The organism is Dyadobacter sp. CY312 (assembly GCF_021390535.1).
Classification (GTDB): domain Bacteria; phylum Bacteroidota; class Bacteroidia; order Cytophagales; family Spirosomataceae; genus Dyadobacter.
Map to the genome: position 1 here is coordinate 57,672 of NZ_JAJUXG010000014.1, position 57,671 is coordinate 115,342.

Annotated in this window: 57 protein-coding genes and 2 pseudogenes (1 of these 59 only partly in view); 26 read left to right on the forward strand and 33 right to left on the reverse strand. The window is 44.3% G+C overall.

Annotated elements, in window-relative coordinates; all coding sequences use genetic code 11:
* Nucleotides 1-53 precede the first annotated feature (53 nt).
* From ureB to LZG71_RS19930, 10 genes and pseudogenes are all read right to left on the reverse strand, one after another.
* Nucleotides 54-356: pseudogene (gene ureB / locus LZG71_RS19885) on the reverse strand (urease subunit beta); the annotation flags it as partial.
* Between the two features lie 12 nt (nt 357-368).
* Entirely contained in the window at nt 369-671 is a 303-nt protein-coding gene (ureA, locus tag LZG71_RS19890; protein WP_233823308.1) for an urease subunit gamma, read from the reverse strand.
* Between the two features lie 124 nt (nt 672-795).
* Nucleotides 796-1,455, reverse strand: coding sequence for a response regulator transcription factor (locus tag LZG71_RS19895; protein WP_233823309.1), 660 nt, complete (start codon nt 1,453-1,455; stop codon nt 796-798).
* A 45-nt stretch (nt 1,456-1,500) separates the two neighbouring features.
* Nucleotides 1,501-3,438: a PAS domain S-box protein gene (locus LZG71_RS19900; RefSeq protein ID WP_233823310.1), complete on the reverse strand. Its 1,938-nt coding sequence runs from the start codon at nt 3,436-3,438 to the stop codon at nt 1,501-1,503.
* Between the two features lie 55 nt (nt 3,439-3,493).
* Complete coding sequence (gene urtE, locus LZG71_RS19905) at nt 3,494-4,204, reverse strand: urea ABC transporter ATP-binding subunit UrtE (protein ID WP_233823311.1); 711 nt, start codon at nt 4,202-4,204, stop codon at nt 3,494-3,496.
* A 3-nt stretch (nt 4,205-4,207) separates the two neighbouring features.
* Nucleotides 4,208-4,963 carry an urea ABC transporter ATP-binding protein UrtD gene (gene urtD, locus LZG71_RS19910; RefSeq protein WP_233823312.1) on the reverse strand — a complete coding sequence of 252 codons (756 nt, stop codon included), beginning with the start codon at nt 4,961-4,963 and terminating at the stop codon, nt 4,208-4,210.
* A 50-nt stretch (nt 4,964-5,013) separates the two neighbouring features.
* On the reverse strand, nt 5,014-6,120 hold the full coding sequence (gene urtC / locus LZG71_RS19915) for an urea ABC transporter permease subunit UrtC (RefSeq protein ID WP_233823313.1): 1,107 nt from the start codon (nt 6,118-6,120) through the stop codon (nt 5,014-5,016).
* Between the two features lie 45 nt (nt 6,121-6,165).
* Entirely contained in the window at nt 6,166-7,821 is a 1,656-nt protein-coding gene (gene urtB, locus LZG71_RS19920) for an urea ABC transporter permease subunit UrtB (RefSeq protein WP_233823314.1), read from the reverse strand.
* Between the two features lie 192 nt (nt 7,822-8,013).
* Nucleotides 8,014-9,318 (reverse strand): urea ABC transporter substrate-binding protein, encoded by a 1,305-nt coding sequence (urtA, locus tag LZG71_RS19925; RefSeq protein WP_233823315.1) that lies wholly within the window; start codon nt 9,316-9,318, stop codon nt 8,014-8,016.
* A gap of 150 nt (nt 9,319-9,468) precedes the next feature.
* Nucleotides 9,469-10,752: a hypothetical protein gene (locus LZG71_RS19930; protein WP_233823316.1), complete on the reverse strand. Its 1,284-nt coding sequence runs from the start codon at nt 10,750-10,752 to the stop codon at nt 9,469-9,471.
* Between the two features lie 434 nt (nt 10,753-11,186).
* On the opposite strand from LZG71_RS19930, the gene LZG71_RS19935 reads away from it, so the two are divergent.
* Both LZG71_RS19935 and LZG71_RS19940 read left to right on the forward strand, forming a co-directional pair.
* Nucleotides 11,187-11,537 (forward strand): hypothetical protein, encoded by a 351-nt coding sequence (locus LZG71_RS19935; protein WP_233823317.1) that lies wholly within the window; start codon nt 11,187-11,189, stop codon nt 11,535-11,537.
* A gap of 191 nt (nt 11,538-11,728) precedes the next feature.
* Nucleotides 11,729-13,882, forward strand: a complete 2,154-nt coding sequence (locus LZG71_RS19940; RefSeq protein WP_233823318.1) for a hypothetical protein — start codon at nt 11,729-11,731, stop codon at nt 13,880-13,882.
* A gap of 166 nt (nt 13,883-14,048) precedes the next feature.
* Here LZG71_RS19940 and LZG71_RS19945 read toward each other — a convergent pair whose 3' ends face one another.
* Nucleotides 14,049-14,348: a hypothetical protein gene (locus LZG71_RS19945; protein WP_233823319.1), complete on the reverse strand. Its 300-nt coding sequence runs from the start codon at nt 14,346-14,348 to the stop codon at nt 14,049-14,051.
* Between the two features lie 6 nt (nt 14,349-14,354).
* Nucleotides 14,355-14,744: a YchJ family protein gene (locus tag LZG71_RS19950; RefSeq protein ID WP_233823320.1), complete on the reverse strand. Its 390-nt coding sequence runs from the start codon at nt 14,742-14,744 to the stop codon at nt 14,355-14,357.
* A gap of 227 nt (nt 14,745-14,971) precedes the next feature.
* Between LZG71_RS19950 and LZG71_RS19955 the strand changes: the two genes are divergently transcribed.
* A complete protein-coding gene (locus tag LZG71_RS19955; RefSeq protein WP_233823321.1) occupies nt 14,972-15,730 on the forward strand; it encodes a TerC family protein in 759 nt (252 codons plus the stop codon).
* Nucleotides 15,731-15,843: 113 nt separating this feature from the next.
* Here LZG71_RS19955 and LZG71_RS19960 read toward each other — a convergent pair whose 3' ends face one another.
* Nucleotides 15,844-16,263, reverse strand: a complete 420-nt coding sequence (locus LZG71_RS19960) for a hypothetical protein (protein ID WP_233823322.1) — start codon at nt 16,261-16,263, stop codon at nt 15,844-15,846.
* A 186-nt stretch (nt 16,264-16,449) separates the two neighbouring features.
* Here LZG71_RS19960 and LZG71_RS19965 point away from each other — a divergent pair, with 186 nt between their 5' ends.
* The 7 genes from LZG71_RS19965 to LZG71_RS19995 are packed head-to-tail and all read left to right on the forward strand — an operon-like array spanning nt 16,450 to nt 23,291.
* Nucleotides 16,450-17,172, forward strand: a complete 723-nt coding sequence (locus LZG71_RS19965) for an outer membrane beta-barrel protein (protein ID WP_233823323.1) — start codon at nt 16,450-16,452, stop codon at nt 17,170-17,172.
* Between the two features lie 20 nt (nt 17,173-17,192).
* A complete protein-coding gene (locus LZG71_RS19970) occupies nt 17,193-17,465 on the forward strand; it encodes a zinc ribbon domain-containing protein (protein WP_233823325.1) in 273 nt (90 codons plus the stop codon).
* 31 nt (nt 17,466-17,496) lie between these two features.
* The gene (locus LZG71_RS19975) at nt 17,497-18,351 is read left to right on the forward strand and encodes a hypothetical protein (protein WP_233823327.1); all 855 of its coding nucleotides are present in this window, start codon (nt 17,497-17,499) and stop codon (nt 18,349-18,351) included.
* Nucleotides 18,352-18,386: 35 nt separating this feature from the next.
* Nucleotides 18,387-19,145 carry a MotA/TolQ/ExbB proton channel family protein gene (locus LZG71_RS19980; protein WP_233823329.1) on the forward strand — a complete coding sequence of 253 codons (759 nt, stop codon included), beginning with the start codon at nt 18,387-18,389 and terminating at the stop codon, nt 19,143-19,145.
* A 39-nt stretch (nt 19,146-19,184) separates the two neighbouring features.
* Entirely contained in the window at nt 19,185-20,624 is a 1,440-nt protein-coding gene (locus tag LZG71_RS19985) for a S41 family peptidase (protein ID WP_233823331.1), read from the forward strand.
* A gap of 6 nt (nt 20,625-20,630) precedes the next feature.
* Nucleotides 20,631-22,664, forward strand: a complete 2,034-nt coding sequence (locus LZG71_RS19990) for an ATP-binding protein (protein ID WP_233823333.1) — start codon at nt 20,631-20,633, stop codon at nt 22,662-22,664.
* A 3-nt stretch (nt 22,665-22,667) separates the two neighbouring features.
* The gene (locus LZG71_RS19995) at nt 22,668-23,291 is read left to right on the forward strand and encodes a response regulator transcription factor (protein WP_233823335.1); all 624 of its coding nucleotides are present in this window, start codon (nt 22,668-22,670) and stop codon (nt 23,289-23,291) included.
* Between the two features lie 31 nt (nt 23,292-23,322).
* Here LZG71_RS19995 and LZG71_RS20000 read toward each other — a convergent pair whose 3' ends face one another.
* The 5 genes from LZG71_RS20000 to LZG71_RS20020 all read right to left on the reverse strand — a co-directional run bounded on the left by LZG71_RS20000 (nt 23,323) and on the right by LZG71_RS20020 (nt 28,174).
* Nucleotides 23,323-23,925, reverse strand: a complete 603-nt coding sequence (locus LZG71_RS20000; protein WP_233823337.1) for a 2'-5' RNA ligase family protein — start codon at nt 23,923-23,925, stop codon at nt 23,323-23,325.
* 95 nt (nt 23,926-24,020) lie between these two features.
* Nucleotides 24,021-25,307, reverse strand: a complete 1,287-nt coding sequence (locus LZG71_RS20005) for a glycoside hydrolase family 28 protein (protein ID WP_233823339.1) — start codon at nt 25,305-25,307, stop codon at nt 24,021-24,023.
* Between the two features lie 293 nt (nt 25,308-25,600).
* Nucleotides 25,601-26,215, reverse strand: coding sequence for a pyridoxamine 5'-phosphate oxidase family protein (locus LZG71_RS20010; protein ID WP_233823341.1), 615 nt, complete (start codon nt 26,213-26,215; stop codon nt 25,601-25,603).
* 31 nt (nt 26,216-26,246) lie between these two features.
* Nucleotides 26,247-27,230 (reverse strand): type I glyceraldehyde-3-phosphate dehydrogenase, encoded by a 984-nt coding sequence (locus LZG71_RS20015; protein ID WP_233823343.1) that lies wholly within the window; start codon nt 27,228-27,230, stop codon nt 26,247-26,249.
* Between the two features lie 104 nt (nt 27,231-27,334).
* On the reverse strand, nt 27,335-28,174 hold the full coding sequence (locus tag LZG71_RS20020; protein WP_233823345.1) for an AraC family transcriptional regulator: 840 nt from the start codon (nt 28,172-28,174) through the stop codon (nt 27,335-27,337).
* A 262-nt stretch (nt 28,175-28,436) separates the two neighbouring features.
* Between LZG71_RS20020 and LZG71_RS20025 the strand changes: the two genes are divergently transcribed.
* From LZG71_RS20025 to LZG71_RS20050, 6 genes are all read left to right on the forward strand, one after another.
* Nucleotides 28,437-28,613: a hypothetical protein gene (locus LZG71_RS20025; protein WP_233823347.1), complete on the forward strand. Its 177-nt coding sequence runs from the start codon at nt 28,437-28,439 to the stop codon at nt 28,611-28,613.
* 37 nt (nt 28,614-28,650) lie between these two features.
* Entirely contained in the window at nt 28,651-29,001 is a 351-nt protein-coding gene (locus LZG71_RS20030) for a hypothetical protein (protein ID WP_233823349.1), read from the forward strand.
* A gap of 543 nt (nt 29,002-29,544) precedes the next feature.
* Nucleotides 29,545-30,894: an NtaA/DmoA family FMN-dependent monooxygenase gene (locus LZG71_RS20035; protein ID WP_233823351.1), complete on the forward strand. Its 1,350-nt coding sequence runs from the start codon at nt 29,545-29,547 to the stop codon at nt 30,892-30,894.
* 30 nt (nt 30,895-30,924) lie between these two features.
* Nucleotides 30,925-31,605 (forward strand): NADPH-dependent F420 reductase, encoded by a 681-nt coding sequence (locus LZG71_RS20040; protein WP_233823353.1) that lies wholly within the window; start codon nt 30,925-30,927, stop codon nt 31,603-31,605.
* Between the two features lie 185 nt (nt 31,606-31,790).
* Nucleotides 31,791-32,609: an SDR family NAD(P)-dependent oxidoreductase gene (locus LZG71_RS20045; protein WP_233823355.1), complete on the forward strand. Its 819-nt coding sequence runs from the start codon at nt 31,791-31,793 to the stop codon at nt 32,607-32,609.
* Nucleotides 32,610-32,666: 57 nt separating this feature from the next.
* Nucleotides 32,667-33,563 (forward strand): AraC family transcriptional regulator, encoded by an 897-nt coding sequence (locus LZG71_RS20050; protein WP_233823357.1) that lies wholly within the window; start codon nt 32,667-32,669, stop codon nt 33,561-33,563.
* A 53-nt stretch (nt 33,564-33,616) separates the two neighbouring features.
* Here the strand turns inward: LZG71_RS20050 and LZG71_RS20055 are convergent, their stop codons facing one another.
* From LZG71_RS20055 to LZG71_RS20065, 3 genes are all read right to left on the reverse strand, one after another.
* Complete coding sequence (locus LZG71_RS20055; RefSeq protein WP_233823359.1) at nt 33,617-36,244, reverse strand: ABC transporter permease; 2,628 nt, start codon at nt 36,242-36,244, stop codon at nt 33,617-33,619.
* Complete coding sequence (locus tag LZG71_RS20060; protein WP_233823361.1) at nt 36,241-36,567, reverse strand: PadR family transcriptional regulator; 327 nt, start codon at nt 36,565-36,567, stop codon at nt 36,241-36,243. The genes LZG71_RS20055 and LZG71_RS20060 overlap by 4 nt, the downstream gene beginning before the upstream one ends.
* Before the next feature lie 473 nt (nt 36,568-37,040).
* Nucleotides 37,041-38,258 carry a HAMP domain-containing sensor histidine kinase gene (locus tag LZG71_RS20065; protein ID WP_233823363.1) on the reverse strand — a complete coding sequence of 406 codons (1,218 nt, stop codon included), beginning with the start codon at nt 38,256-38,258 and terminating at the stop codon, nt 37,041-37,043.
* 247 nt (nt 38,259-38,505) lie between these two features.
* Between LZG71_RS20065 and LZG71_RS20070 the strand changes: the two genes are divergently transcribed.
* The gene (locus tag LZG71_RS20070; protein ID WP_233823365.1) at nt 38,506-39,813 is read left to right on the forward strand and encodes a HAMP domain-containing sensor histidine kinase; all 1,308 of its coding nucleotides are present in this window, start codon (nt 38,506-38,508) and stop codon (nt 39,811-39,813) included.
* A 20-nt stretch (nt 39,814-39,833) separates the two neighbouring features.
* On the opposite strand, the gene LZG71_RS20075 is transcribed toward LZG71_RS20070, so the two are convergent.
* Nucleotides 39,834-40,523, reverse strand: a complete 690-nt coding sequence (locus LZG71_RS20075; protein ID WP_233823367.1) for a response regulator transcription factor — start codon at nt 40,521-40,523, stop codon at nt 39,834-39,836.
* Between the two features lie 141 nt (nt 40,524-40,664).
* Complete coding sequence (locus LZG71_RS20080) at nt 40,665-42,143, reverse strand: T9SS type A sorting domain-containing protein (RefSeq protein WP_233823370.1); 1,479 nt, start codon at nt 42,141-42,143, stop codon at nt 40,665-40,667.
* A gap of 758 nt (nt 42,144-42,901) precedes the next feature.
* Here LZG71_RS20080 and LZG71_RS20085 point away from each other — a divergent pair.
* Nucleotides 42,902-43,528: a response regulator transcription factor gene (locus tag LZG71_RS20085; RefSeq protein WP_233823372.1), complete on the forward strand. Its 627-nt coding sequence runs from the start codon at nt 42,902-42,904 to the stop codon at nt 43,526-43,528.
* Nucleotides 43,529-43,678: 150 nt separating this feature from the next.
* Here the strand turns inward: LZG71_RS20085 and LZG71_RS20090 are convergent, their stop codons facing one another.
* Both LZG71_RS20090 and LZG71_RS20095 read right to left on the reverse strand, forming a co-directional pair.
* On the reverse strand, nt 43,679-43,963 hold the full coding sequence (locus LZG71_RS20090) for a hypothetical protein (protein ID WP_233823374.1): 285 nt from the start codon (nt 43,961-43,963) through the stop codon (nt 43,679-43,681).
* Nucleotides 43,964-44,012: 49 nt separating this feature from the next.
* Nucleotides 44,013-44,483, reverse strand: a complete 471-nt coding sequence (locus LZG71_RS20095; protein ID WP_233823376.1) for a TlpA disulfide reductase family protein — start codon at nt 44,481-44,483, stop codon at nt 44,013-44,015.
* A 427-nt stretch (nt 44,484-44,910) separates the two neighbouring features.
* On the opposite strand from LZG71_RS20095, the gene LZG71_RS20100 reads away from it, so the two are divergent.
* Together LZG71_RS20100 and LZG71_RS20105 are read left to right on the forward strand one after the other, a co-directional pair.
* Nucleotides 44,911-45,318: a VOC family protein gene (locus LZG71_RS20100; RefSeq protein WP_233823378.1), complete on the forward strand. Its 408-nt coding sequence runs from the start codon at nt 44,911-44,913 to the stop codon at nt 45,316-45,318.
* Nucleotides 45,319-45,426: 108 nt separating this feature from the next.
* The gene (locus tag LZG71_RS20105; protein WP_233823380.1) at nt 45,427-45,888 is read left to right on the forward strand and encodes a VOC family protein; all 462 of its coding nucleotides are present in this window, start codon (nt 45,427-45,429) and stop codon (nt 45,886-45,888) included.
* 224 nt (nt 45,889-46,112) lie between these two features.
* Here the strand turns inward: LZG71_RS20105 and LZG71_RS20110 are convergent, their stop codons facing one another.
* From LZG71_RS20110 to LZG71_RS20120, 3 genes are all read right to left on the reverse strand, one after another.
* Nucleotides 46,113-47,240 carry a PepSY domain-containing protein gene (locus LZG71_RS20110; protein ID WP_233823382.1) on the reverse strand — a complete coding sequence of 376 codons (1,128 nt, stop codon included), beginning with the start codon at nt 47,238-47,240 and terminating at the stop codon, nt 46,113-46,115.
* Between the two features lie 22 nt (nt 47,241-47,262).
* The gene (locus tag LZG71_RS20115) at nt 47,263-49,626 is read right to left on the reverse strand and encodes a TonB-dependent receptor (RefSeq protein WP_233823384.1); all 2,364 of its coding nucleotides are present in this window, start codon (nt 49,624-49,626) and stop codon (nt 47,263-47,265) included.
* Nucleotides 49,627-49,763: 137 nt separating this feature from the next.
* Complete coding sequence (locus tag LZG71_RS20120) at nt 49,764-50,141, reverse strand: hypothetical protein (protein ID WP_233823385.1); 378 nt, start codon at nt 50,139-50,141, stop codon at nt 49,764-49,766.
* 65 nt (nt 50,142-50,206) lie between these two features.
* Between LZG71_RS20120 and LZG71_RS20125 the strand changes: the two genes are divergently transcribed.
* A complete protein-coding gene (locus LZG71_RS20125; RefSeq protein WP_233823386.1) occupies nt 50,207-51,010 on the forward strand; it encodes a DUF4198 domain-containing protein in 804 nt (267 codons plus the stop codon).
* Between the two features lie 153 nt (nt 51,011-51,163).
* Here the strand turns inward: LZG71_RS20125 and LZG71_RS20130 are convergent, their stop codons facing one another.
* Nucleotides 51,164-51,697, reverse strand: a complete 534-nt coding sequence (locus tag LZG71_RS20130; protein WP_233823388.1) for a dihydrofolate reductase family protein — start codon at nt 51,695-51,697, stop codon at nt 51,164-51,166.
* 336 nt (nt 51,698-52,033) lie between these two features.
* Here LZG71_RS20130 and LZG71_RS20135 point away from each other — a divergent pair, with 336 nt between their 5' ends.
* On the forward strand, nt 52,034-52,546 hold the full coding sequence (locus LZG71_RS20135; protein ID WP_233823390.1) for a molybdopterin-dependent oxidoreductase: 513 nt from the start codon (nt 52,034-52,036) through the stop codon (nt 52,544-52,546).
* Nucleotides 52,547-52,690: 144 nt separating this feature from the next.
* Here LZG71_RS20135 and LZG71_RS20140 read toward each other — a convergent pair whose 3' ends face one another.
* The gene (locus LZG71_RS20140) at nt 52,691-53,548 is read right to left on the reverse strand and encodes an AraC family transcriptional regulator (RefSeq protein ID WP_233823392.1); all 858 of its coding nucleotides are present in this window, start codon (nt 53,546-53,548) and stop codon (nt 52,691-52,693) included.
* Nucleotides 53,549-53,820: 272 nt separating this feature from the next.
* Between LZG71_RS20140 and LZG71_RS20145 the strand changes: the two genes are divergently transcribed.
* The 3 genes from LZG71_RS20145 to LZG71_RS20155 all read left to right on the forward strand — a co-directional run bounded on the left by LZG71_RS20145 (nt 53,821) and on the right by LZG71_RS20155 (nt 55,675).
* A complete protein-coding gene (locus LZG71_RS20145) occupies nt 53,821-54,042 on the forward strand; it encodes a hypothetical protein (RefSeq protein ID WP_233823394.1) in 222 nt (73 codons plus the stop codon).
* A 24-nt stretch (nt 54,043-54,066) separates the two neighbouring features.
* Complete coding sequence (locus LZG71_RS20150; protein WP_233823395.1) at nt 54,067-54,981, forward strand: NAD(P)/FAD-dependent oxidoreductase; 915 nt, start codon at nt 54,067-54,069, stop codon at nt 54,979-54,981.
* 100 nt (nt 54,982-55,081) lie between these two features.
* Nucleotides 55,082-55,675 (forward strand): short chain dehydrogenase, encoded by a 594-nt coding sequence (locus LZG71_RS20155; protein ID WP_233823397.1) that lies wholly within the window; start codon nt 55,082-55,084, stop codon nt 55,673-55,675.
* Nucleotides 55,676-55,837: 162 nt separating this feature from the next.
* Here the strand turns inward: LZG71_RS20155 and LZG71_RS30705 are convergent.
* A pseudogene (locus tag LZG71_RS30705) lies at nt 55,838-55,942 on the reverse strand (YetF domain-containing protein); the annotation flags it as partial.
* 293 nt (nt 55,943-56,235) lie between these two features.
* Here LZG71_RS30705 and LZG71_RS30570 point away from each other — a divergent pair.
* Nucleotides 56,236-56,307 carry a hypothetical protein gene (locus LZG71_RS30570; RefSeq protein WP_304488667.1) on the forward strand — a complete coding sequence of 24 codons (72 nt, stop codon included), beginning with the start codon at nt 56,236-56,238 and terminating at the stop codon, nt 56,305-56,307.
* 256 nt (nt 56,308-56,563) lie between these two features.
* Here the strand turns inward: LZG71_RS30570 and LZG71_RS20160 are convergent, their stop codons facing one another.
* On the reverse strand, nt 56,564-57,058 hold the full coding sequence (locus LZG71_RS20160; protein ID WP_233823399.1) for a hypothetical protein: 495 nt from the start codon (nt 57,056-57,058) through the stop codon (nt 56,564-56,566).
* A gap of 139 nt (nt 57,059-57,197) precedes the next feature.
* A protein-coding gene (locus tag LZG71_RS20165) for a helix-turn-helix domain-containing protein (protein WP_409013644.1) crosses the window boundary here: on the reverse strand, nt 57,198-57,671 show its 3' portion. 378 nt of this gene lie beyond the right edge of the window; only the last 474 of its 852 coding nucleotides appear in the window; its start codon lies off the right edge, out of view; its stop codon occupies nt 57,198-57,200.

The following is a 57,671-nucleotide window of genomic DNA, read 5'->3' on the forward strand; positions in this document are numbered from 1 at the left end:
TTTTTAAAGCTTTGGGCGCTTGCCTTTTCAAGTGCGGCTTCTTTACCGCCAGACAGCTCACCATCTATCAAATTATTAAATCCGAAGATCTTCCCGCCGCCGCTGATTTCCACAAGCATGACATCCTTTTCCTCCCCCGGTTCAAACCTGACGGCCGTTCCCGAAGCAATATTCAATCGCATTCCGTACGCTTTTCCTCGGTTGAAAGCAAGTTGCTTGTTTGTCTCAAAAAAGTGAAAATGGGAACCAACCTGGACCGGCCGGTCACCTGTGTTGACAACCGTGATGTAATCGGTCCGCTTACCGACATTGGCGACGATATCGTCCTTTGCAAGTATATATTCTCCTGGTACCATGATTAAGGCTTTTTAGCGGATTGGATTGTGAACAGTGACCAGTTTGGTCCCATCAGGAAAAGTAGCTTCGATCTGAATATCATGAATCATTTCCGGAACCCCTTCCATCACGTCCTCGCGAAGTAAGATCGTGGCTCCATACTGCATCAGTTCAGCCACGGACTTGCCATCTCGCGCTGCCTCTTGTAAACGGCTGCTTATCAATGCTATGCTTTCCGGATAGTTCAGTTTCAGCCCTCTGGCTTTTCGCTTTTCAGCCAGCTCACCGGCTAAAAATAACAAAAGCTTTTCCTGCTCGCGTGGAGATAGATGCATCAGTGACTTTGATCTGGTTAATAATGGACAATCTATTTGAAGCAAACTTTGACAGCAAAACCTAAGTATTCACTACGTACGTAAATATAAAGATCAATCCGGTGTCAAACAATTTTTTTGTGTTTCATGATAACATAAATGAGCTGCGGGCATTTTCAACGGCCTCCTCAATTGTGCCAACCTGAAACTTCCGTAGAATATTTAACCGATGGGCTTCAATCGTCCGGATGCTGATTCCGAGCGATTCGGCAATTTCTTTATTTGTAACGCCCTGATGAATCATTCTGATGATCTGTTGTTCACGCTTCGACAGTGAGATTTCCGACGAGGTCGACTGTGTTTCGGTAGACGCATTTCTTTGCTCGTGGTATTTCCGTACAAGCGTGTCAGTGACCTCGCCAATAAAATAGAAATGACCGTTGTGCACGGTACGAATGGCATGCAGAAAAATTTTGTTACTCGTATCTTTCAAAATATAGCCACTAGCGCCCATATCCAGGGCGGTCAGGACATAATCCGGATTATCAAATAAGCTGAAGAACAATAACTTTGCCTTATTGTTGTCCTTTAACACTGACTTTCCGGTATCCAACCCGCCAATTCCCGGCATACGAATATCCATGATGATGACGTCCACGTGGGTTTTGGCAAGAAATGAAATGGCATCCTCCCCCATGGAGGCTTCACCGATCACTTCCATATCTGATTCGTTGTTGATCAACTGTTTCAGTCCATTACGGAAAATTTCGTGGTCATCTACCAGAAAGACAGCTATTTTTTTCATAAAGAATGTTTGCTAAACCTAGTTTGATGGAATGTTTGGTTAATGTTATTTGACATTATTCTTACGCAAAGGCAACTCCAGTTGAACTGTTGTTCCATTTCCGGGCTCAGAACTAATGTTAATGACACTGTTAAGCAAGTCTGCCCGTTCTTTCATACCCCTCAGCCCATGTGCTTTCGGAAATTTCTCCCGGGAGTAAATGTATTGGCTATCAAAATAAAACCCCTTGCCATTATCCTGTATGATCATATTTAAAAATTCAATGTCATTGTCTACGTGTATTTCTATGGTTTTGGCCTGAGAATGCTTGATCGCATTATTCAACGCTTCCTGCAAAATGCGAAAGACACCGATTTCAACCTCACGAGGAAGCGAATCCACCTGAATATTTTCCTCCAGATGAAAGGTAATGGAACTGGCAGTTTCGCGACAGGTTTTTACAAGTTCACGAATAGCCGACCGAAGACCAAAATCCTCCAAAACGCTTGGAAGCAAATCTGCACATATCCGTTTTGTTTCAAAAATGATGCTGCTCAGCAACTCATTTACTTTTAGTATTTCGGGGTCTTTGTGCTCCATCCGATCATCGACCTGTTCCAACTTCATTCGAAGGCTGGTGAGCATCTGCCCGATCCCATCGTGAATTTCGGCAGCGACACGCTCCCGTTCTTTTTCCTGGCCCGTGATGATTGAAAGCGACCGGATATGTTGTTCCGTTTCTTTTCTGTGCATTTTTTCGTCGGTCAGAAGCCACAATTCGTTCTCTGTGTTCTTCCGTTTCGTGATGTCGTTAGACACCACCAGATATTGGTATAAATCACCATAGTTATCAATAATTGGCATCATCGTGACGTCCAGCCAAAACCCCGAACCGTCGGAAGCCGTATCGAAAACTTCACCCTGCCACACTTCGATCTTCCGCTCCGGATTACGTATATGCTGATAAATGATGCTTTCATCTCCTCCGTGGTTGTTGTAAAACAATGGCCGCCCTTTCAGTTCGGATAGGTTATATTTGGTCACATAACAGTATCTGTCATTTGCGTAAATGATGTTTCCATCGCGATCCGTTTTTACAAGATAGGTTGCCTTTTCAAGCGCATAGTTTGTCTCCCGAAGCTCCTTGTGCGATTTTTCAATAGATTTACTGCTTTCCTGCAATTGCTCCGCAAGCTTTTTAGAACGGTTCTCTGAATCTATTAACCCAGTCATGGTTTGACGGATCCTGACGGATAAGGGAAAAAAGATAAGCGCCGCTTCCAGCAGAAGCGTAAACAAGACTACGCCGAGAAGGATGTATTCTATTTCCTTGAGCGTCCTCACTTTTTGTCGCCAGAAACGATCGTAATCAAACACGATAAGCTCCATGCCTAAAAGATACGATTTTTCATACTCGAGGATCTTTTTCACATAAGGCTTAATGTTCACCGAGTCGGTGGACTGCTTCTTTTCCATTTCCACCATCATACTATTGGCCGCCGTCAGTATTTCATGATAGGGCTCCTTCACCATATCATACATCATTGCAATCTCCTTCCGGTTATTTGGGGGTAAATTAAGAAATGAATTCCCTCCTATCAGCGCTTCATGCGCCTTTTGCCATTGCTTGAGCGTGTTGACAAATTCTTTCTGATTTGAACCCAGATCTCTGCCCGACTCAATAAGAAGCGCCGTCTTGCTTAACGTCTGGCTGTACGTACGAAGCCGCCCTGCATAATTGATGATATGCGAATCGTCGCGTTGGTCGGTCAGATATCTTTGAATAAGTATCTGGCTTAAAATAGAAATAACGGCTACAATCAGAAGCGCGGATGCATACAGCCAGGTAAAGTAAAGAAAGGTCTTTCTCTCCTGCGTCTCGATCTGAACGGGTTCTTTTTTGAACATACCTGAATAATTCTGTAATGTAATGTTCTTTTTAAGAAGCCTTGCGCCTCTCGTACCTTCGGGTAAATATACGTAGGTATGAAAGTAAAATGCCAAAGTGGGGCTATAATATCTGCACCCGGACAAACCGTATTAATTTCCCTGCAAAAAATTATAACGAAATATGATTTTGTAGTTCTTCGAGACTCATTTCCTCGGAGCTGCCTTCCGAAACCACCGCGCCACGGTTCATGAAATAGAAATAATCCGTAACCGGCCGGGCAAAATCAATTTTTTGTTCGACAAGTAAAACCGATATTCCCTGATCCTTGGCCAGCTTTTTAAGTATCTGCCCGATCTCCTGCGAGATGGATGGCTGAATGCCTTCGGTGGGCTCGTCAAGTAAGAGCAGCGAAGGCCTGCCGGTCAGTGCACGGGCAATGGCTAATTGCTGTTGTTGTCCTCCGCTCAAATTTCCACCCAAACGGTTTCTAAAATCCTTCAGTATCGGAAACATGGTATAAATTTCGTCCTCCGGGATTTTGGCCTTTCGGTCGGTTAAAGCTTCAAGGCCCAATTTAAGGTTCTCATAAACCGTTAGTTTGGGGATAATTTCCCTGCCCTGAGGCACATATGCAATACCCATTCTCGACTTCCTGAATGGCGGCATATTCGTAACATCCTCGCCTTTGTACGTAATGGTACCAGACTTGGGCGCAACGATACCCATGATCGTTTTTAATAACGTGGTTTTTCCTACGCCATTTCTCCCCATCACAGTCGTGACCGTGCCCTTTTTGACCACCAGCGAAGTACCCCACAAAATAGTACTTTGACCATATGCGGAAGTAAGAGAATTGATTTTCAAAATTGATTGGCTCATGATTCAGAAGTTTTCAAGTTGTACATTGGCCCGTCCCAAATAACTGTCTATCACACGCTGGTCATTTCGAACCTCATCAAAGGTCCCATCTACCAGCAGCTTTCCTCTCACCAGCACGGTCACCAGTTCCTTTGCAATCTGCTCCACAAATTTCATATCGTGTTCAATAACAATGATGCCATGGTGCTTTGACAATTGCAGGAGCAGCTCTCCGGTCTTTTCCGTTTCTTCGTCTGACATTCCCGCCGCAGGCTCATCTATCAGCATCAACTTGGGGTCCTGTAATACCACAATGGCAATTTCAAGCCATTGCTTCTGACCGTGTGATAGCTCTCCGGCCATCTTTTTCATTTCTCGGATCAACCCAACCTTACCAGCCACCTCCCGAATTCTTGAGTCAATCTCATCGGTTTGTTTGAAAAACAAAGAAGCGAAAATACCCTTCTGCATTTTGTAGGCAAGCAGCATATTGTCATAAACCGTCAGACTTGGAAAAACGGAGGGCTTTTGAAACTTCCTCCCAATACCAAGATTGGCGATCTCTACTTCTGTTTTTCCCAGAACGGGCACTCCGTTGTATAACACTTCGCCTGCATCTGGCCTGGTCTTACCGCACAGGATATCCAGAAAGGTAGACTTCCCGGCTCCGTTCGGTCCGATGATCACCCGCAGTTCCTTATCACGCAGGTTGAAATGGCTCAGATTCAAAGCATGAACACCTCCAAAGGACACTGAAAGCTGTTTAACCGTAAGTAGCATATTTTAAGCAGTTTAAGGTTCATATAATATCGTAACAAATGACATTTGTTTCAGGAGTGTATTACCTCCTTCTCTGCAACCGGCTGAATTCGCCTGCTTTTTCTGCCCAACTTTTCGACAGCCATCTCGATCATGCCGAGAAAACCCTTATCGAAATAAAGTACGGTAATTACAAAAAGGAAGCCCAAAATAAACAGCCAATAGTCAGGGAAAAGACTGGTGCAAATGCTGTATAAGAAGTTGACAATGAGCGCACCCAAAATAGCACCTTTCAGTTTACCCCTTCCGCCAAGTGCCACCCACATCACCATTTCCACCGAGGCCCTCACGTCCATTCTGCCCGGCGTGATAATTCCCGTCTGTGGGGCGTAAAGCATTCCGGCAAAAGCAGCCAGCAAGGCCGCCAGAATAAAAATAGCGAGTTTGTAGTCCAGAATCCGGTAAGCGGTGTAGCTCGTACGGGATTCACTGTCGCGAATGGCCTGAAGTACCTTTCCAAACTTGGAACTTACCAGCTTTTTGCTCAAAACGTAGGCGCCGCAAAGCCCTGCAAGTGACATCAGATATAGTCCCAACTTCACATTTGGCGACGACAAGCTTAATCCAAGCAATGTTTTGAAATCCGTGAGGCCGTTGGTGCCACCGAGCTTCGTTTCATTTCTTAAAAACAAGAGCCACATGGCCAGGGCAAGTGCCTGCGTGATGATCGCCATGTAAACGCCTTTGATACGACTGCGGAAAATAAAGTAGCCAAAAACGAAGGCAAAAATGGCCGGGATCAGAAGTCCCAGAATCATAGCCAGGCCGAAAGACTGGAAAGGTACCCAAAAGATAGGTAGTGAATCTACTTGATTCCACACCATGAAATCGGGCAGTAAAGTCCCATCCTTTCCAGCGCTTGAAGCGCCTTTAAGCACAATATGCATGGCCACACTGTAACCACCGAGGCAGAAAAAAAATGCCTGGCACATCGAAAGAATTCCTGTATATCCCCAGATCAGGTCAACTCCGATCGCCACAATCGCAAAACAGAAGTAACGACCCCACAAAGAAATGGTGTTATTTGACACGAAACCAAGCAGGTTGCCCAATGGCAATACGATCAGAAACAGAGCTATAAAAGCCAGGTAGAGTCTGAAATCTTTTGTCTTTCCCATGGTTTAATTTTGAAAATGGTTTCAATAATGTTTAATGGATCAGGTTTAATCCTCTGCAATTCTCCCTTTGTCGGGAAACAAACCTCTGGGTTTGAATTGTAGAAAAATAACGATCAGAGCCAGAATGAGCACTTTTCCGTACACCGCTTCATAAAATGATTCCAGCACCTTTGTCAGAAATCCAATTCCTAAACCAGACAAAATGGCCCCGGCGATCTTGCCTACACCACCGGTGACGACGACCAGGAACGAGTCGACAATATAGGTCTGCCCCATATCCGGAACCACGTTGCCAATCAATGTCATAGCACAGCCTGCCAACCCGGCCAGGCCCGATCCCAGGAAAAATGTAATGGCATCGACGGTGCGCGTTTCAACCCCCAGGCAAGCGCTCATATTTCTGTTTTGGGTGACAGCACGGATCTGAATTCCCAAACGGCTGCGATAAAGCATCAGATAGGTGAGTGAAACCACGACAATCGTAAGACCAATGATAAACAAGCGGTTATAAGGCAAGATCAGATGCGGCATGACCTGCCAGCCCCCACCTAAAAACGATGGCGCTTTTACAGCGGTAAGATCTCCGAAAATACTTCTTGCCAGCTGCACCATAATCAAACTCACCCCCCATGTTGCTAATAAGCTTTCAAGAGGTCGGGCGTATAAATGCCTGATTACAAATCTTTCCAGGACCAACCCAAAGAGCCCGGCAACAATAAACGAAACCGGCAGCGACACCAGAAAGAACAGATCCGACTTTATGCCTAATATATCGATAAACAGCGACTGCATGCAAAATGTCGTATAAGCGCCGATCATCAGGAATTCTCCGTGAGCCATATTGATGATCCCCGCCAAACCATATACAATCGCAAGACCAAGCGCAATCAGGATCAGTATACTGCCAAGACTTATTCCGCTGAACAAATTCTGGGCTTTCTGAATTCTCGTTTGCAATTCGTCCAAGGCTTCCACTTTTTTCGCTGCGTAGGCTTTAGCGCCTTCTACCTTTCCCGAAACGGAATAGTCTTTTAGAATGACTGTCACATTTTCGCCCCAATTACTGTCGAGGCTATCAATGTAAGCCTTCGCATCTTTCACCAGCGAGACTTCATTCAATTTGAGCTGAAACAATATCTCTTTGCCTGCTGTCAGTGCGTCCTTGTCTTTTTCAAGTTGAAGAGCCTCTGATAAAATCTGTATTTTTAAGCTGTCCAATGACGTTAGTAATTGCCCGTAAGCAATGATACGTTTTTTGGCATCAGGATTTGTAAGGTTCAGGTAGGGCAAAACTGGTGCCAGCGATAACCGGTCCGTCCGGCTCACATCTACTTTTTTTAAGGATTCAACAGTAACTTTTTTGGCTTTGCCATCCGCTTCCAAAACAGGTTCGAGTTTTGGAAAAAGATAGAAAAGTGTAAAACCTTCAACTCCACCGGCAAGCTCTTCCTTTTCGCCTGTTGTAACCGGATTGTTACCTAAAAGATAAATTTTCTTGTCATTAATAGCTGCCAGAAGCGGAAAAGTGGAAGGTTCCCGCAACGCTGCAAGCCTGTGGAGAGCGATACTTCGTGCCGAATCGTTGGACGGATTCAGCACCTGATCTACATAGAAACCAGTACTGTCGGACTGTCCTGACACCTCTTTTCCGATCAAAAGGCACAAACAAATCCCGAGCCACATTTTGGTGATGTGCTTCATATATTGGAAGTTAAAAATTTACAATAAGCCCAATAGAGAACTCTTATTCAATTCTCCACCGGCCGCCGAAACCTGATGTCACGACGGCCAGCGTGATCGATCAATACATGCATTGGATTCCTTATCCTGATTTAAAAAGCACATTTGCAACTACAATGGACGAGCAACAGATGGCTTTTACTCAGACCGGAACTACTTACTCGCCACAGTATACGTTCCTCCACGACTTACGTGATCGCAGTCTTTGTCAGGCGAAGTAAGCTTGGACCAGGGTTCCGGATTGACCAATCCTGTGGATTTCCAAATGATATCGAACTGCCCGTCCGGTTTTATCTCACCGATCATCACCGGCTTGGCCAGGTGATGGTTTTTCGGATCCATTTTTACGAGCCCGTCTGGTGAATTGAATTCGAGACCGTAAAGTGCGGGTCGAACCTTGGCCACATCAAAGGAACCCGCTTTTTCGGCAGCTTTGGCCCAAAGGTAAACCCCTGTGTATGCCCAGCAAATAGGATCGTCAGTCACCCTTTTATCTCCGCCTGGGAGATTATTTTTCTTGCAAAATGCCCTGAAATCGTCAACAAATTTTTTATTTTCTGCCGATTCCATTGACTGAAAGTAATTCCATGCCGCCAAATGGCCTACCAGAAACTCTGTGTCCGTTGCGCGCAATTCGTCCTCGGCCACGGAGAAGGCCATAATCGGGCAGGTTGCTGCCGACAGTCCTTGATTTGCAAACTCTTTATAAAAAGGAACATTTGAGTCCCCATTGATCGTAGATAATACGCAGGCCTTTCCACCAGCGGCAAATTGCTTTACTTTGGAAACGATAGTCTGATAATCCTGGTGATGAAACGGCGTGTATTCTTCAATGATATTCTCAGCAGGGACACCCTTTGAAAGTAAAAAAGCCTTCAGAATCTTATTGGCAGTCCGTGGAAAAACATAGTCAGTACCCAGTAAATAGAATTTCTTATATCCTCCTCCTTCTTCGCTCATCATGTACTCCGCTGCGGGGATAAGCTGCTGATTTGGCGTTGCTCCGGTGTAGATTACACTCGTAGAGCATTCTTCTCCCTCATATTGTACCGGATAAAAAAGCAACCCGTTATTTTCCTCGAACACTGGAAGCACCGATTTCCTCGAAACAGAAGTCCAGCATCCAAACACCGCCGAGACCTGTTTATCAAGTAACAATTCTTTCGATTTTTCAGCAAAGAGATCCCAATCGGAAGCGGGATCAACGATGACAGGTTCAATTTTTTTGCCTAGCACCCCCCCTTTTGCATTAATCTCGTCCACTGCCATGAGAACAACATCCTTCAGCGAAACCTCTGAAATGGCCATTGTGCCACTGAGAGAATGCAGAATTCCTATTTTCACAGTGTTGCCTTCTTCTTCTTTTTTGTCATTTGATCCTGATCCCCCGCAACCGTAAAGCGTAATGATCAGAGTTAGCATTAACATACTCCATGAATGTCTTTGAAAGTTTTTCATTTGTATAAGTTTAATAGTAAAATGAGTGAAAATGATTTGTCAATATAACCTCTCTGCGATCCGGAACATCTAATATTTAATTAAGATAAACAGATACTTTCAGATGTAAATTACGTAAGTAACACCAAAAGGTATAAGCGTGTAGCTTACTTAAAACACGAAAAACTGGACCTGCAGCCAGAATTGACCGTAAGCTTTGGTATTATAGTCACCGGCCGAGCTGGCGACATTGTATTGTCGCGCTACGTAAGACAAGCGCAAATTGGTTGTGTTTCCATTGAAGAAATAATTCAGCCCTCCGCCGTACACCCGGCTGGACTTAGCCTTGTCAAAATCTGAAACCAACTCAGATCCGGCCTGTTCTTTTTTGGAAGAAATGGCCTGGCTTTCATAGCGAACCCAGGGCTGCAATCTTGATTTATTGAAATAGTATCCGAGTTCGAGAAATTGAACATTCTGGCGTGGTATCAAGCCCGCGAATGAATACTTTGAATTGATATTTGTGCCACCAGTCATGTATTGAAATGCGGCATTCAGCGTTACAGAACCTGCGTTACCTGCTTTCTTATCTATAAAAACATCTGTTCCGAGGTTATAATAAGAGCCCTGCGCGTCAAATCCTGCCCCCCATGCGAAGGTATTTCCCGAGCCTAGTTTTGTTCCTGCGTAATAGTAATCTTTTTCCGGATCCAGGAAGTTATAGGCAACGCGGCCAACGACACGCAGAGGAGCCTGCCCATCCAGATTTCTACCGGTGAAGACGCCTAGCCTGTATTCAAACTTGTCCTTCAGAAGAAAGCCCCGGGCATTCACGCCAAGATCCCGGCCAAAATTTCCCTGTAAGGGACTGTTTTCAAAGAGGTTATAAGGATACTGAAAATAGGTAAAGTCATTGGCCATTAAGCCTGCTGCTCCCTGTAGTCCGTTGCGGTTATTGGAAACCAGCTGCATACCGGCTATCAGTTGAAAAGCGTTGGAAAAATCATATTCATACTGAGCATCCAGCATGATCGGTGCAACTTTCACATTCTTTGTTCCATTTCCCAGTTGTATTCCAATGGGCGAAGGAAGGTCTGTTTCCATAAAGAAACTGCCCTTTTTAGACAATTGGCCACCCACCAAAACCCTTGCACGGTAAAGAGAAAACCCTTTATTCCACTGTTTGGGATCCGTAGAAGCTCCTCCTCCAAAACCCGACTGTTCGGAAGATGCAAACATATGAACGATGGCACCTACATGAATTGACGGTTTGAATTCCCCGGCCTCCTTCCCCGTCGACATCGAGTCCACAGGCGCCAGATGACTTGGAAGTTCGCGAAGTAACCGCACTTTTTTAGCTGCACTTTTGTCCTTGTCGTCAGGACTTTCGCCAGCAAAGACAGCACCCTGAAACAAGGGCAGCATTGCACTTACACAAAGGATAAATCTTTTCATGATCTTGTAGATATGTTTAACTACGTAAGTATTTGATACAAGAATAGCAAACAATTACGTATGTATCAACAAAAGTTGAGAAAATCGAACAAGTTCTTATATATGTTATAAATTTCAATTATATAAGCATAATCGTTGCCTTATATTTGAATTCACAAAACAAAAAAATTCCCTTATCCCTTAGAAAGAAATTTTAAACAATTCCTATTAAACTATCTGATCGCCATAAAACCTAGTAAATACCTACGTATTTATTACATTGTCTCCTGCGAAGTTTTCCCGTCAGTCTCAACCGAAACAGACCATCGCCCTTGTGACTTATGCCCCCTCCCTCGCCGGCTACGTGACCCGAATAAATTGACCATTATTCTGGCCTTAGAAGCCCTCTCGTACTTTAGGACTAGCCGATCCTTGAAGAAAGGGGATTAATCAAAATGAACAAACACACAATTAGTCAATCTAAGCCACCTTTTAATGAGAATGGCCAGGTGTTTATGCAGGGACTATTGTGTCGGAAGGAAACCACGGAGCTGAATGAAAGGATCTCATTGTTTGTGAAGGACATCCTACCAACTATGCCAGAACAATATGCCTTTTATGAAAACAGAGGAGATTTCGCCACGCAGAAACAGCTGCTTCAAATGACGGATTATGATCCGTTTTTCGAAAAACTGCTAAATGGTTTCTATTTCGGAGATAACGGACCAGTTGTGAAGCATATGGAGCCCGCTGTTTCGGGAATCGTTGGGCCACTTTGCATTTGCATTATAGCAGTAAAATATTAAGTACTCAACTGTTTTCTCTTTCGTGATTCTCCGCGCGTCGGCCGCCATCGATCACATCAATCCCGATAACAAATCGAGATTAGCGCCTAAAAAGATCAGAAAAAAACTGAAATCAAACGGGTAATTATCCGGTGGATTGCCTTTTGTCGTTCTATGTCAAACCGACCAAAAGTAAAATTTACCATAGCCCAATGATTACCAATAAATTGCAAGCCATTTTTCTGATATTCCTTCTCCAACTGGGAATAGTTTCTCACGGTTTTTCACAAAAAATTAACCGCCAGCAAGTGGTTAGCCGGCATAATGTCAGCATCAAAGCAGTCGATTCTTTGAGTTCTCTCACGGTTGGCAACGGTGGTTTCGCTTTCACCGTCGATGTCACCGGTCTTCAAAGTTTCCCTGAATATTACAAAAAAGGAGTGCCACTTGGTACACAGTCAGAATGGGGATGGCACAGTTACCCCAACCCCGACAATTTGAAGTTTGAGGAAACCTTGCAAGACTACGAACAGAACGGCAGGAAAGTCTCCTACTCCATCCAAGGCAAGGGAAATGAGCGCGGCAAACAGGCAACGGAATATTATCGGGTGAACCAACACAGGCTGCAATTGGGAAACATCGGTCTGGATATTTACAAAAAAGACGGCTCTTTGGCTTCGATATCGGATCTAAAAAATGTGAATCAGTCACTCAATCTGTGGACAGGAATTATCACGAGTGAATTTACCGTAGAGGGTGTGAAGGTAAAGGTGATCACTGCTACGTACCAGGAAAGCGACGCCATTGCCGTACGAATTGAATCACCTCTATTGGTGCAGGGACGCATAAAACTTCGTGTCCGGTTTCCATATCCAAATGGTGCTTTCAAGGATGAAGGCACAAATTTTGAAGACAACGAAAAACACAAGTCGGGTATAATCAGCCAGAATCAGAAGCGGGCTACTTTTGAACATCAACTGGATGACAGCAAATATTACCTCGCCGCGCAATGGACCAACACTGGCAAAGCGGAACAGAAATCTCCGCATTACTTTACCATTACGCCTCAAAAAGGCAAGGCTGATTTTGAGATTAGCTGCGTATTCAGCGAAGCTCCGGTTAAGGAAAACGCTGTTGCTTCATTTGCTCAAACAAAAAACAACAGCGAGCTAACCTGGGAAAAGTTCTGGAAATCGGGAGCGGCGGTAGATTTCGCAGGTAGCACCGACAAGCGGGCCAATGAACTGGAAAGGCGTGTTGTGTTGTCTCAATATCTTACCAAAGTGCAATGCGCTGGTAATTTCCCTCCGCAGGAAACCGGGCTTACCTACAACAGCTGGTATGGCAAGCCACACCTGGAAATGTATTGGTGGCATGCGGCCCATTATGCGCTTTGGGGCAGAACCGAATACCTGGAAAAAAGTCTGGGTTGGTACGGCCAAATTGCCGGAAAAGCAAAAGCGCTTGCCCAACGACAAGGTTATGAGGGTGTGAGATGGCAAAAAATGACGGATCATGATGGTGAAGAGTCTCCCTCTTCGGTGGGTGCATTTCTGATCTGGCAACAGCCACATTACATCTATCTGGCAGAACTTGCCTACAAAAACAACAAAGACAAAGTGACGCTGAACAAGTACAAAGACCTGATTTTCGCCACGGCAGATTTCATGGCATCTTTCCCGACGTATGACGCAGTCACCAAAAAGTATAACCTCGGCAAAGGTATCATCCCGGCCCAGGAATGTTTCGAACCGATGGAAACCTTCAACCCCACCTACGAACTGGCTTATTGGAGCTGGGCTTTGGAAGTAGCCCAACAATGGCGCGTGCGGAGCGGCCTGGCCAGGAACGAAAAATGGGACAATGTGATTAAAAATCTGGCTCCGTTGCCAGTAAAAGACGGCGTATACCTCGCGACGGAAAGTACACCAGACTGCTACGACCCGGGTAACAGAAGGCTGAACGACCATCCTGCGGTTCTAGCTGCGTTCAGCACATTACCGGCCGTGCATGGTCTGGATCAGCCAACGATGTTACGAACATTTGATCTGGTGGAAAAAGTATGGAACTGGGAGCGTACCTGGGGCTGGGATTTCCCTTTGGTTGCGATGACCGCCACAAGGCTGAACCAACCTGAAAAAGCAGTGAACGCACTTTTTAAAGATATCACAACCAATACCTACCTGCCAAACGGACACAATTATCAGGACGGACGCCTGACCATTTACCTGCCTGGCAACGGAGGAATTCTCGCAGCGGTTGCGCTGATGTGTGCAGGAAGCGAAGGTCAGAATATAGAAAATCCCGGTTTCCCAAAGGATGGTACCTGGAAAGTGAAATGGGAAGGTTTGAATAAAATGCCGTAGGGTGGTTTCAATTTCTTGTAAAATTCAACTAGCTCCGGGTGCCAGATCCGGAGCTATTGTTTTAACAAGTAATACAATCTGAAATCAAACTACTGTGAAGACATATGTGGTTGGGTCTGTGCTCTATCTCATTAAGCCACCATAGCTTAAAGTATAATCCGTAAACTTAACCCTGGTCCGGCTGCTTCTCAATGGTAATCGCCCGGATAATTTGCTGGATCTGGTTTTCCTTTTGTATCAAAAGGTCCTCCATTTCAGCTACCTTTTCGGCAAATTCCTTATCCTTTTTCTCCAACTCCTCCAAATGACCTTTCCTGATCTCGTTCATGATGTAAATAGTAAGAATGAACATACCGGCTGTGAGCAACTGGAAAAACTTATCGTAGGACAAAGTGGCGACCATATATGCCAGCACAAAAACGATAAAGCCAATCATAAATCTTCCTATGGCAAATTGTCGGAACATAGAAAATCAGTTAGAAATGTCGTCGTTAAATACACCATCCTTGTAAAACCAGTTTCCAGCCTCATACACAAAAGTTGATTTTTCGTGATGAACTTGCAACCTGCCACTCCTATCGCGGAAATGCGCTTTGAACTCTACTGTAAACGTATCAGCCTTAATAATTTCAAGACTTTTCCAACTATTGCTTTTCGCCCATTCCACAATTTCCGAACGAATCAGCGAATGCCTTTCCGAACTGAGTATGGATGCGATCAGATAATCCACGTCACCCACCACATAAGCACTGTACCGGGAACGCATTAGTTTTTCGGCCGAAGCAGCATTTGCGGCACCTTTTATGACGGGCGAACAGCATTTTGAAAATGGCTGATCAGAGCCGCAAAAACAACTTTTCATAATATCTGGTTACAAAATGGTAGCCGCAAATGTATTAAATGTATGGTTGGAAACGATCACCAGGCTCATGAGCTGCGTTTTCCAATATGTAGTTTTTGGGTAAAGATGCGTTGCTGCACCGGATCTGTTTATTGATTATTAAAAGGTTAAGGCATGTAAGGTTAAAGAATATTTGAAACCTGGCATGATTATAAATACATTGCAAGTTAGCTAACTCATCTGACTGAATGGATTTCGAAATCATCGTTTCTCTTGTAACCCTTATCGCCCTTGAAGCTGTGCTCGGGATTGATAACGTTATTTTTATTTCAATTATCGCCGCCAAACTGCCGCAGGAACAGCAGAAAAAGGCACGCCGCTACGGGTTGATTCTGGCCGGCGCACTTCGGCTCATCTTGTTATTACTCATCTCTTTTATTCTGAAACTGGACAAGGATCTCTTTGTCGTTTTTGGTGAAGGAATTTCAGGAAAAGACCTCGTACTGCTTGCCGGAGGGTTGTTTCTGCTCTACAAAAGCTCAAAAGAGATTTATCACAAAATGGAAGGCGAAGCTGGTGACGAAACCAAGAATATTAAGGCAAACAGTTTCGGACAGGTACTTTTTCAAATACTGGTTATGGATCTGGTTTTCTCGGTCGACTCCATCATTACGGCGATTGGTATGGTCAAAGAAGTATGGATCATGTATGTAGCCGTCATCGTAACCGTGATCATCATGCTGGTTGCAGCCGAAAGCATCAGTAATTTCGTAAATAAACATCCTGCATTCAAAATGCTTGCATTGTCCTTTCTGCTGCTCATCGGTTTCTCGCTGATCAGCGAAGGTTTAGGCGTAGAAATTCCAAAAGGATACATTTATTTCTCTATGGCATTCTCACTTTTGGTCGATGTTTTCCAAATGAAAATGAATAAAAGCGGAACTCCTGTCAAACCCAATGAGCATTACACGGAGGAGGAAAAGAGAAAGGTGATTGACCAGAATTAAATATAATTTGGTCAGTTAAACTAAGGACCTTAAACAAAAAACACCGGATTGACCTGAAAACAGTCTCTCAGGTCCATCCGGTGTTAAATTAACACATTGGCAATTCACTTGTTTTACTGAAACTTCTTTCTCAGCGCTTTCATTAACTTCTTCACCGCTGCCGACTGTGAATTATAACCGTTCGCACCATTCGGACTGGATTTGTAGTACTCCGACTGCCATAATTCTTCATTGTTTTTTGATAAAAATGAAGCACTCAGAGCAACCGATTTCCCTCCCCAGGAAGTCCACGTTACACCTCCCGAAACTTTAGTATCCAGTTTTAGAACAAAATCCGCACTGCCTTTTGAGCTTGCGACTTTCCAATAACCCCAGCTTTGCAGCGCTTCTTTCAGTTCCTGTCCTGCACTGCTTCCTACATCGCTCTTAGGTACTTCCACATATACTGCATTGCCTTTTTTCAAAACCTGATCCTGCGCAAACATTACTATGGAATAAGCAGACATCAGTATAAACAAACAAATAGATTTCATAGCTATTGAGATTTGGTGTAATACAAAGCTCGCCAACATAGCCGCCAAAATCCATCCCTGAAATCAGCCATTTTTTTCAGGGATAAAAATGGCTGATTTCAGGGATGGTATCGCATTGCCACACACACCAACTTTGCAAAACCAATTCGTACTCAATAATCACATACACCGTAAAACTTCAAAAACATGAAAAAGCCACTCATTCTCCTGTCATTTTTATTCTTCTCTTTTCAATTGTCCGCTCAGGATATGTCCATTTTTGTAGGTGGGTCGGGAGGCGGGAACCTGTCTTTGTTCAGCTACACTGCCGTCTACGCCAATACCTGGACTTCCTCCAAACCCAAACCCGGACTTAACGGAGGCGTCGCATTTGGAGTAGAATTTGGGAAAATGGCTGTTGTCTCCGGCGTCAACTTTATTCAGAAAGGAACCAAGTCCGAAACAGATAATTACAAACTGGAAAATGGAAATGTCGGATACTTAAAAGCACGGGTCAACACTTCATTCATTCAGATTCCGCTATTATTCCGCTACCATATTTTGGGTGAAAAATTCGGACTCACAGCCTCCGCCGGACCGTCATTCAACATCGGACTGGCCGGAAATTCCCGTTTGGAGCTGGAAGTAGCAAACGTCGGCTCTCAGAGCCAGTCGGGAACGGTCAACTTCGGAAGCGGGATCAACGATACCTACAAGCGGTTTCAGCCGGGTTTCATGCTTGGTCCGGGCCTGCTTATGCCGGTAGGTGAAAAAGGAAAACTGGCGGTGAACATCCTTTGGGACCTGGGCTTTAACTCTGTAAATGAACGCAGTAACGCGGCAAAAGGCATTGACGGCAAGATCATGAACGTATCCACGATCCTGAACGTGAGCTATACACACCACTTTAATTTTGGGGACAAATACTGAAACCACAAAAAACAATCGCTATGCTAGTTTGCAACAATTGCGGCAGTGCCAACACCGACGATGCTGTGGCGTGTAGTTATTGCCGTATGCGAAGCGGGTTTACACAACAGCCGGAAAATGAAACTCAAAAAGTGATTTCAGAAACGGTCATGTGTGTGAACTGCGGCAACCACGTTGGAGCTGATCTTTCCCGCTGCCCTGAATGTCGCTTTCCGATCAGCCGGAACATTTTAGCCAGGGATTTTTCAAAGCCGGATCACTCCATCTTCACCCGCAATCTGAAAGCGGGCTGAGCTTATTATTCAAGACAAATCCATCACAGTCATGGCTAGAAATCGGGAACCTCAAATTTTTAATATATCGTTTCTGGACGTCATATGCGGGGCATTGGGAGCTGTTATTTTTCTGTTCATTGCTGTGCCAAAAGGCGGCTCATCTCCCGCCAACAGACAGCAGGTAACCATGTCATACGATACGCTTCATCAACATCTTTTTGCAACGATCAGCGACAGTCTGAAACACAAACGCCCGGGAGACACCTTGCTGGTCGTACTGGCCGATTACAAGGAGCTTCCCGGCCTGAGCGATTGTCCAACGTGTCCTGAATGTCCGGAGACAGCCAGCTTGGCTGAGAACCAACCCTATACACAAGCTGCAAAACCAAGCCAGACAGGGAAAAGCGACAGTCTGAAAACAACCCCAGAACCACCAAAACAGGAAGATGTGAAACGAAGCAAATATCTGGGCGATCCGCCTGGTGTTCCCTGCAAAGTTTCATTTGAAGTGAACTGGACCGACATTGGTGACAACGTGGATCTTTTTGTTTGCAAGGGTACGAAATGCGTTTCGGGAGGAGCCAGAGAGATACGCGACATTGGCCAGTGGGACAGCGGAAAGGCCAAGACCAAGTTTTTTGGAAGCGATCTGCGCACAACCCAGGAGGCAGTTCGCCAGTTCGACAAGATCATTCCCGGTGAATACAAACTGTATGCGCGGCTGAAAGAAAGTGTCAAGAACAATGCATCGGTTAACGTCCGGGGTCTGGTTTATTCCCGAAATGAGAACGGTGAAGAAAAAGGAGAACCTTTTTCAGCCACACTGCAACTCAACGCAGAACGCGTATTGCTTGGAACAGTCACCATGCCGGACAACGGGAACTTTCAACTCGTAAAAAATTAACCAATCGGTTTTTCGCAAACTCAATCCATTAACATATGATTACCAGTAAAAGATTATATCACATCGCCATTAGCCTGGTTGCGGCCGTCATGATCTGGTTTGCACTCATACTGCTTGCTTCTATTTCTAGCGGGCCGGGCCTGAAACGGTTCTTTGAAGCATTCGGCGGATCGTTCGGCGGCTACATTCATGCGGTCATCTACACCGCTTTCATCTTCGGTTTGCTCGAAGTACTAGACTATCAGAAATTCATAAAAAAACAGAATGAAGGATTTAAGCTCAATTTACTCCCGGTTCAGGACCAGTTGATACTTTCACCCGAAGAAGTAGCAAAAATTAAACTCAATGTAATTGATCTTGAAAAGCACGGATTCAGTTTTTTACTGACTGACTTTGTAAAAAGGGCCTGCACACAGTACCGCAATAATCAATCCATTGGTGAAACGCTGCAAGTGGTCAATGTACAGATCGACAACAGCAAAGCAGAACTGGAAGGGCGCCTAGAAATTGCCCGCTTTCTGATCAACGCCATTGCCTCACTGGGCTTCATCGGCACCATCCTGCATTTGGCAGCAGCTATCGGACTTTTTCATCTTGCCAAAACAGAAGAAGGCATGCCGCTGATCACCCAAAGTTTGAATGTTTCGTTTGACACCACATTCATAGCACTCTTTCTAGGACTTATACTCAGCTATTTTTATCACCGCTATCTGGAAGATCTGGACACTTTTTATTCCAGAATGAGAACCTACATCATCGACAATCTGATCAGCCGGATCTACAAACCGCAATAATCAACACACTTTTCTTTCAACTTAACCTAGCCAGAAATCATGAAAACACTTCAAAAAACCAATTTGATCGTGACGAGTCTTTTGCTTCTGATTGCTGTTAGCTGCCAAGTAAAAGATATCAATACAATTGACAATCTGAACGTTACCAAAACCAGCGTCAATAGCTGGACTTATGACATGATGAACGACGGGTACTTTTGGTATAAAGACATGCCAGCCAGAAACGCTACGGACACATCCGATAGTCCGGATGCGTACTTCGAAAAACTGATTTACAAACGGCAAACACACGACCGTTTCTCGATGATCACCGACAATATTGACGCACTTCAGCAACAGTTCAACGGTATCATCAAAGCATTTGGCATACACTATCAGATGGCTTTCATCGATGAGGGCAAAGTCAACGTTGCAGCGTTCCTGAGCCATGTGAGCAAAGGCAGCCCGGCAGATGCCGCAGGACTAAAACGGGGCGATATTATCACAAAAGTGAATGGGACTGTTCTTACAAAAGATAATTATGCAACGCTGATAGGCGGCTCAGAAACCATTAGCATCAATCTGGGGAAATTAAACGGAAGCCAGATTGAGACTGATCCCAAAAACATCAGCATCACAAGAGCACAGATCAGCGAAAATCCGGTTGCATTTTCCAGCATTATTTCAAAAGGAAGTAAAAAAGTGGGTTACCTGGTTTACAACCAGTTTGTACCCGGAACAGACTCGGACAAAAACAAGTACGACAATGAGCTGCGCTCTATTTTCGCAGATTTCAAATCCGCTGGTGTGAATGAACTGGTGCTTGATCTGCGCCTGAACGGTGGAGGTTACATGAGTTCAGCGGTTACATTATCTTCGCTTATTGTCAGTAACTATTCAGCTTCGAAGGTCTTTTACAAGGAACAATGGAATGATAAATTTGATAAGTACTGGAAAGAGAAAAACGGCGCAGATGCTCTGACTTACAGGTTTCTTAACGAAAAAAACAACATTGGTAACCAGCTGGGCAGGATATTTGTACTGACGTCGCAGGGCACAGCGTCGGCCAGTGAGCTGATCATTAACGGGCTCAGACCGCACATGAATGTGGTCACAGTGGGCGATCACACGGCTGGTAAAAACCTGTTCGGCTCGCTGATCGGCGATGAAAAAAAACGCTGGAAATATGGTCTTTACATTATGCTTGGGCAAACTGTGAATGCCAATGGACAGTCTGATTATGGTACCAGCGCTGGTATTGCTGCAAGCAGGCCGGCAGACGACAGCAGGGTTCCATTTTTAGCTTTTGGTGATGAAAATGAAACGTTACTCAATGCAGCTTTAAAAGAAATGGGTATCCAGACCGGACAACCTGCAAGGTTGGCATCCCCGGAAAAGATCAGTCCCGTTTTACCAAGATCGGAGCGTGATACACCGGCAGCCTGGGACCAGCAAATGATCCGTGACGGAGCATTTGCTCCCAGTCCGATTGATATATAATTTGTTATGAAAATATTGCAACAGCAACTTTTGCTCAGATACAGCGAGAAAGTGGAATTTCACTTTCTCGCAATGTTTGTTTTCTTACTGACACTGGTACAACCAGGTTTTTCACAAAGCCCGGTTACCGGTGTTACTTACCCTGACAGTCTTCGCGAAGCACTCAAACGCTCGCCAGCGGACACGTCCCGGGTCAAAACCCTATTTTTACTGTCTGATTATTACAGTGATAAGGATACTTCCCTGGCATTGCGATATGTGAATCAGGCGGCGGGTTACAGCAAAAAAGACTCCTACCAGGCAGCATTGGCGCACTTTTACCGGGCAGGTGTGTTTTTTGATACCGACATGCAGAAAAGCGAAACAGGCTATCTGACGGCAGAAAAGCTATTGAGACATTTTCCGGGAAAGGAAGCATTGATATATCGCTCCCGTGCCTGGGCCAATTATGGCGCCTTGCAGCAAAGACAGGACAATGAGAAAATGTACGCGCAAGTATTGATAGAGCATTCCATTCCGCTTGCCATACAAGCTGGCGACAGCGCCCGCATAGCCAGAAATTACCAGAATCTGGGCATCATATTCTCCAACCAGATTGATTATCCCAAAGCTGAAAAGTACTTTAAACTCGCAATATCCATTTTGGAACGAATGGGCGCCCGATCGCTCGAACTGGTTGACTCCTACATATTCGGTGCCAAAAATTACCTCTATTTAAAAGACTATCCACCGGTCAAACCAATGCTGGACAGTGCCCAGGCGATATTGGCCTCGGATCCGGAATCGCCCTATTTTACTGACCTGTATCTGGTTGAAGGTATGTACTACTCGCGCCTCCGACAGTTCAGCAAAGCATTTGAAAGCTTTGACAAAGGGCTGGCTGTTTCAAAAAAACTGAACCGGCCTTATGACACGCAGAGTATCATGCTTCAAAAGTATTTTACCCACAAAGCGATGGAAAATTATCCCAAAGCGCTTGAAGTCATCAAACAGGTGGTGGCGCAGGAGGAAATATACCCCAGACGTAAAAACAGGATGTTATACTATTACGAACTGGCGCAAACCTCAGCCAAGGTTGGAGACATGAAGGGTGCCTACAACTGGCTGCATCAATATGCTGTTCTGGCTGACAGCGCCAGTGAAGAACGGATTAAATCAGATATTGCAGCACTGGAAGCGAGATACCAGTCAACTGAAAAGGAAAAACAGATTTATCAGCTTCAGGCCAAAAATGAAAAGGCCATTTTGACCATAAAAAACAACCGGCTCGTAAACTGGTTACTGGCTGTGGTCTGTCTGTTTCTATTGGCTGTCACGGTATTGGTATTGCTGTTTTACCGCAACAACAAAAGACTCTGGACCCAGCAAAAGCAGCTGCATGATCTCGAACTTCAGAAGATAAAACAGGACCACAGAATATCCATGCTCTCGGCTATGCTCGAAGGCCAGGAACAGGAACGCACGCGATTGGCGCGCGATCTTCATGACGGACTGGGGGGATTGTTAAGCAGTATCAAAATTGAACTTTCTCAGGTGGCCGGCCAGCCTAACCAGCAAATGAAAGTAGGAATTGACCGCACGTTGTCGCATCTTGACGACGCAGTGAACGAGCTCAGAAGAATTGCCCGAAGCCTGATGCCGGAGATACTAATGAAATACGGACTGGCAGAAGCAACGAGAGAGTTTTGTAAAAATTTAAAGGAAACCGGTGTAAATCTGATATGTCAGGTATTTAATTACACCGACTCGCTGCCTCAGGAAAAACAGGTGGTGCTCTACCGCATCATTCAGGAGCTGGTCAACAATGCGGTGAAACATGCCGCGGCAGACCAGATTCTTGTCATAATCCAGCAAAGCGGAGATACACTTTTTGTGACTGTGGAAGACGATGGCAAGGGTTTTGATACCAGTAAACCAAATAGTAAAACAGGGGCAGGTTTGTCCAACGTAAAAGCGAGAGCCGACTTTTTAAATGCGACCTTTGACATTCAGTCATCACCAGGTAACGGCACATCGGTAACTGTGGAATGTAAAATATAAATTATGAAAGTATTCATCATAGACGACCACCCTATTGTGTTGGACGGACTAAAAAATCTGTTGAACACAAGGGAAGAAATGCAGGTAACCGGCATGTACGACTTGGGCGAAACCATGCTTGCCGCGCTGGACGACAATGTTCCGGATGCGATGCTGATGGACATCAATTTACCGGATATCAATGGCATTGCGCTTTGCCAGAAAGTGAAGCAGAAATGTCCTTCTGTGAAGGTTGTGGCACTGAGCGTACACAACGAGAAAACGGTGATCATGGGCATGCTGCAAAGTGGTGCGAGTGCTTATGTGCTGAAAAATGCAATTGGTGAAGACATCATTTCCGCATTACACGCAGCCATGGATGGACAGATATACATGTGCCGCGGAACGCAAAAAGTACTCAGTAGCAATGAAGGCAGTGATTTGAAAGAAGTACCGCGCCTCACCCGCCGTGAAAAGGAAATTCTTCAGCTCATCGGTAAAGGATACACCACCCAACAAATAGCCGGAACACTTTTCATCAGCACGCATACCGTGGAAAGCCATCGTAAAAACCTGATGGAAAAATTTGGCGTTCCCAATACCGCGACGGTGATTAAACTGGCAACGGACTTTGGGTTGATGAATTAGAGGAAATATTTGAAACAACCATTAGATCTGGTCATTTTTTGTGATCGAATAATAACATTTGATCACCAACAATATATCCCTGCCCTAACAGAGGAATTGTGTCAATTATATCATACTGTCCTCGACTCTTATTAAGCTTGCGAATAACAAAAGAATCGCATAGATAGGACTCTTCAAAATCTCTAAATTTCTTTGTTGCTAAACTAAGAGATTTTGGAGACAAATTTCTCGCCACAGACATATGTGGCCTGCCATACTTGGTTTGCCACCCAAACAAATATTTTCGTCTGGTTTTGATCGTTAATTTCATATTAATATACCGGCCAGCTGCAATAATGGCTAGCGAAGAATTGGTCATTGGTTTTATAAAAAATGTCCCGCTCTTAGTAAAAGTGTCGTATCCAAAAAAACTTAGCTCGAATGGTTTTATTCCGGCGAGTATCCTGCGAAGTTCAGCCCTAATTTTTCCATAATTCTCCTCTGTTGCATAAAATAGAAACAAAGTCAAATGCGCTGCCGAATCTTGACTGCTGTACCAATCTTGCAGATGTTCGCGAAGTTCATTTTTTATTACCCTTACCCTATGAATTATATCTAAGTTAGGACTAATGCCCAAAGCATAAAGCTGTAACATGCATGTAGACGGATACAAGTATGAGAAACATGGTGGTCCAAATTAATAAAATTAAAAACCATAACTTGCATTCCAACCGGAAAGACTTATCTCCTCTACTTCACCGCCGTCGGAATCGTCACTTCCTTACCGATCACCACGTTATCAAACACAATCTTTTCAGCATTGGTAAAGCTGATCCCGTTTGCACAGGAATCGATCCTGACGTTGGTAAAATGAATATTGCTAACCTTTTTGGTTGGATAACCCTGTATTACCAGCCCGCCATTACTGGCCGTTTTGAATTTGAGATTTTCTACAAAAACATTGCTGATATCCGTTGCATGACCTTCCCCTTCGCCATGGTAATTGGATGTAATAAAAACACCATCCTCAACATCGCCAAACTCGACGTCATTGACATAAATATCCTTAATGAAGCCACCCCGATCCGCATTCGATTTTAAGTAGATCCCTCGTTTACAGTAACCTCCGTAGGTACAGTTCTCAACGAAAACATTCTGCACACCAGCAGACATTTCACTGCCTATCACCACGCCATGCAAACCTTTAAACCGGCAGTTCCTAATGATAATATTTTCAGAAGACAGTGCCGTTTTTCTGCCCTCATGATCACGTCCTGCTTTAATAGCTACGTTGTCGTCCGCATTATTGAAGTCGATATCTTCAATCAGAATATTTTTGGAGTATTCCGGATCGAAACCGTCGTTGTTTTTATTAAATGCATTAAACTTCACCTTCCTTGCGGTAATGTTCTGCGACTTCAAAAAATGGACAGACCAGAATGGAGAATTGGCAATGGTAACACCCTCAACCAGAATATTTTCGCATTCAAAAAACTGTATTAACTGCGGGCGCAAAAAATGACCTTCGCCAAACAAACGATCCTTAACAGGCACATCTTCATGGTTCATTTTCCGGCTCAGTTGTTGTGCAGGTTTCTGGCTATCGTACCATTTACTAAAACCCTGCTTACCGTTTCCATCGATAATTCCTTCACCAATGATTGCTACATTTTTAACCTGATAGGCATAAATCAACGGACTGTAATTGTGAATAAAAGTACCTTCCCAGCTGGTAGGCACCAATGGCAGATAGTCGGCAGCGTTGGTTCCAAAAACCAGTTTCGCTCCCTTTTGCAATTCAATACTGGTGTTATCAACGAAATGAATCGGACCATTCACAAGATAAATACCGGCAGGAACAACGATCTTGCTCCCATTCTTCTCCTTGCTCAACTTCATCGCCTGATCAAAAGCAGGTTTGTTGTCGGCCAACGAATCTCCCTTCGCTCCAAATTCTGTCAGCAATATGACGTTTTCCGAAATCTTTGGAGCAACAATATTCTTTAAAATCTCATCCCGTTTCTCGGTTCTGGTCATTTGTTTGGATTCTGTGGATTTACAAGAAATGAAACACATAGAAAGAAAGATGGCGGCGACGATAGGTTTCATTATTATATTTATTATCAAATGGTTAACACTGATAAGAGAGCCGACATCAGGAAATTGCATCCATGTTTAGCGAAGTCCAAATCTCTTTTTGTGCCATAAGGATCACCTAAGGTTTGTCTACTTAATGTTGGTTAAGTATTTCTGTCATGAACTTGGGATAAGTAGCTCGACTTTACTTGAACACAATTACGGGTGCCAAATCATTGGCATGCGATCAAACTTTAAGACCCAGCTAACCTACTTTTCAGAGCCTTTACTTCATTCTCTAAATGTTTTATGTATTCGCTCTGCTCCTGCAACAGTGGTTCTATTTCCTGTTCCGTGTACCTTGGCGTAATGTGCTGAGGACAATTCCAGTCATATGCCTTGATATGAAAAATGAGCATCCTTTCCGGACGGAATTTGTAGTCTTCCGGTTTTAGAAGCTCATAAAGATCAGGATTGTCTCTGATCTCTATAACTTCGGCCTGTGCATAAATCTTCAATCTGGCCTGCATCGGATAGGACACCAGAATAAGCGACACCCTCGGATTTTGGGCGATGTTACCAACGGAGATGTATTGGCGGTTTCCCCTAAAATCAACAATTCCAATAGTCTGGTTGTCAATAATTTTAACAAAACCTTTGGGGCCGCCACGATGCTGGATATATGGAAAGTCGTTATCCCCATACGAAGCCATGTAAAAGCTGTCCATCTGACCAACGAAACCTGCTTCCACCGCTGTCAAACCTTCCCTGAAACTCATTTTCTCCACCCGCTCGTAGGTATTGCGACTCCCCATCCTTTCCTGAATGGCCTTGATCCCTTCGGTAAATGCAAGTTTTGAGTAGTTCATGGCAATCGTATTTAGGTTGGCGTTGTTCACTTTAAAGCGACTGAATTTGTCGGATCATTTGGCTGGTGAATCCCCATTCGTTGTCGTACCAGGCCATCACTTTTACGAGGTCACCGTCAACAACACGCGTCATTTCCAAATCGACCGTTGCGGCAAAAGAACTTTTGGCAATATCAGAAGACACGAGCGGCTCGTCAGTGACAGCAACGACTTTCTCATACCGCTCCGCTGCTGCCTCTTCGGTAAGAATCTGATTGATTTCTTCAACCGTCGTCGGGCGCTCGGCGATAAAAGTAATGTCGGAAATCGAACCGATCGTAACCGGCACCCTCACCGCTATACCATCAAACTTGCCTGCATATTGTGGCAATGCCTTGGTCGTCGCAATGGCTGCACCCGTAGCTGCCGGAGCAAGGTTAATCGCGGCTGCACGTCCCATCCGAGGCTCTCTTTTGGAAGGCGCATCCACCAGTGTTTGCGAAGCGGTGTAGGCGTGTGTGGTATTCAAAATTGCTTTTTTGATACCAAGCCTGCGACCAAGAATTTCAATTACGGGACTGATGCTGTTGGTGGTACAACTTGCACAGGAGAAAATCGAAACTTTTCCTTCCTCGGTATTTACGCCGTGTACCACAGTCGGCGTATCCTTTGTCGGTCCTGAAATAACCACAAATTTTGCACCGGAATTAATGTGTTTTTCGGCATCCGCATTGTTGGTAAAAAAGCCTGTACTTTCAATCACCACATCCACACCCAGCGATTTCCATGGCAAATTCTCAATTTCTCTGATGCTGTGGTATTTTACCGGCTTGCCATCCACAATGATCGTATCACCTTCTACCTTCACTTCCTTTTCATATTTCCCGTAGTTGCTATCGTATTTGAGCAGATAGGCAGCGTTTTCAATGCTCATCAGGTCATTGACACCTACGAGTTCCAGGTCATTGTTTTCAAAAATGATTTTTAAAGCGGTACGTCCGATACGTCCAAATCCGTTAATTGCTATTTTTTTCATGATACTGTTTTGAGTAAAAAATCCTGTTGATTTAATGACTCAAATTTGCACCATATCCTAGTGGCTTTGTTAGGCAATAATTCCCGTTCAGTTGGCAATATTTCCTATTGTAGCAACGGCTGCTCCTGTTTCTCGCGGTAATGCCCGGGAGAAACTCCCTCCTTGCTCTTAAAGAAGCGGCTGAAAGTTTGAATATCCTCGTAACCCAGTTCATAAGCAATTTCCTTAATCGACAGATTGCTGTAATTTATCTGTCGCCTGGCATGCGTCATAATCCGGTCGTGGATAATGTTTAATGGTGTTCGGGATGAAACAAGTGCAAAGAGATTGGAAAGTGTTTTTGGTGATTTGTTAAGCTGAGAAGCATAGAATGCCACGTTGTGATGAGAAGCAAAATACTTATCGACCAGATAATTAAATTCCCGCACAATTTCACCCTGGGTTCTGTCGAGTTTGTTTAAGTTGTTGGATTGTCTCAATATCCTTACCGAAAGTATCAGCATGCGTTTCAACATGGCTTGCAACATATCCTGCTGCAAAATATCCGCTTTGCTCATCTCTGACCTGAAAATTTCCCAGGAAAGCTCAAAGTCCCGAATCCTGGTTTGGTCCACCGTAATGACAGGCACACCTGCGGCACCAAAGAACAAAAGCCCCTTACTGCCTACTTCATTGTCATGATTGACAACACAGTAGAACGGCTGATTAAACCTGACCATCCTGGCAGCTTCAATTTCTATATAATCAACCCTGTGAAATTCTGTCAGGAAAATGATCTGGTTTTTGCCAAGCTGAAAATGAACCTTGTCAATGGTGATGTCCATCCGGTCGGCGACATTCCAGATGAATGTCATGTCTGTTTCGCGCACATTGCAAACTACCGGACTATCCTCCGGACCTAACTCATAAAGACCCAGGATTTCGTTCGAATTTTCAAAAATCATAAACACTTTTTTGTATCAAAAATAGACTAGTATATTGACATATCAAGGAGATGACAGAGTTGGAATAAATCCGGACTTCGCAAAAACCTCATTGGTCTTTCATGTGACAAACACATTGTAGGTGTATCTGGACGTATTTTACTCTACCTTTTCATGTTTGGATATTAGCCTTCGATGTAACCACTAAACCTTTTGTAAATAAAAATTATCAGCTTAGGTATATTTTTATGTTCTTGAAAACCTGTTCAAATCAAGCCTGACTATGTCACAACTTATAACCTGCCGAACCTGCAAACAGCAAGTATCATACAATGCCAAATTTTGTCCCAATTGCGGAGAAAGAGAACCCAGCGCATTTGTGTATAAATGGAGCACGATCATTTTTGCCATTCTCTTTTTGATTCTGGTGATTTACGGGATCTACACGTTCGCATTCTAGGTCTGTCAACTTCTTAGATACAGATATTTCCAATTCCGTGAATAATGGCATAACAGCCGAGGAAGCAAATAATGCGGAAATCCTTTTGTCTGATGGTTACAAAATCGAGCCGGTAGCAAAGGGTTCCACTTACCCGACAGGCTGTGAAACAGGTGGCCCGGGCCCGCATGTGATAGAAGCGGGTTACAGCTGCGGTGAAGAATGGACGGAGCCCTGGTTTATGAACGATGCCATCTTTTACGAGCACCTGCACTTCTTCCTGACTGACTTTTTCAAATTTGCCGCTTTTATATTCGGCCAGGTTGAGACCCTTCCGAAACACCAACGCACAAACCAAAATCATAATACCGAGCAACACGCCAAGTTAAGAAATCTGCATTGCCTTTGAAACAATTGCCCCGGGTGTCACCATTACCTCCAGTTAGACCCCATCCGCTTCCCCGTCATCCTTACGACGATCAGTAAGGCCATGTACACAATGGAAGTTTGCGTCAGTACTTCTAGCAGAAACTCCGGCAGTGCCTCCCCAAATAGTATTCGCTTCCAGTCCCAGGGGGATTAAAATCTTCTTTTTTTATAATTTTTAAAGACAAGACGTAATTCGTGAAGTTGCTTCCATCATTTACGCATACCCGGCGGCGACCAAACCTGGCGATAATGCGGCTGATTCTGCACAGAAGAAAATAGTATCTGATCATAATTTAACTTTCCTTTTGGAAACTGCTATCCAAAGTAAAGTAATTTTACACTAGCTTTGTACACAGTCAATTCAATTTTAGAATAAGTACAAAACGGAACACACGGCTTAATAAATACCAGGTTCTGAGCACGTATGCATCATTCATGTCCTGATATTTTCAAAATCACCACAACGATTTGTTCCGATTACCATCCCGGTTTAAATCGGTGGCTTAATAAATAAAACAGAAGTATGACAAACAAGTATTCAACCTCCGGCAAACAGATGCTGCTCGGCCTGCATCTGGGCAACGGATACGGATCACAACCGGGAGCCTGGCGTATGCCGGGAGTAGATCCGGAAAGTTACACCAGCTTTGATGCCCGTGTGAAGCAGGCGCAGGCGGCAGAGCGCGGTAAATTTCAATTTATATTTTTACCTGATGGTCCCGGTGCGATCATGTCCGATATCGGTACGGAATCACCCGGTTTTAATCTCGATGTGATGATGACCCTGGCTGCGGTGGCACGCGAAACGAGTCGTATAGGTTTGGTTGCCACCGGGTCTACCACCTTTAACGAACCTTTCAATCTGGCCAGGCAATTCAAGGCGCTCGATATCATGAGCCACGGCCGGGCAGGCTGGAACGCCATCACATCAAGCGGCGAGGATGTTGCTGCAAATTATGGAAGAAAAATTCCTTCAAGCGAAGACCGCTATGGCCGTGCCCACGAAGTTATCCAACTGATCCAGGCTCTTTGGGGAAGCTGGGGAAAAGACGCCTGGGTACACGATCAGCAAAGCGGCCAGTTTGCAAAGAAAAATCAGATCCTTCCCATCAACTTGCAAGGAAAATACGTCGGTTCACGTGGACCTCTCTACATCCCGCCATCCGAGCAGGGACAACCTATTATCTTTCACGCGGGTGGTAGCCCCAATGCACACGAACTGGCCGGGCGTTTTGCCAATGCGGTGATCGGCGCGGCATTTTCCATTGAAGATGCCCGTGCGCAACGTAACGCATTCAGAGAGGCTGCCAAACGTTACGGCCGCGATCCGGATGAGATAAAATACATTCCCGGACTAATGACCACCATTGCAAAGGACAGGCGCACAGCACTCGACCGACGGATTCAGCTAACCGGGCATACGTTTCGCCAAAGGGTGAGCTACCTCCAGCAAATGTTGGGCACACCGCTTGATGTGAACCGGCTCGATGAACCCCTATCCAAAGATCAGCTGGCTGATGCCCGTCCATCGCGCTACGACCCACGCTCGGTCAACGCTTTAAGGATTGCAAAGCAGGGATGGAGCCTGAAAGACATTCTGGCTCACGGGGTGATCGATTATCATCCTGTGATTGTGGGGCCGGGGATAGAAGCCGCGGATCATATGCAACAGTGGTTTGAAGCTGGTGCGGCTGATGGCTTCTGGATTTCGGCAGACGTGAACGCAGACGGGATTGATGCCTTTGCAGATGAAGTGGTCCCGATCCTGCAAGCGCGAGGACTATTCCATCAGGATTACGAGGGAAAAACCCTGCGTGAACACCTCGGCGCACCGGATCAGTATGGAATTGATCCCCGTGTCACAAACAATTAGAAAAGAAAAAGCAAATCAAATACAACAATCATGGAAATAGGAATTATTGGATCCGGTAACATAGGCAGTGCACTGGCCGGTTATTTAACAGCACTTGGACATCACGTTCTGATTGCTAACTCACGCGGACCGGAATCACTCGGCGACATCGCAAATAAAACGGGCGCGATACCTGTCCCTACAGAAGCGGCTATAAAAGCCAAAGACCTTGTCATCATTGCTATTCCAAACAAGGCCGTGGTCAATCTTCCCAAAGAGATACTTTCTGCTTCAAAGGCCATAGTTCTGGATGCAGGGAACTATTACCCTTCACGCGACGGACAAATCGCTGAAATTGCGAACGGCATGACCGACAGTGAATGGGTTGCAAAACAGATTGATCATCCGGTGATCAAAGCATTTAACAACATTGTTGCACCGAGTTTAGCTTCCAAGACAACCATTGCAGGAAGTCCCAACCGGATTGCATTGTCCGTTGCCGGAGACGATTCAGAACAAAAACAGACTGTGATGAAGCTCATTGATGCCATCGGATTCGACGCAGTTGACGGCGGCGAGCTTTCTGAATCGTGGAGACAGCAACCGGGCGAGCCTGCCTATTGCCGGGATCTGGATAAAGAAACCCTTAAATCTGCGTTGGCACAGGCAGATAGCCGTAAACGCGCTGAAAACCTGGCAAACGCGGATGAAATGGCACGCCCGTATTTATAGGGTGTCAGCTGGAAGTCAGAATTTGCAGAAGAAAATGCCAAAATACGGCAACCGGTTTTACTGCTTTTGATAGCTTCATAGCAGCTGACAGCTCGTAAAAACGTTTCATTATCGCCTACTTTTGTATCATAATCGTGGCGACCTGATAGCCGAACTTTGTCATTATAAAATTTAAAATTAACGTGATGACAAAAACAATTTTTATAACCGGTGCATCCCGCGGGTTTGGCAGGATTTGGGCGGAAGCATTTTTACAACGCGGCGATAATGTCGTTGCGGCGGTTCGCAAGCCGGAAACATTGACGGAACTTGCACAAGAATTTCCAGTGAACCTATTGGTTCTAAAACTTGATGTAACGGATAAAAAGGCAAGTTTTGAAGCGATAGAAGATGCAAAAGCCCACTTCGGCAGTATTGATGTATTAATTAATAATGCAGGTTATGGTCAGATCGGAGCCATTGAGGAATTAAGCGAGCAAGATGTAAGATCACAGTTTGAAACAAACGTGATGGGTTCATTATGGACCATACAGGCAGCTTTACCAATGATGCGTGCGCAAAAATCCGGGCATATCATCCAGCTTTCCAGCGCACTTGGTTTAAATACCGTTACGCTAATGGGGCTATACAGTGCCACGAAATTTGCCATTGAAGGTCTGACAGAAACACTGGCTGCTGAGGTGAGTGATTTTGGCATCAAGGTATCCCTCGTAGAGCCAGGGCGCTATGATACCGATTTCTCCGGTTCGCACTCTCTTGCCCGGAGTGAGTCGATCTCTGTCTACGATAATATGAGAAAGGTATTTTGGGATTATGCTGATCAGGAAGATTCCGGCAAACCTGCAGCAACAATCAACGCGCTTTTCGCATTGGTAGATTCGGAACAACCGCCACTGAGATTGATACTGGGCAAAACTGCCTATCCATGGGTAAAAAACACCTATGAGCAGCGCCTGAAAACATGGGAAGCATGGCAGGATATTTCTGTGGCAGCACACGGTTAACATGTTCAAAAATAACAGAATCCGGCGGATCCGGATTCTGTTTTACTATTTCAGGCAATGCACCATTTCAAAAAAATAAGCGAGCTCCATGAAGCTCTTGGTATAGAGCCACCTGAGCACCCGCTTTTCAGTGCGGTTCATGGTGAACGAAATACATGCACCGGAAACACGGAACTCGAATTTTCCTCCGCTTTTTACATTATCGGATTCAAGAAGTTAAAGTCGGGTAGTATGCGCTATGGGAAAACGGAATATGACCATGACCGGGGGTCTATGTCGTTTACAAAGCCACAGCAACATGTCACCTTCAAAAACGTGGAGTTACAGGAAATGGGATTTCTGATTATTATCCATGAAGACTTTTTACCCGGAACTGTCCTTTACATTGAAATCAGGAAGTACAGCTATTTCGACTATCAGGTCAATGAGGCATTACACCTTTCACCGGCGGAAGAAAACATCATCTGGAATCTTTACCACAGTATAGAAAAGGAGAACAATAACAATACCGACGAGCTCAGTAAGTCTATCATTATCAGTCAGCTCGACTCGATGCTCAAATATGCACAGCGTTTTTACAAAAGGCAATTTATCAACCGTACCCATCTGACCGGTTCAAAATTGGCGCAGTTCAATGCACTGCTCGCCACTAATCTCGCAGAGCGTAAAACAACCAACGCCGGTCTTCCCACCGTATCTCTCATGGCAGACAAACTTCATGTTTCCGCCCGCTATCTGACGGATCTGCTCAAACAGGAAACGGGAAAGACTGCCTTGGAACTTATCCATCTTTTTTTGATTGACGAAGCAAAAAACCTGTTGACAGAGGGCTCACTTAACGTCACGGAAATTTCCCGGTTACTTGGCTTCGAAAACAACACTTACTTTTCCCGTTTATTCAAAAAAGAAGTTGGAACAACCCCAAATAAATTCAAAGACAGTTTGTTAAATTAATCATATCCAATTTCGCAGTGCATCGAAATATTTAAATTTCGGTCACATCACAATCACTCCGACCTTAAAGCCTTCACCGGATTCATGAGTGCCGCCTTCACAGATCTGTATCCAACGGTCATGATCGCGATAAAAAATGTAATTCCGATCGATGCTGCGAAAATCGATGCACTCAGATCGATGTGATATCTGAAGTCGGCGAGGTACTTTTCCATAAGCCACCAGCCGATGGGAGCTGCGATGATGAAAGCAACCACCAGAAGCTGGGCGAACTGCCTTCCAAAGAGCCATACGATACTTCCCACACCTGCACCAAGCGTTTTACGAACTCCTATTTCCTTTGTTTTTTGCGCTGCCATGAAAGAAATGAGACCGTACAGACCCAGGCAGCCAATGAAGATGGCAACGGCTGCAAATACCCACATCAGTTTCAGCATCAGCTCATCGGTTCCGTAAAAATATGTAAGATGGTCATCCAGAAACTGGTAGGAATAAATGTACTCGGCATTGCTCTCATTCCATGCTTTTTCCAGAGCGGTCAATGTCGCGGGCATATTTTGTCCGCTGATCTTGAGTGCCACGCGCGCGTAATGGTCAGACCTGGTCGTAAGGCAAACCGGTTCAATTTTAGAACGGAATGAAAAATTATGAAAGTCTTTCATCACCCCTACGATGATACCGTTGGTGCTATTGATGGTCACATTTTTCCCAATTGCCTCCTCCGGTTTCACGCCCAGTTTTTTCACCGCTGTTTCGTTCAGCAGATATTCTCTGACGGTATCAGAGGGACTCAGATTGCGACCTGCCACCAGCTGCAATCCAAACATGGATACATATTCAGGATCACCGGATTTTAGAAAGATCGTGAATTTCTCCGGCTCGGAACGTGAATCGTAACGAATGCCCGTGTCAAAATTTCCGTCTGGCGATGCAGGAGGAGCCTCGAAGAATGCGATTTTTTCCACTTCGGGCAGTTGGGATAGCCGTGCACGAATCGCACTTGTTTTCGCGGGGCTTGTTTCAGGAACGGGCAACATCACGATTGCATCCTTTTTAAAACCCATGTCAGTTTCCGTGTTGAACCGCATCTGGCTGGCAACTACAATGGTACCGATCAGCAGCGTTTGCGAAATGGCGAACTGTGTTACAACCAGACCTTTCCGTATGGAAATGCCACCAGCCTGACGCTGCGTGAGCTTGCCTTTCAGAGCTGTAATTGGCTGAAAACCTGCGAGTACCAGACCCGGATACGAACCAGAAATAAATGTAACGACCACAAGCAGGCAAACAAGGAAAATGGGTTGGGTCAGACCCGAAAATAAATCGATACTCACCCGGGTAGACAACATCTCGTTCATGTAAGGCATGCAAAGATATGCGAGTGTGACAGCGAAAATGAACGCGATTGAGGTTATAAGCGCAGTTTCGATGATGAATTGCCAAAAAAGTTGCGATTTCATACCACCCATCACTTTCCTTACACCAATTTCCCTGCTGCGGCCCAAAGCCTGAGCCGTGGCTAGATTAATGAAGTTGACGCAGGCCGTTATAATTAAAAAAATGGCAATCATGGAAAGGGCGATCAACTGACTTTTTGCAATAGCTCCGCCAAATTCCTGGTTCATGTGAATGTCCGAAAGTGGTTGCAGCTGATACCGGAAAGCTTTTGCATCCTTCGCATTGTAATACTTTGTGGAAATCCCGGCCATCGCTTTCTGCGCCTTTTTGACGTCTGTACCTGCCTTCAGCATTACAAAAGCCTGTGTGCCACTGTAAATGCCACCCCAGCTGTTGAGCCATGGCTGCGTTTGGCTGATGGTGGTATAAGAAACGAATATTTCCTGCCGTATGTCAGTATTTTCAGGAAGATCTTTGATGATGCCGGTGACTGTAAAATCGGTCTTATTATCTACACGAAACACTTTTCCGATGGCATCTTCACCATGAAAATACTTGTTGGCGAGCTGCTCTGTGATAACCGCAGTGTTGGGCTGGGAAAGCATTGTTTTCCTGTTGCCGGAAATGACGGAGAAATCCATTATGTCAAAAAACTGTGGTTCGGTATAGGCTATACCATCGCCGTATTTTTCCTTATTTCCGGTTGTGGTAATGGATATGGTCGCTCCAAAATTAATGAGCATCGCTGCTTTTTCAACGAAGGCAAAATCCTGCCGCATAGCCGCTGCAATAGGTTGCGGAACCGTTCCGTATTTACTGACATTTTCATTGTGAAGTTCGGTGGTAACCCGGTAAATACGGTCTGCCTTCGCATGAAACCTGTCAAAGCTCAGATGGTAATTAACGAGTGCAAAAATAAGGATACCACAGGTTATCCCCAGCGTGAGCCCTAGCACATTGATGAGCGCATAAGACTTGTGGCGGACAAGGGTGCGCCGGGCGGTGGTCAGGTAGTTTTGAAGCATGGCTGTTGTGGCTATGGATGTTCGTGGTCGGTCGGTACGTTTTGATAAAATGCGCTTTTTTAGAAAGTAAGGTCTCGAAAATTTCAGCACTTCGGCAAAATATCTTCTCCTGGCTGCTGTCTCCCCCATCCTGCTTATGTCCGATTCAAATTGTTCCTGCAGGTCGCCCTTAAGCTCTTCGAAAAGCTCAGGCGGACACAGGAGTTTGAACAGCTTGTCAGCCCAGCGTGGCGGCCCTGATTGATTGTGGTCTTTCATGATTGCGCGGGGTTTACAATTACGTTCCAGAATTGATTGCGCACCTGCTGAATTTCAGCCAGCATCTCACGACCTGAGGCAGTGACGCTGAAAAGGCGCTTTTTCCTTCCTCCACGGCTAAGTGTAGCTCCACCCATTTCAGAAGTTAGGTAACCTTTTTCTTCAAGTCTGTACAAAGCAATGTGCACAGCGCTCAAACTAATGGTACGGTTAGCTCGCTGACGCAGTTCCTCAGCAATGCTCACACCGTAGGCACCACCATTGAGAACGGTGACCGCAAGCAGCACAAGCTCTTCAAATTCGCCTAAATATGATCTTCCCATTTTGCAATATCGATTATATTACTATTTGCTAAACAAATAGCATACCTGAGCAGATTATATTTATAACTGACACGTAGTCAGCTAAATATATTATTATTAAAAAAAGTCTATGTCCGAAAATGAACATAGACTTTCATGAGTGGACAACCTGCTCCTGGCTGCTCACAAACAGATCGGGAATCGAGGAATCGGGAGAAAGATAAACTCCCCGCCGCGCCGGTGGCTCACCTCCAGTTAACGGTCTATTAAAGAAAATTCTATAAAATTACTGGTAAGAAACCCTGTACATCACCCCCATTTGTATCATCACAGAACAACAGTGCGCTATTTTTGTGCACCGCTAACCCAACCAGTCGTCCGAAATGTGCCTTGTTGTTATTGACTGTGAACCGTGTCACAAAATCATCAAAACGAACCATTCTCAAAGTGACAAAAACAGTTTTCTTTCTCTTTATGAAACCTGAAAGACCTAATCAAAAAGTGACGGATATCCTTGTCAGGTGATTTTCAGATTCGATCCATATCTTCAAACCCAGCAGCGCCGTAATTTCCTTGACAAGTATTAAGCCGATGCCTGTGCCGGGAGATTCATAACTGCTTACACTGTCAGATTTCAGAACGGCACTTTCATTGATCCAAAACATCACACTTTCGGGAACAGGGTTCCCCGCATTTTCACAGATAATCTGAGCACGACCATTTGTCACACAAGCCTTTACGGCAATTTCACCTTTAAAAGTGTGTTTGTTTGCATTATCAATCAGGTTGTGAACAATAATGCCGAGCAGGTTCGCATTACTGGGTACGGTTACCGGAGCGTCACATTCTACCAGTAGCGTGTTGTTATTGTTTTTGATAAATCCGTCAAAAAGTTCTGCTTTCTGGCGGATCAGTTCGGCTATATTGACTTCTTCTATTCTGGTGATCTTTTGCTGGACAGGCAGTTTTGTAAAGTCGAGCAGATTGTTAACCAATCCAAACATGGTCTGCAGTGACTTGCGGAGTTCGAGGCTGTAGGCTGCTACGGTCTCATAATCCTGCCTGAGCAGAAGCTCGTTAATTTTTTCCGCCACAATGATCAGATAATGGAAAGGCCCGCTTATATCATGCGTGATGGAAGCAACCAGTCTTGACTGAATATAAATCTGATGTTCCAGTTCCTGACGTGTTTTCTCCAATGAGCCCAACGCCTGGCGCAATGCTTTGGTACGTTCTTCTACAGCCCGCTCAAGTAACACATTTTCTACTTTCACCTTTTCAAGTGCAAGTCTTTCATTTTCGATGCGCTGATGCCGGACCTGCTGGTCTTTCCGTAGATAATGGGCTGCGGGAATCAGAATAACGCTTAGGAGCACTCCGCGACTTGCAAGCATCAGGATGCTAATACTTATCTGGCTTTGTGGCGTTCTGAATGGAAAATCCTGAAAGAACGGATTGAAGGTAAAATAGAACAGATTAGACAAAATGCAACAACCAATCACCGACAAAAACAGCCCGGGCCAGCCTGGCCGGCGGTTCTGGAAATAGTTGATTGAATACCAGCAAGCCAGACTCATAAGAAAAATGACGAACTCAGAACCTGCCAGATTAACGGGATCTGCCAGTTGGCCTTCAGAAATCCTGGCCGGTAAAATAAACAGTGGAATGGCGGCGGCCACAATAATTCCTGCCCTGTGAAGATGTTTATTCATTAATTCGATTGTCGTGGGAGTAAAGGTAGTGCTGAATATCCATCTGAAACTCTGACGAAAATCATATTCAGCGGTTCTGGTACTGGTTTGGAGATAAAATCGCTCCTTTCTACCGGGATTAGCGGATAAATATTCTCAGCCGCGCTTTATCCTGCATTTTTAATGAAGTTTAAATCATCTGCAAACGATTCATCCGGCTCTATGACAAATATGTTTAGTAAGTTCGCAGCATCACGTCTCAACAATTATGCTTAGGAATACTTCCCTTTTAAAATACTTCGATAATGCCACGGCCCTTTTGAGATCACTCCGGGGAGAGGTCAGCGATTTTTCCCTTCAGGCCAGAATATATCACTCGGTTTGTCTGGCTACAATACCGGTAATGGTCTATGTACTTTTATTTAGCGTGCTCAATGGATTAATGACTGCTGCGCTCATCACGTTTTGCGCCCTTCCTTTCCAGGCAGCACTTTTTTACCTGTCACGTTACCGGGGTAAAACAACCCTTTCATTTAATTTATACACGACTTTAATACATCTGTTTTTCGCATTTAATTTTACGATTAATGCCGGTATTTCGGGACCTACGCTGCTATCCTTTTTAAGTGTATACTTTTTGGCGCTGGCCATTTCACCAAAGAAATATTACCTGGTCTGGACACTGTTAAATTTCAGCATGGTTGGCATGCTTGTGATCTGCGAATTACTGATTCCGGATTTTGTTACAGGGAACTATGAGAACAAAACGCAGCAAGTGATCGACTGGATGTCCACTTATGCCGTAACGATGATTCTGCTTTTCGCTTCAATTACCTACATTATTTCAAACTATCGGAAAGAAAGAGAGAAGGTTGAACTGTGGGCGATTGAACTCGATCACCTTCACGAGGAAAAGTCAAGGCTGATTGAGGTCATTTCCCACGATTATCAGACGCCCCTGACAACCATTAGACATTACCTGGAAGCGATACAGCGTTTTGAAATTGAAAGTGAGACCAGAAAAAATCTGGAAGCCGAGCTTACCAATACACTTGCCAACACTCAGAACCTGCTTCAAAATATACTGGAACCAGCAAGGCAAAGAAGCTCATCAGGTGAGATGGCGCAGAGGTTCGTTGTAACCGAGGCGCTGCGACCTGTTCTTGTTGTTTATAAAGACATAGCAAGCCGAAAAAATATCGCTTTATCAATTAACATCCCGCACAACCTGCATATCACAACCCAAAAGAATGCCTTTTCGGTGGTGGTTAGAAATTTACTTAACAATGCAGTAAAATTCACCAGAGAACCCGGCTGGATCAGTTTCAGATATACATCAGAACATGGCAACGATGTTTTCACGGTGTCTAATTCAACATGCATAGAAGATCCGCACAAACAGTTAGCCATCCAGGCCTATCTTAACAATGAACAGAATGAGATACACACACTTGGAATGAGCATCATCAGGCAGCACACATTGGTAATGAATGCGACCATTGACTTCCACAGTAGTAAGAGCAACGGTACGGTGTTCAGACTGTCCATCCCGAGAGTCGAAAAATCTGATCGTTGAAAACGCCGGGTTTTAAACCGTCAGCTCACATCAAATTCCAAAAATGTCTTGAGATTGATGATGTTTTCAACTCTCGTCTTTTTAAATATTGTGCGTTTGAACGTGCTCACTGTTGATGGTCTCAGATTAAGCTCACGTGCAATTTCACCGGGCCGCATTCCGTTGACAAGATGTTCCGCTACAATCCGCTCCTTTTCGCTCAGTGCAACAAAATTGGAAGCACGGGCTTTGCCCGACTGAGAAAAATGATTAAGCAGTAACTCGGTTGCGAAAGAATTCAGATAATGCTTCCCCTCCACAACAGCTTTGATACAATGTGCAACTTCATCAAGCCCGTCTTCCTTTAATACCAGCCCCATCAGCCCGAGTTTGAGCGATTCCAGAATAAATGCCGCATTGGCAATGTCAGCATATACAACTACCGGCACCGATGGAAAATATTTTTTACAAAGGCTGATTTTTGCAAGGTGTGAATCTTCTGAACTTTCATACAGACCCAGTATAATAACATCGAGTTTTTCGACAGAATGGCTGCTGACAATATCCCGGATTTGTGATGAATAAACGACACTGATCTTCTCAGCCTGCTGTTCCAGAAAAATCTGCAACCCGATGCATATTGCAGGGAATTTTTCAATTAATCCTACTTTGATCATTATTTTAGATTTACCTTTTAAAAACTCGTTTTTGTCGGTGTAATTACCCGACATGTATAAAATTACCGAACGGAATTAATCGCCCTGTTGACAAAACTGGCTACTCTATCAAAATAGGTAGCCAGTTTTGTATTATGGTCCCACATGCTTTCAAAGTTTAGCATACAGAAGCCAAGACCAGATTTTCGGAGAATTTTAACGGTTTACAAGGATCTTTTTGGATTGAACCTTACCGTCGGTTTTTGTGGTCTGAACATAATAGATACCGCTTGCCAGATTTTTCACGTCAATACCTTTATCGGCCGATACGATTGGTGATGTGTACACCACATGTCCGTTTGAATTAAAGATCGACACGTTTTTGTAGCTACCAGACTGCGGCGCTTGTATAAACACTTCTTCCGCAACCGGATTAGGGTAAATCGTTAGCACTGCCCCATCTTCCGTCAGCGATGTGCTCACAATCCTGCTGTATGCAAAGGAGCCGTCCAGATCAACCATTTTAAGACGGTAATAGCTTTTGCCTGCCACAGGGCTGTTGTCCTGGAAGTAGTAACGTTTTAACTGATCACTTTCCGCAGCGGCAGCTTTGTTACCTATCAAATCCCAGTTTTTTGCATCAATACTTCTTTCTATTTCAAAATAATCTGAATTTGTTTCAGTAGCCGTTGCCCACTCTACCGCAACCAGCTGATTGTTTTCAGTTTCAACAGCCTTTGCAGAAAAAGAGGCAAGCTTAACCGGCAATGGATTGGAAGCATATGTATAGGTAAGGCAAACACCTGCGGCTGCATCTGTTGTGAGTACAAAAGAAGCGTTGCCACTCGTTGAGGTTGTGCTGGTAAGCGCGTCTGCTTTTACCGAAAAGCTAACATCGCCCGTTCCTGTATAAGACGCGGGAGCAGGTGATAATAAGGAATTAAGCGTATGACCTGATGAGATGTCGTAATAAGTAAGTTTTTGATCCGGAGCCAGCGTAATGCGCTCATCTTCAAATCCTCCTGCAAAACTTTTCGCAGTCTCTAAAAGCAGGCGTGGCCTGTTTGAAGGACCGGCGATAGCTATGCTTGCACCGATATCCAATTTTGAATAAATAGTCTGGGATTCGGGACCCGCTGTAATTTCGAATTTAGGATTAATTACCGCAGCCGAGTAAAATACAGAAACACTGTTAAGCACGGCTCCATTCACCGATTGCGCTTTGGCAACTTCAATGTTTCCGGTCCAGTTTGTGGCCTGTGTTGCAGATACGTTGCAGTTGGTGATTGTATTTTCGTTTCTTGTCAAAACCAGGTCTTCCAAATCGTTGGCACCTGCGATCACAGTAAGCGGAGCCGACGGATTACCACTTGCTCCCGAAAATCCGGCTACAGGATATTCGTATGTGACGCGGTAAGTAACACCCGACTGTCCCGTAAGCATGAAATCGCCCGTGCTGTTGCTGATGGCGTAAGAAACTGGTACATCGTCCAATCCGGACTCGACTCTGGAAAGTATTGCCACAATCCCCGGAAGGCCTTCACTGGAACCGGCAACTGTAACTTTGCCATTAACCATGGCGTCGTGATCGGTTTGGTGGTTTGGCGCAGGTAAAATGGGCAGTATTTGTGCAGACGTGCTGGCTGCTGCCAGCAATACCATTAGAAAATTGATGACTACTATAATTTTTTTCATAAAAACTGAATTAACAAATGTGTTGGGCGAATAAAAATAATCTTGGTTAGTAGTTCCCATCTCCTCATAGCCGGGTTCATGAAAGGGAAATTGGATAAAGCCGGAGACGAAGAAGTATGGACATACTTTTCTAACATCCGTTTATATCCCGGATGTTAAAATTTCAATATTTAATCAGGTGGGAAATTGAATCCGAAAGAATTTTCACTAGTACAAATTCGATCATATTTCGATCTTACACCTGCTTCAAAAGTAGACTAAATAATAGATGGTTTCAAGAAACAATGGCTTAAAAATGTCATTTTGGGGACATATCTAACAATTAATCAAATTAATACTACTATAAAAAATATAGAAATCATGTTAAATATGTAGAACAAATACCTCCTATACAATATTCACCGGATATTAGATTATTCCCAGCCGACGCATTTTGAACATACATTCCACCAGGACAGTCGCAATACGTGAGCGGGCGGCAAAAACTGCTTCGGATAAGAAAATCTCAAACAAAAATGGACACAGAGTAAATGGCAGCACCACACCCACACCGGTAAACTATTCCGACAAATTAATAGCCAGCATTCTACACTAAAATTCTATATATCTACATTAAATATTCATCCAAATAATCAACCTTTGTTATTTAAAATCCTACGGACAGTTTCAGCCGCTCCACACACACGACTAACAGAGCAGAACAAGCTGATTTACCAGCTCAACCTTACTCAACCACAGCCTGAATATCTTAATTTCCAATGAATGCACTTATTATTGAAGATCATCCCCTGATCGTTTTAGGGACAACAATTACGATACACGATATCAATCCCAAGGCAAAAATTCATACCGCAGCAAATTTTCCGGAGGGATTGGCTATAATAGGTAAAGAAACAATTGATATCGTTATTCTTGATATTGATATACCGGGAAGCGAAAACCTGAAAATGGTGGAAACCATCAGGAATCTAAAACCAAAAACGTTAATTCTGATTCATTCGGCTTACGACGAGGAGTTGTATGCCATTCCTTACCTACAAGCCGGTGCAAATGGCTATCTGTCCAAACAATCATCACCTGATGAGTTCAAGACTGCTTTGAAAACTGTATTGGAAGGTAAAAAATATCTGAGCTATAAAATGCAGCAGATACTTGTCGAAAATAACGGGGAGAATGATCTGACCAAATACCTTACAGCCAGTGAATTTCAGATCATGCAGCTGCTTATCGATGGCAAATGGACAAAGGAAATTGCCTACATGCTTAACCTGAAACAAAATACGGTGAGCACGTTCAAAAGAAGAATTTTTGATAAACTGGGCGTACGAGACGCCATAGAACTTTCCAGGAAAGTGGCATTGATGAACATCAACAAACTAGCCTGAGCAATGCAAGAGTTTGAACTTCCCGCCCTGAGAAGTTTAACATTTTACATGCACTATTAAACCTGAATTGATAAACGGTTGAAACCCTTAGTGCAAGTTTCAACCGTTTATAATATTTAATATCGCATTTGCTGCATTTTAAATGACTGATCAGCGGCTGAGATAAATTAGCTCGCCGTCCTGCGGGATCAGCAATTTATCTTTACCAATTTTCAAATCAGCTGCTTTTTGTGCCAGTTTAGCTCTTGTTGTCCGGCAATGATCCAGGGCGTCCATATGCACCGCAATCACCTTTGCTTTTCCACTGTCATTTATCAGCGACATTGTCTGCACGTCGTTCATAAGAATCGGATTTGATTCGTATCCCGGAATAACTGCGCCACGTTTACCGGCAAGCAGTCTGGCCCTATTTTCATCAGAGCAATCAGATTTCATTGTCCCAATTTTGCAAAACGGAAACAGATTACTTAAGGAGGTATGTTTATTACTTGTCCAATTGGTCGATCATGTCTACCAAACGTGGATTGCTGTAATCAGCGACGCCTTTATGTCTGTAAACAATTTTCCCTTTTTTATCAATGATAAGCGTGGTGGGGACCGTTTCATCCATAAGAATAGAAGGAATCTGGCTGGCAGGGATTACTACTTTCAGATCCAACTGATGCTTTTTCATGAAATTATCAGCCTTCTCATAATTGCCATCAACATCGACCATCAGGAATACGACATTGTCATGATTTTTAAATGTTTTATACAATACGTTGATTGAAGGCATTTCCGCAATACAAGGCGGACACCAGGTTGCCCAAAAATTAATGAATATGATCTTCCCTCTCAGTGAGGTCAGGTCAATGATCCGCCCATCGCCATCCTTAAACAGAACATTTGGGGGAAGCGCTGCGTCTTCCGGCTTATGTTGGTCGCCTATTGCAGGCTGGAATAGTCCTATTCTCATCAGGTTCCGGATGGTCCATGCTTTCTTCCGGACTTATGATCATGGCTGCCAGAAATGCTAGCAGCACAACAGAAAATATATTTGATGCGGAAAACCATTTACTTTTCATGGTAATTATTTTAATTTTTTGTCGGGTTGTAAAATGATGCGCAGCAACTTATTCATCACGCTAATCACTCCTGCTCAGTTTGAGGAAACCAAAAGTGCTTAACAAATCTGCAACAACAAAATTACATTTGACAACCCATCGATAAGCCCGTTCCAAGTTGATGTGTGCGTAATTGACAGTACATAGCATGCCATATTTGTATCGCTGAATTCATTTTGTCTCAAATCCCCCTTCTACATGTCAGAAACAAGGGAGGTAAAACAAGAACAGCTGTTGTAACTTTGTGTCCAACAAGGAACAATCTAAACACTTAATTCAATGGCAAAACAGATCTTTATCAATTTAGCAGTGAAAGACCTGGACAAATCAACGGGATTTTACACAAAATTGGGATTTACCAATAATCCGCAGTTTTCAGACGATACCGCCAAATGTATGGTATGGAGCGACTCGATTTATGTGATGCTTCTGACTCACGAAAAATTTTCATCCTTTACTTCAAAACCAATTGCTGACACTAAATCGAGTGTCGCGGGGCTCTTCTCACTATCTGTGGATAGCGTGGATGAAGTTAACAGCATTATGCAGGCCGGACTTGATGCGGGCGGAATAGAACCCAACGAATTAAGGGATTACGGATTCATGCAACAACGTACTATTGAAGATTTTGACGGTCATACCTGGGAAATATTCTTCATGGATATGTCAAAAGTTCCTGCTGAATAATTTACTGTATTAAGCTTTTCGTGGACGCCAGCGTTGAAACTGGTTGTCCTACGTTCTGCTAAATATGATTTTGTAAAAGCATCAAAAGAAAACTTAAACCTGAATTTTATGCAAAAAATAACCCCAAATCTGTGGTTTGATGGCAATGCGCAGGAAGCCGCTGAATTCTACCTGTCGATTTTTGATGACGGGAAAATGATTAGCACTACGTATTATCCTATGTCAGAAGCCGAAGGTCTGGCTGATTTTCAGAAAGACCTGGCAGGCAAGGTTCTAACAGTTGAGTTTGAAGTTTTGGGAATGCGGTTCATTGGAATTAATGCCGGCCCGGAGTTCAAATTCAACGAATCCGTTTCGTTTATGATATCTTGCAAAGACCAAGCCGAAATCGACTACTATTGGGATAAACTTACATCGCAGGGCGGAGAAGAAAGCGTATGCGGGTGGCTTAAAGACAAATATGGATTAAGCTGGCAGGTATGCCCTGAAAACTGGGAGGAACTCACTAAAAAACCAGGAGCATTTAAAAACATGATGGGCATGAAAAAGCTGATTATTGCCGACTTTTAAACGATAAATTGCTTGGTGGCTGAAACAAATTATAAGCTACCCAATAAGTGTAACCACCAACCTTTTGAACCAACCTTCCAAAACCGACCTAAATACTACTTTGAGTCTGATTTTGGAAGGTTGGTTTTAAGTCATTCAGTGAGCAAACCCTGTAACAGCAACGATTTACTTCCCAAACAACGATTAAGCATCAGATGTAAATTTACCTCACTTCAATCTCCCGCCTAAGTGTTGCGAATTCGCGTGAGCGGCCGCTTTTGAACCCTTCGCCACCAGAGCAGAAAACCGGTGATCGCTAACAAACCGGGAGTAAGTCCAATAATTACATAGAGTATCTTCACGGCCAGTCCTCCGAAATTTCCTACATGCAGAGGGAAGAATGTAGCTTCGATCCTTTCCCCTAACGGTTTTTCAGCCAGGCGGCTAATTTTCAGTAACTCGCCGGTCTGCTGATCGAGCCGGACAGAATTGCCGCTGCCCCATAGTTTTAATTGCCCCTTGGTGTAACCCCTCACCTCGAACTTACGCTCAGGTTGTGTCGGCAAGTAAACATAGGTCGGTTCAAGATCCGGCATGGCCGACAGCGCCCGCCGATACAGATGATCTGGCAATACAGAAATATGCGTATTGGGTTTTGTTGGTAAAAGCTCATTCTGCCAGGTTTTAGGTTTAAAAGCAAACATGTTCAGCCAAAAACCTGTGAAGAAGATCACAACATTTAAAAGCAACGACCACACACCCACGATCCGGTGCAGATCGGAGCTAATCGTCCGCCAGTTTTTCCTATTGATCTTCATGCGGAAAGTCAGCACCTTCCAGAACATTTTGCGATATACTATTGCCCCTGTAATGAGTGACAGCAACATGGTTATTCCGAATACAGCAGTTAACGCTGCACCTGGCACACCCAGTTGGAAACTGAAATGAAACTGAAACAACCACTCGATAAAGCTAGGTGTAAATTTACCGGATGGTCCTTCCCGAAGGATAGCACCACTGTACGGATCAAACGAAATGAGACCCAGATCATAGGTAAAAAGGTGCGTATCATTGAAATAGATCCGGAAGTTATAGGCCTGCCCAGGTTCGGCATCCGGATTGACCCAGGCAATGCCATCCAGATTCGGATACCGGCTGGTAATCCTGTCATAACAATTTTGCAAGACCTGATCCGGCACCTTGCTTTTTGAATGCGCAACGTGGAGTAAATCCTGGTTAAAGAAATGATCCAGCTCCGTTCTGAAAACCAGAACCGAGCCACTCAGTCCAAGCAGGATCAAAAATATACCCGTCAGCAAGCCGAGCCAGCTATGCAACCTGAAAAGCTTTCGGCTAAGTGATACTTTTTTCATATATATCCTGAACGAATGTAAATTACCAGAGTTGATAGCTAACTCCTACCCTAACATTGAGCGGATCGCCGAGCCCGGCCAGCGTCACGCCGGAGCGGCTTCCTGTGAAGTAATGCTTGTTGGTCAGGTTGTACGCGTTGAGCTGAAACTGAACCCGGTTACGCTGGTAAGAAAGCGCTGCATCCAATACTGTGTAGGACGGAAAGACAAAGTTCTGATTGGTCAGTAAACCCACCTGGTCGCTCACATAACGAACGCCCGCTGCCAGACCAAATCCTTTAAGCACACCTGTAAACGCATACTTTCCCAAAAAGTTGATCTGATGCTTCGGAGCATTGGCAAAACGGTCTCCCTTTTTACCATAATTGCTTGTGCTTACCAGCACGTGCTCATTGAGCGCATATCCGGTAATTAGACTAAGCGCATTCAGATTACCCGTTACCGAGAACTCTCCTCCACGGCTACGTGTGCCGTCAATCGCTGCCTGCCGGTGCGAGTTTTCCTCTGTGGGAGCAGCCGTGAGAATATTGGCATAATTGATTTGATACAATGACAATGTCGCCGACAGACGGTTCCTGAAAAGATCTGCCTTGGAACCCACTTCGTATTGGGTTGCCTGCCTGGTTGGAAATGGACCGCCTGCGAGCACATTGTTAGAAGTTTGGGGATTGAATGATTTCAGGTAAGTACCATAAATGGACAGATTTTTTAACGGTAAATACACCACACCAACCCTGGGAATCCAGCCCGATGCCTGCAACTCGTCGCCCTGTTTGTTATCGCGGTCGGACAGCGGCGTTTCCTTTCCGTTGTAATTGTCGTAGCGCAGCGAAAGCAGCACGTTCAACTTACTGCCGACACTGACCTGATCCTGAATGTATCCGCCGATCAGGTTGGTAATTCGCTTGTTATCATCCGATTCGTCGGCGGGAACCGAAGCGTCCGGAACACTGCCGGTATAATCAGGGTTGAGAATCAAGATCCTGGTTGAAGGTTTGTATTGGTAGTCATTTTGCGTCCAGCCGAAACGGTTGTAATCCGCGCCCGCAATGATCTGGTGTCCCAGCACACCTGTTTTGGTTGTATAAGTTGCAAAAGCAGTGATTTGCAGGCTAAACCTGTCAGTCAGCCAGTCCTGATATCCGCGGCTGATGCTATCGTTTCTGATCTTTCCCACCGGAATGTGGTCGGTAAAATCCAGCTTATTGCGCACCGCCCGCTCCACAACAGTCAGTTTGAGATTTTCATTAATCTGATGGTCAAAAGTCAGCGTGGCTGATGTGTTATGTGTTTTTCCATAATCTGTCGGGCTCTGGATGGTCAGGTTTTCGGGATAATGGTTGAAATCGAAACTGCCATCCGGCCTGGTGTAAACAAAGCTCCCATTATCGTATTGGTGAACCGACTTTTGGTAAGCGTAATTCAATTCGAGGTTCAACGATGTGCTGTTATTGAAAAGGTAAGTCAGCGACGGAGCCAGGAACAGGTTTTGCTTTTTTTGATAATCCCTGAAACTTTCCGAATGGTCATAACCGGCAATGGTCCGGTACAGAAGCTTTTTCTGATTACCTATTGGTCCGGTAAAATCCAAAGACGCCCGCCCGAACTTCCAGCTGCCCAGGGACAGATCCACGCTGGCGCGTTTTTCCTGTAAAGGTTTTTTGGTAACAAAGTTGACGACACCGCCCGGCGAACCTTCACTGAACAAAGCGCCGGAAGGGCCTCGTAGCAATTCTACGGATTCAACATTGTAGAGCAATGGCTGTTGGCTCCATAAAAACAGGTTTCCCCGTATACCATTATAAAGCAGGAAACTGGCGTCATTGGGAGAATAAGCAGAAAACCCGCGAATTTGAAAGTTACCGTTTCCGTTATTAACCTTCATACCTGTAAAAGAGCCTGCTATCTCATTGAGAGTAAAAGCCTGACGGTCGCGCAGCACCTGGGAAGACACCACCTGAACGGATTGAGGCGTAGAAAGCAGCGGTGTATTGGTACGCGTGGAAGTACTGGAATTTAACACCTGGTAACGGTTTTTGGCAGTACTCACCACCACTTCCTGTAACTCCTGCCTGCTTTCGGAAAGTTGCAGGTTTAGAAAGGAATTTTTGCCTTTTGAGATTTGAAGTTTTTGGGTAAACGCTGTGTAACCCACATTGGAAACCGAGAGGATGTAAGATCCCGGCGTGATCCCAGCCAGGCCGAACCGGCCGTCTGCATCGGTGATTGTCCCAAGGCTTGTGTTTCGCAAGGTGACCGACGCTCCCGTTACAGCTTGCTGCTCAGCATTGACAATACGGCCATTGAGCATACCCTGCGGGGATTGAGCGAAGGAATTGATGCAGATTACAATAAAAAATAGCAGAAAAAGGTATTTGATTTTCATTAGATAACGCAATGAGAAAAGCACCCGGGCTGGTAGCTTGACCGGGCGACAAAGTAATTTGAGATAGAATAATCAGGTGGCCTTGTGAACCAACAGATTCACCGGCTCACAGGCTGGACATAAAAAAATGATGTTTGCTACACACAGGGAGGCGGAACCAGAATCGAAAGCGGGGCCTGATAAGTGGCCAGATGATATGGAAATAGGGGCTGATGAGCCTTTAAAAAATGAACCTGTAAAAACTCAAAAGCTGTGAGCGGAGAAGCAAACAGCTGAAAAACAGGCATGTTTTGAACAAGCTGAGCAGTCTGTTGATCTTCCTTTTCCTGCTGTGCTTTAAGCTTCCTGGCCAGGTAACATTTGCCGTTGCAATTCAGCTGAGGTTTGTCCCGGTTTTCGCAAAGCACCCGGGTGATATATGCCTTGTTGATCTGGTAATACGCCATGGTTCCCCACTGACTAAACGTCGGCAGGATGGTCGTAAAAAGCCATATGTAAACTATAAAACTACGCATCAGATCGGCGGCAAATATAGTAATTCCTGAGATAATACATAAATTGCAACGTTTAAAGCCACATTATGAAAATCAAAAAACTACTTTCTCTAACTTCTTTATTGCTGTTTTGCTCAATTGGATTCGCTCACGAATTTTGGCTGGAACCAGCGAAGTTCTGGCTTAAAATAAACGAAAAAGTTCGCATCGACCTGATGGTTGGCGAGGATTACCAGGGTGATCAGTCGAATGGTCACAAATACAGGATCTTAAAACTGGATCACTACGCAAATGGTATAAGAACGGATATTCGAAACAAGGTTTATGGCGATAGCCTGAGCAGTATCGACATTACATTTCCGACTGAAGGTAGCCAGCTGATCGCGTTCAACAACACCAGCAAATTTATTGAACTTGAAGCCGATATGTTCAATGAGTATCTCCGGACAGAAGGCCTGGACAATGTGGCAAAACTCCGGCTACAAAACAGCGACACCCTGAAAGCCGGGAGAGAGCTCTATCAGCGTTGCGTTAAAACACTGGTGCAGGTGGGCAATAAAACTGACGCCTCCTACGCCCTTAATACTGGAATGCGACTGGAAATTATTCCTTCTAAAAATCCTTACGATCAAAAATCAAAAGGCCCTATTCAATTCAAAGTCCTGTTTGATAATAAACCTTTAAACAACGCTTTGGTACTTGCATGGCATTTGGTGGATGGCAAAACAATACACCAAAAGCTCCGAAGCGACAAAAATGGGCAAGTTGTATTCCCTGTTGATCAAACCGGCAAATGGATGATCAGCACAGTACACATGGTCGCAACGGAAAATCTCAAAGAAGCAGACTGGCAAAGTTATTGGGGCAGCTATACTTTTGGGTTTTACTGATCATTGTGAACATATTTGCAACGAAATGTAGCGAATCTGCTTTCGGCAGCAGACATATTGGTCAGCAGGACATAATCTGGCCTACATACACAACGCGCTGTCAGATAATCGCACTGTGATGTAGCCTGCCACGCCGGCGTTAACAGTTGATTGCTACTTCTTTCTTTGGTATTTCAACTGTACCAATCCTGTTTCAAACGTTTTTACCGAAACGAATTCCAGCATTTGTTCAGGCCTTGTGTCTTTAAAAAGCCTGGTGCCATTTCCCAGTAAAACAGGGACTACAGATATGACCAATTCATCAATTAAGTCATTCTTTAAAAGCTCGTTGATCAGATCCGCGCCACCGTCGCAGTATATGCCTTTGCCTTCCGCAATTTTTAGGTTTTCAACAAGCCGGGCAATGTCCCCGTTATAAAATTGGATGCGTCCTAGCCTGGGCCTTTCCGTACTGGTTACAACGTACACATCTCTTTCGCCGTTATCATAATGGGAAATACCAATTTCCCTTTGCACATATTCAAAAGTTTTGCGCCCAATTATGATGGTATCCACTATTGCTATAAACTCTGCATAGCCATAATCTTCATCTTCTTTTTCTACAAGTTTTAAAAAACTGAGGTCGTCATTGGGCTTGGCAATGTAACCATCCAGGCTTGTGGCAATAAAAAGTGACAATTTTCGCATGTGATTCGTCTTTATGAAAGCTTTCAATGCTGACGGGAGAATCGCTCCATCCACATGATAGTTTCTGCTGATTGATTTTTGAAATATACAAACAGACTCTTTATTAGCGATATGTTTATAAATACATATCGATTTTAAAGAGGAAACCTACCTCTTCTTTTATCAGTTTTTTGCCACGATGGCCTGTGCAAAGCAGTCATTTGACGCTGTCTCCGTTGGTAGAAATTTTCAATGGGACGAAGTAACAATTCCCGGAATATCCTGCAACAATGGCCGCTCGCAGGCTAAGCTCAATCCAGCATTTCAAAATCCACATTATTTTTTAAATCCCTGACTATGAACAAACTTAAAGTTTTTGCACGAAGTCTTACAGGTAGTCTTTTGCTACTTTTCAGTTCGGCATTTTCATCATTCGGCCAAAATACGGCAACACTTTCTATCGCCGGGGAAGTAGCCACATCTTTAGAGCTCAGTGTGCAGGACTTTGCCAACTTTAAACAAATAAGCCATAAAGTGAAAGACCGGGACGGAAAGGAGCATGAATTTTCGGGCGTTGCCCTCATCGAAATCCTGAAAAAAGCCGGCGTTACAACCGGGAGCAAGTTGCGCGGCGAGAATTTGACTAAATATGTGCTTATCACAGCTGCCGATAGTTATGAAGTACTTTATTCACTGGCAGAAATTGATCCTGAGTTCACAGACCAACTGATCCTGATTGCCATACAAAAAGATGGTCAGCAACTTACAAACGGCGAAGGTCCTTTTCGCATCATAACACCAAATGATAAAAAGCCAGCGCGCTGGATCCGTGAGTTACGTTCCATTAAAGTGGCATTCGCCAAAAATTAGCATCTTCGGCAACTCGGCTTTAAGTACCCGCAACATTTCACCAGACTGTTAAACAACGGGTCGGCCAAACTCCGAATCAATACAGAATGGTAAGAAATCTGAACTAGTCACATCAGAATCGTTCACTTGTGTAGGAGGTCCTCATTATTTAAAATTCTTCCGGAACGCATCCGGTGTATGACCTGTCTGGTTTTTAAAATACCGGATGAAGTACGAAGTATCTTCGTAGCCCAGGTGCCAGGCAATATCTTTGATCTGATTGGCGGTAGCAAGCAGGTATCGTTTCGCTTCCAGCAAAATCTGCTCGTTGATCAACTCCGTGGTAGTCTTATTTACAGATGCTTTCGTGATTGCATTCAACTGATAAACCGACAAATGAAGCATGTCGGCATATTGAGATACGCTTTTGATACTGGTGATATTTGTTTCCAATAATCTAAGCAACTCCTCGTAACGCTCCTGAGTATAGCTGTATGAAGCAGGTAAAATCTGGCCCGGGTTTTTACTTTGCCTGACAAGCTCGATAAAAAAAAGATCCATATTAGCCCTGATCGCTTCCATGTACCCTTCCTGTTTCAGACCGAATTCAGTCAGGCTATTAGAAAGGTAGCCAAGTAATTTGCTGAATCTGTCTTTTTCTACCTCACAATGGTTTATACCCGTTGCTTTCTTCCACTGGTATTCTACTGCCGAATTTTTAGGTTGATAGAACGAATGATCAAATTCGATTAAATAGCCTTTGGAGTCTGCTGAGAGTTTCAGCTGATGCACCTGACCAGGGCGCAGGATAAAAACGGCATTGGGCTCAATCTGATACCGGACGAAATCGATTTCATGAAACCCTCTCCCGGTTTCCAGCGCCAGGATGAAATAGAAATCATGCTTATGAAGATCATGGGCCAGATCCTTCCCCTTCGCTACATCGCTGATGCTCCTGATGCTAAACCTGCCAACATTAAATTGTTCTTGATTTGTGTCAGCGAGTTGTCGGATCGGAATCATGTCCATTGTGTATATAAAACCAGGAATTATCGTGAGGGCAAATTTGAATTCAAAATTACAAGAATGTACAGATCATTCATTCCTCCGGGACAAGATAGCGAGATCTCAATCAAAAACGACCTGCGCGATACATGATTCGTCCTGTTGAAAACCGCATCCATATTTTTTGCCCTTGCATTCAAGATATGTCCTATCGAACTGGCCCTGCGTCCTACCGGCCTCTCTGACATTGAAATTACTTTTGTAGCAGACAAGCAGTAAACAAAAACAGTATGACTACAAAAGCCAAATTCATCTCATCTCTTAAAATCTGGATCGTCATCTATCCGTCCATTACGCTCTTCCTGCATTTTTTTGGTGAGCTGCTATCCGGTATGCCTCTGTATCAGAAAACACTGATACTGACAATTTCCCTGGTGCCATGGATCGTATTTATAGGACTCCCATTGCTGAATGCCTTGACAGGATTTATTTTTTCTCAAAAAAAGGTTTAGAAGACACCCAATTAAATTACTAAAATGACAATTTCTAAATTTGATGTGATCATCGTCGGCGGGAATTACGCGGGTCTTGCTGCGGGAATGGCGTTGGGCCGGGCTTTAAAGACGGTTTTGATCATCGACAGCGGATATCCCTGCAACAGACAGACGCCCTATTCTCACAACTTTCTCACGCAAGACGGACAAAGCCCCAGTGAAATATTGGCTTTGGCAAAACAACAGCTGCAAAAGTATCATACCGTTTCGTTTTTCAATGGACTTGCGGACGCTGCCATTAAAAACACCGATGGCTTTGAATTGCAGCTGACATCAGGAGAGAAGTTTAAGGCAAAGAAACTCATTTTTGCAACCGGCATCAGAGATATCATGGCCAATGTTGAAGGTTTTGACGAATGCTGGGGCATAACAGCCCTTCATTGCCCGTATTGCCACGGTTATGAAGTAAAAAACGAAAACACAGGCATTTTGGGTAATGGTGATAGTGCTTATGATCTAGCCAGGCTCATTTCGAATTGGTCTGACAAACTCACCCTGTTTACGAACGGACCTTCGACACTGACAACCACACAAACCATTCAGCTAAAAAAACGCAGTATAGAACTAACAGAAAAGCCGCTTCAAAAGCTCAACCATATTAATGGAAATCTTCAGGACATTGCTTTCGAAGATGGAACAAAAGCCTTCATCAGTGTCATCTATGCACCGGTTCCTTTTTCGCAGCACTGCCACATTCCCGAAAGTCTGGGATGCCAATTAACGGAAGATGGTTATCTCAAAATTGACGCATTTCAGCAGACGACTGTTGAGGGCGTATTTGCCTGCGGCGACAATGTGACACGGATGCGCACTGTCGCAAATGCAGTAGCTATGGGAACAGCCGCAGGCATGGCAGCAAGCAAGAAAATGATTCTGGAAGAGTTCGATTCCCTGTGAGATCAACTGTAATGGCGCTGGTTACACGAGTTTACCACTCTATATCCATTTCATTTATAGCGAGTTAATAAAATAATTACAAATACAAATCAAAAACAAAATGAAAATTATTATTGTAGGTGCAACAGGCACGATGGGTAAACATTTGGTCAGTGCGTTTGAAAGAGAGCATGAAGTTATCAAGGCCGCTTCCAGCGGCGGCGATATCAAAGTTGACATCACCTCGACGGAATCAATTGAAAATCTGTATGTTCAAACGGGATCGTTCGATGCCCTGATTTGCACAGCTGGACCATCATTTGTCGGTCCCTGGCAAAAAATGACAGACAAGGAATTTAGAAAAGGCATTGAGGGGAAATTGATGGGTCAGGTGAATTTAGTGCTCATTGGCCAGCGTTATGTTAAACCAAAAGGATCTTTCACCCTGATTTCCGGCGCATTGACAACAGATCCACAAATTAATTTTGCAAACGCATCCGCTGCCAATGGTGCCATTGAAGCATTTGTAAGGGCAGCCGCTATTGAGCTCGCCGATGGTGTTCGCATTAATGCAGTAAGCCCTTCTGTGATCGAAGATTCTCCACAATATTTCCCTTATTTCCCCGGAGAAGTTCCGACTACAATGAAACAGCTGGAATATGGTTTCCGAAAAGCCGTATTCGGAGCAAACACGGGGCAAGTCATCAAGCCATAAATACGCCTGTATCAAAAATATATTGATCGCCATTCCACCACCAGGACTGCCGCAAGCAGCCTGGTGTTTTTTTGAAACCGATCCCGGCATTCCGATGTGGGTCTCGTTGTACACTCTCCAAATCATAGAGGGTAGAATCGGGATCGGAAGCGAACCACTTTTAACGACGCTTAACTGCCCGTCTGATTCCATTACAATTGCCTCGACTACGGACAAAGATGCAATCTGCTGACTCCTTAAAATTGATCTCACTTCCTGTTCCGTACGCCTTTCTCTTTTTTTAACGCATTATCTGAACCCGGATGACTCATTCGCGCGGCCCGCTCGTGGAAAAGCCAGCATTTGACCAACGATGTGACTGACCGACTACGCTGATTTCCTATGCATGGCGCCAAAAACGATCACACATAAATTCAACCGCCTGCGACTGCCGCAGCCTAATGAAGTGATTAAAAAACCGTATTATCCTGGAAGCAAAATGCTTGTTAGTCCATACTTCGCTAACGGCAAAGGAAATTGCCTAAGAGCTCGGTTATAGTGACCCGGCATATTTCAGCAGGCTGTTTCACACGAAAACGGGTGAATCGCCATCGGGTTTTCGGACCAACTTTTTAGGCTTAAAAATGCTTTGAAAAATTGGTTGGGATCGATATGAAGGGAAAATAGAAATACGTAAAACCCAAACGATTATAGAAAAACCTTCAATTTAATAACTAACCGACCGTTATAGACAACATATTTGCAATCGAAAACCTTAGGATGAAGGCAGTAACCGTACTAGTGATATTAAAATCGCCAATATAACAAGTTACACAGCGAAGCATCAATACCTTCCGTTTACACATCAGGTCATACTCTGATATTTCTGTTGGTAGCTTCCCATACCGGTTAAACGGATTTCGACTTATTTATTCTTCTTTGCTTTCTGAATTGTAAAACAGATCCTGCAATAAATAGAAGAAAAAGTGAGAGTAGCGTCTTAGCAATCAGCGGATCTTGCGGACCATTTGCCAAAGGGTGCCCTACAGGAACACGGGTGAATGTCTCATTCACTGTTGGAAGTAGTGACAAGAAGAAACTGAAAGAAAGAAAAAAGTTTTCAACAAAGCGCGACCGATTGTTCCCTGGTCTTTTTAAATAGAGGAAATAGGCCACCACGATCAGCAATACAATCAGTAGCGCTAGAATGTGGCCAGGATTTAAACCTTTCACGCTTGACAATCCCAAAGCAGTGACCGAAGCGACCAGGTTGCAGTAGAAATAGATTTTCCCAGATAATTTGCCCAGATCAATTTTAGCGTTCTTAATGAATGACACAACTGCTGCAATAATAGCAACAACTCCAATAACGGTATGAAAGATACCTAAATTCGACAATCCCATTTTTTGCTTGTTTTGATTACTATGCAAAGTTGCGTAGCAAGCAGCAGGATTTCTTTGCAGAATAGGCCAATGATTTGGCAATTTCGTCCATCATTCAATGTGCTCTCCATGTAGTTGTTTATTGGATTATGATTGCCCCTCAGCTTTCGTTTCGTTTCAAACGATAATTTGATGGTGCGACTCCATATCTGTCATGAAAACTTTTGGTAAAATTGGCAAGATCATTGAATCCACAATCGAAGGCGATGTCCGTAATGCGCTCATCAGAAACCGAAAGCAGCTGTGCTGCCCTTTCCAGGCGTTTAGATTTGATATAACTCGCGGGAGAATCGTTGTAGAGTTTCCTAAACTCTCTTTTGAATGAGGAAGCACTCAGATTGTTCATTTGTGCCAGATCTTCTACACTAACCGATGAAAAAAGATTCGCTTCTATAATCTGCTTGAAGGTAAATGTTGTTGGTGAGAATAGTTGGGAGAGTATGGTTTGTATGGTATGTGCCTCTTGTGTTTGCGACAGTAAAAGGACTATTTCTTTCAGCTTTAATATTAAAATCTCATCACTGACTAACGATGGATTTTCAAAATAGAACAGCAAGCCTTCAATATACTTCTG

Excerpts from the sequence above, each read along its gene's own strand:
- LZG71_RS20080 (WP_233823370.1), bottom strand. The coding sequence starts at position 42,143 with ATGAAAAAAATTATAGTAGTCATCAATTTTCTAATGGTATTGCTGGCA.
- LZG71_RS19970 (WP_233823325.1), top strand. The coding sequence starts at position 17,193 with ATGCTAGTTTGCAACAATTGCGGCAGTGCCAACACCGACGATGCTGTG.
- LZG71_RS20105 (WP_233823380.1), top strand. The coding sequence starts at position 45,427 with ATGCAAAAAATAACCCCAAATCTGTGGTTTGATGGCAATGCGCAGGAA.
- LZG71_RS20070 (WP_233823365.1), top strand. The coding sequence starts at position 38,506 with ATGCTTAGGAATACTTCCCTTTTAAAATACTTCGATAATGCCACGGCC.
- urtE (WP_233823311.1), bottom strand. The coding sequence starts at position 4,204 with ATGAGCCAATCAATTTTGAAAATCAATTCTCTTACTTCCGCATATGGT.
- LZG71_RS20140 (WP_233823392.1), bottom strand. The coding sequence starts at position 53,548 with ATGATTCCGATCCGACAACTCGCTGACACAAATCAAGAACAATTTAAT.
- urtD (WP_233823312.1), bottom strand. The coding sequence starts at position 4,963 with ATGCTACTTACGGTTAAACAGCTTTCAGTGTCCTTTGGAGGTGTTCAT.
- LZG71_RS20085 (WP_233823372.1), top strand. The coding sequence starts at position 42,902 with ATGAATGCACTTATTATTGAAGATCATCCCCTGATCGTTTTAGGGACA.
- LZG71_RS20025 (WP_233823347.1), top strand. The coding sequence starts at position 28,437 with ATGTCACAACTTATAACCTGCCGAACCTGCAAACAGCAAGTATCATAC.
- LZG71_RS19980 (WP_233823329.1), top strand. The coding sequence starts at position 18,387 with ATGATTACCAGTAAAAGATTATATCACATCGCCATTAGCCTGGTTGCG.
- LZG71_RS20050 (WP_233823357.1), top strand. The coding sequence starts at position 32,667 with ATGCACCATTTCAAAAAAATAAGCGAGCTCCATGAAGCTCTTGGTATA.
- LZG71_RS20065 (WP_233823363.1), bottom strand. The coding sequence starts at position 38,258 with ATGAATAAACATCTTCACAGGGCAGGAATTATTGTGGCCGCCGCCATT.
- LZG71_RS19955 (WP_233823321.1), top strand. The coding sequence starts at position 14,972 with ATGGATTTCGAAATCATCGTTTCTCTTGTAACCCTTATCGCCCTTGAA.
- LZG71_RS19995 (WP_233823335.1), top strand. The coding sequence starts at position 22,668 with ATGAAAGTATTCATCATAGACGACCACCCTATTGTGTTGGACGGACTA.
- LZG71_RS20010 (WP_233823341.1), bottom strand. The coding sequence starts at position 26,215 with ATGAACTACTCAAAACTTGCATTTACCGAAGGGATCAAGGCCATTCAG.
- LZG71_RS20055 (WP_233823359.1), bottom strand. The coding sequence starts at position 36,244 with ATGAAAGACCACAATCAATCAGGGCCGCCACGCTGGGCTGACAAGCTG.
- LZG71_RS20040 (WP_233823353.1), top strand. The coding sequence starts at position 30,925 with ATGGAAATAGGAATTATTGGATCCGGTAACATAGGCAGTGCACTGGCC.
- ureA (WP_233823308.1), bottom strand. The coding sequence starts at position 671 with ATGCATCTATCTCCACGCGAGCAGGAAAAGCTTTTGTTATTTTTAGCC.
- LZG71_RS20155 (WP_233823397.1), top strand. The coding sequence starts at position 55,082 with ATGAAAATTATTATTGTAGGTGCAACAGGCACGATGGGTAAACATTTG.
- LZG71_RS20120 (WP_233823385.1), bottom strand. The coding sequence starts at position 50,141 with ATGCGTAGTTTTATAGTTTACATATGGCTTTTTACGACCATCCTGCCG.
- LZG71_RS20045 (WP_233823355.1), top strand. The coding sequence starts at position 31,791 with ATGACAAAAACAATTTTTATAACCGGTGCATCCCGCGGGTTTGGCAGG.
- LZG71_RS20090 (WP_233823374.1), bottom strand. The coding sequence starts at position 43,963 with ATGAAATCTGATTGCTCTGATGAAAATAGGGCCAGACTGCTTGCCGGT.
- LZG71_RS19965 (WP_233823323.1), top strand. The coding sequence starts at position 16,450 with ATGAAAAAGCCACTCATTCTCCTGTCATTTTTATTCTTCTCTTTTCAA.
- LZG71_RS19930 (WP_233823316.1), bottom strand. The coding sequence starts at position 10,752 with ATGAAAAGATTTATCCTTTGTGTAAGTGCAATGCTGCCCTTGTTTCAG.
- urtB (WP_233823314.1), bottom strand. The coding sequence starts at position 7,821 with ATGAAGCACATCACCAAAATGTGGCTCGGGATTTGTTTGTGCCTTTTG.
- LZG71_RS20150 (WP_233823395.1), top strand. The coding sequence starts at position 54,067 with ATGACAATTTCTAAATTTGATGTGATCATCGTCGGCGGGAATTACGCG.
- LZG71_RS19975 (WP_233823327.1), top strand. The coding sequence starts at position 17,497 with ATGGCTAGAAATCGGGAACCTCAAATTTTTAATATATCGTTTCTGGAC.
- LZG71_RS19935 (WP_233823317.1), top strand. The coding sequence starts at position 11,187 with ATGAACAAACACACAATTAGTCAATCTAAGCCACCTTTTAATGAGAAT.
- LZG71_RS20005 (WP_233823339.1), bottom strand. The coding sequence starts at position 25,307 with ATGACCAGAACCGAGAAACGGGATGAGATTTTAAAGAATATTGTTGCT.
- LZG71_RS19945 (WP_233823319.1), bottom strand. The coding sequence starts at position 14,348 with ATGTTCCGACAATTTGCCATAGGAAGATTTATGATTGGCTTTATCGTT.
- LZG71_RS20160 (WP_233823399.1), bottom strand. The coding sequence starts at position 57,058 with ATGGGATTGTCGAATTTAGGTATCTTTCATACCGTTATTGGAGTTGTT.
- LZG71_RS20115 (WP_233823384.1), bottom strand. The coding sequence starts at position 49,626 with ATGAAAATCAAATACCTTTTTCTGCTATTTTTTATTGTAATCTGCATC.
- LZG71_RS19960 (WP_233823322.1), bottom strand. The coding sequence starts at position 16,263 with ATGAAATCTATTTGTTTGTTTATACTGATGTCTGCTTATTCCATAGTA.
- LZG71_RS20135 (WP_233823390.1), top strand. The coding sequence starts at position 52,034 with ATGAACAAACTTAAAGTTTTTGCACGAAGTCTTACAGGTAGTCTTTTG.
- LZG71_RS20125 (WP_233823386.1), top strand. The coding sequence starts at position 50,207 with ATGAAAATCAAAAAACTACTTTCTCTAACTTCTTTATTGCTGTTTTGC.
- LZG71_RS20020 (WP_233823345.1), bottom strand. The coding sequence starts at position 28,174 with ATGATTTTTGAAAATTCGAACGAAATCCTGGGTCTTTATGAGTTAGGT.
- LZG71_RS20095 (WP_233823376.1), bottom strand. The coding sequence starts at position 44,483 with ATGAGAATAGGACTATTCCAGCCTGCAATAGGCGACCAACATAAGCCG.
- LZG71_RS19940 (WP_233823318.1), top strand. The coding sequence starts at position 11,729 with ATGATTACCAATAAATTGCAAGCCATTTTTCTGATATTCCTTCTCCAA.
- urtC (WP_233823313.1), bottom strand. The coding sequence starts at position 6,120 with ATGGGAAAGACAAAAGATTTCAGACTCTACCTGGCTTTTATAGCTCTG.
- LZG71_RS20100 (WP_233823378.1), top strand. The coding sequence starts at position 44,911 with ATGGCAAAACAGATCTTTATCAATTTAGCAGTGAAAGACCTGGACAAA.
- LZG71_RS20110 (WP_233823382.1), bottom strand. The coding sequence starts at position 47,240 with ATGAAAAAAGTATCACTTAGCCGAAAGCTTTTCAGGTTGCATAGCTGG.
- LZG71_RS20035 (WP_233823351.1), top strand. The coding sequence starts at position 29,545 with ATGACAAACAAGTATTCAACCTCCGGCAAACAGATGCTGCTCGGCCTG.
- LZG71_RS20060 (WP_233823361.1), bottom strand. The coding sequence starts at position 36,567 with ATGGGAAGATCATATTTAGGCGAATTTGAAGAGCTTGTGCTGCTTGCG.
- LZG71_RS20000 (WP_233823337.1), bottom strand. The coding sequence starts at position 23,925 with ATGTTACAGCTTTATGCTTTGGGCATTAGTCCTAACTTAGATATAATT.
- LZG71_RS19950 (WP_233823320.1), bottom strand. The coding sequence starts at position 14,744 with ATGAAAAGTTGTTTTTGCGGCTCTGATCAGCCATTTTCAAAATGCTGT.
- LZG71_RS19895 (WP_233823309.1), bottom strand. The coding sequence starts at position 1,455 with ATGAAAAAAATAGCTGTCTTTCTGGTAGATGACCACGAAATTTTCCGT.
- LZG71_RS20130 (WP_233823388.1), bottom strand. The coding sequence starts at position 51,697 with ATGCGAAAATTGTCACTTTTTATTGCCACAAGCCTGGATGGTTACATT.
- LZG71_RS20145 (WP_233823394.1), top strand. The coding sequence starts at position 53,821 with ATGACTACAAAAGCCAAATTCATCTCATCTCTTAAAATCTGGATCGTC.
- LZG71_RS19985 (WP_233823331.1), top strand. The coding sequence starts at position 19,185 with ATGAAAACACTTCAAAAAACCAATTTGATCGTGACGAGTCTTTTGCTT.
- LZG71_RS20015 (WP_233823343.1), bottom strand. The coding sequence starts at position 27,230 with ATGAAAAAAATAGCAATTAACGGATTTGGACGTATCGGACGTACCGCT.
- urtA (WP_233823315.1), bottom strand. The coding sequence starts at position 9,318 with ATGAAAAACTTTCAAAGACATTCATGGAGTATGTTAATGCTAACTCTG.
- LZG71_RS20075 (WP_233823367.1), bottom strand. The coding sequence starts at position 40,523 with ATGTCGGGTAATTACACCGACAAAAACGAGTTTTTAAAAGGTAAATCT.
- LZG71_RS19990 (WP_233823333.1), top strand. The coding sequence starts at position 20,631 with ATGAAAATATTGCAACAGCAACTTTTGCTCAGATACAGCGAGAAAGTG.